The 57,203-nt window shown below is 33.7% G+C and carries 68 protein-coding genes and 1 pseudogene (1 of these 69 cut by a window edge); 40 read left to right on the top strand and 29 right to left on the bottom strand.

Features of this window, described 5'->3' with window-relative positions; translation table 11 throughout:
• Positions 1-208, bottom strand: the 5' portion of a protein-coding gene (locus tag QNH24_RS12470; protein ID WP_430675433.1) for a methyl-accepting chemotaxis protein. 1,640 nt of this gene lie to the left of the window's left edge; 208 of the gene's 1,848 nt are visible here — the first part of the coding sequence; the start codon lies at positions 206-208; its stop codon lies off the left edge, out of view.
• A 255-nt stretch (positions 209-463) separates the two neighbouring features.
• Here QNH24_RS12470 and QNH24_RS12475 point away from each other — a divergent pair, with 255 nt between their 5' ends.
• Entirely contained in the window at positions 464-682 is a 219-nt protein-coding gene (locus QNH24_RS12475) for a YozE family protein (RefSeq protein WP_283872576.1), read from the top strand.
• A gap of 111 nt (positions 683-793) precedes the next feature.
• Positions 794-1,501, top strand: coding sequence for a purine-nucleoside phosphorylase (deoD, locus tag QNH24_RS12480; RefSeq protein ID WP_283872578.1), 708 nt, complete (start codon positions 794-796; stop codon positions 1,499-1,501).
• 72 nt (positions 1,502-1,573) lie between these two features.
• Here the strand turns inward: deoD and QNH24_RS12485 are convergent, their stop codons facing one another.
• The 5 genes from QNH24_RS12485 to QNH24_RS12505 form a co-directional block, all read right to left on the bottom strand.
• On the bottom strand, positions 1,574-1,948 hold the full coding sequence (locus tag QNH24_RS12485; protein ID WP_283872580.1) for a tyrosine-type recombinase/integrase: 375 nt from the start codon (positions 1,946-1,948) through the stop codon (positions 1,574-1,576).
• A 53-nt stretch (positions 1,949-2,001) separates the two neighbouring features.
• Entirely contained in the window at positions 2,002-2,250 is a 249-nt protein-coding gene (locus QNH24_RS12490; RefSeq protein ID WP_054771511.1) for a hypothetical protein, read from the bottom strand.
• Positions 2,251-2,436: 186 nt separating this feature from the next.
• Positions 2,437-2,655, bottom strand: coding sequence for a hypothetical protein (locus QNH24_RS12495; protein ID WP_283872582.1), 219 nt, complete (start codon positions 2,653-2,655; stop codon positions 2,437-2,439).
• The gene (locus QNH24_RS12500) at positions 2,648-2,947 is read right to left on the bottom strand and encodes a hypothetical protein (protein ID WP_283872584.1); all 300 of its coding nucleotides are present in this window, start codon (positions 2,945-2,947) and stop codon (positions 2,648-2,650) included. The genes QNH24_RS12495 and QNH24_RS12500 overlap by 8 nt, the downstream gene beginning before the upstream one ends.
• A gap of 78 nt (positions 2,948-3,025) precedes the next feature.
• On the bottom strand, positions 3,026-3,157 hold the full coding sequence (locus QNH24_RS12505) for a hypothetical protein (RefSeq protein ID WP_283872585.1): 132 nt from the start codon (positions 3,155-3,157) through the stop codon (positions 3,026-3,028).
• A gap of 389 nt (positions 3,158-3,546) precedes the next feature.
• Between QNH24_RS12505 and QNH24_RS12510 the strand changes: the two genes are divergently transcribed.
• Together QNH24_RS12510 and QNH24_RS12515 are read left to right on the top strand one after the other, a co-directional pair.
• Positions 3,547-4,311 (top strand): hypothetical protein, encoded by a 765-nt coding sequence (locus QNH24_RS12510; protein ID WP_283872586.1) that lies wholly within the window; start codon positions 3,547-3,549, stop codon positions 4,309-4,311.
• 418 nt (positions 4,312-4,729) lie between these two features.
• Positions 4,730-5,044, top strand: a complete 315-nt coding sequence (locus QNH24_RS12515; RefSeq protein ID WP_283872588.1) for a hypothetical protein — start codon at positions 4,730-4,732, stop codon at positions 5,042-5,044.
• Positions 5,045-5,663: 619 nt separating this feature from the next.
• On the opposite strand, the pseudogene QNH24_RS12520 reads toward QNH24_RS12515, so the two are convergent.
• Together QNH24_RS12520 and QNH24_RS12525 are read right to left on the bottom strand one after the other, a co-directional pair.
• Positions 5,664-5,798 (bottom strand): annotated as a pseudogene (locus QNH24_RS12520) (spore coat protein); the annotation flags it as partial.
• 106 nt (positions 5,799-5,904) lie between these two features.
• The gene (locus QNH24_RS12525; protein ID WP_283872590.1) at positions 5,905-6,036 is read right to left on the bottom strand and encodes a hypothetical protein; all 132 of its coding nucleotides are present in this window, start codon (positions 6,034-6,036) and stop codon (positions 5,905-5,907) included.
• Positions 6,037-6,082: 46 nt separating this feature from the next.
• Between QNH24_RS12525 and QNH24_RS12530 the strand changes: the two genes are divergently transcribed.
• Both QNH24_RS12530 and QNH24_RS12535 read left to right on the top strand, forming a co-directional pair.
• Positions 6,083-6,301 (top strand): hypothetical protein, encoded by a 219-nt coding sequence (locus tag QNH24_RS12530; RefSeq protein ID WP_283872591.1) that lies wholly within the window; start codon positions 6,083-6,085, stop codon positions 6,299-6,301.
• 242 nt (positions 6,302-6,543) lie between these two features.
• The gene (locus tag QNH24_RS12535) at positions 6,544-7,359 is read left to right on the top strand and encodes a S16 family serine protease (RefSeq protein WP_283872592.1); all 816 of its coding nucleotides are present in this window, start codon (positions 6,544-6,546) and stop codon (positions 7,357-7,359) included.
• 502 nt (positions 7,360-7,861) lie between these two features.
• On the opposite strand, the gene QNH24_RS12540 is transcribed toward QNH24_RS12535, so the two are convergent.
• Entirely contained in the window at positions 7,862-8,095 is a 234-nt protein-coding gene (locus QNH24_RS12540) for a DUF3923 family protein (protein WP_283872822.1), read from the bottom strand.
• A 466-nt stretch (positions 8,096-8,561) separates the two neighbouring features.
• Between QNH24_RS12540 and QNH24_RS12545 the strand changes: the two genes are divergently transcribed.
• A complete protein-coding gene (locus tag QNH24_RS12545) occupies positions 8,562-9,035 on the top strand; it encodes a GNAT family N-acetyltransferase (RefSeq protein WP_283872594.1) in 474 nt (157 codons plus the stop codon).
• A 401-nt stretch (positions 9,036-9,436) separates the two neighbouring features.
• Here QNH24_RS12545 and QNH24_RS12550 read toward each other — a convergent pair whose 3' ends face one another.
• A complete protein-coding gene (locus QNH24_RS12550) occupies positions 9,437-9,874 on the bottom strand; it encodes a VOC family protein (RefSeq protein WP_283872595.1) in 438 nt (145 codons plus the stop codon).
• A gap of 355 nt (positions 9,875-10,229) precedes the next feature.
• Here QNH24_RS12550 and QNH24_RS12555 point away from each other — a divergent pair, with 355 nt between their 5' ends.
• From QNH24_RS12555 to QNH24_RS12575, 5 genes are all read left to right on the top strand, one after another.
• On the top strand, positions 10,230-10,409 hold the full coding sequence (locus QNH24_RS12555; protein WP_054771516.1) for a hypothetical protein: 180 nt from the start codon (positions 10,230-10,232) through the stop codon (positions 10,407-10,409).
• 297 nt (positions 10,410-10,706) lie between these two features.
• On the top strand, positions 10,707-11,249 hold the full coding sequence (locus tag QNH24_RS12560; protein ID WP_283872596.1) for a hypothetical protein: 543 nt from the start codon (positions 10,707-10,709) through the stop codon (positions 11,247-11,249).
• Positions 11,250-11,338: 89 nt separating this feature from the next.
• The gene (locus QNH24_RS12565) at positions 11,339-11,662 is read left to right on the top strand and encodes a hypothetical protein (RefSeq protein WP_283872597.1); all 324 of its coding nucleotides are present in this window, start codon (positions 11,339-11,341) and stop codon (positions 11,660-11,662) included.
• Positions 11,663-11,867: 205 nt separating this feature from the next.
• Positions 11,868-12,257, top strand: coding sequence for a YidH family protein (locus QNH24_RS12570; RefSeq protein WP_283872824.1), 390 nt, complete (start codon positions 11,868-11,870; stop codon positions 12,255-12,257).
• Between the two features lie 391 nt (positions 12,258-12,648).
• Positions 12,649-12,855, top strand: coding sequence for a hypothetical protein (locus tag QNH24_RS12575; RefSeq protein WP_283872598.1), 207 nt, complete (start codon positions 12,649-12,651; stop codon positions 12,853-12,855).
• A gap of 564 nt (positions 12,856-13,419) precedes the next feature.
• Here the strand turns inward: QNH24_RS12575 and QNH24_RS12580 are convergent.
• A complete protein-coding gene (locus QNH24_RS12580) occupies positions 13,420-13,842 on the bottom strand; it encodes a hypothetical protein (RefSeq protein ID WP_054771518.1) in 423 nt (140 codons plus the stop codon).
• A gap of 539 nt (positions 13,843-14,381) precedes the next feature.
• Here QNH24_RS12580 and QNH24_RS12585 point away from each other — a divergent pair.
• Complete coding sequence (locus tag QNH24_RS12585; protein ID WP_283872599.1) at positions 14,382-14,792, top strand: hypothetical protein; 411 nt, start codon at positions 14,382-14,384, stop codon at positions 14,790-14,792.
• Between the two features lie 57 nt (positions 14,793-14,849).
• On the opposite strand, the gene QNH24_RS12590 is transcribed toward QNH24_RS12585, so the two are convergent.
• Together QNH24_RS12590 and QNH24_RS12595 are read right to left on the bottom strand one after the other, a co-directional pair.
• Positions 14,850-15,815: a S66 family peptidase gene (locus QNH24_RS12590; RefSeq protein ID WP_283872826.1), complete on the bottom strand. Its 966-nt coding sequence runs from the start codon at positions 15,813-15,815 to the stop codon at positions 14,850-14,852.
• The gene (locus QNH24_RS12595) at positions 15,815-16,549 is read right to left on the bottom strand and encodes an HAD-IIB family hydrolase (protein ID WP_283872600.1); all 735 of its coding nucleotides are present in this window, start codon (positions 16,547-16,549) and stop codon (positions 15,815-15,817) included. The genes QNH24_RS12590 and QNH24_RS12595 overlap by 1 nt, the downstream gene beginning before the upstream one ends.
• Positions 16,550-16,620: 71 nt before the next feature.
• Between QNH24_RS12595 and QNH24_RS12600 the strand changes: the two genes are divergently transcribed.
• Entirely contained in the window at positions 16,621-17,283 is a 663-nt protein-coding gene (locus tag QNH24_RS12600) for a Crp/Fnr family transcriptional regulator (RefSeq protein WP_283872602.1), read from the top strand.
• Between the two features lie 227 nt (positions 17,284-17,510).
• Here the strand turns inward: QNH24_RS12600 and QNH24_RS12605 are convergent, their stop codons facing one another.
• Entirely contained in the window at positions 17,511-18,707 is a 1,197-nt protein-coding gene (locus QNH24_RS12605) for a serine hydrolase domain-containing protein (protein ID WP_283872603.1), read from the bottom strand.
• 53 nt (positions 18,708-18,760) lie between these two features.
• Complete coding sequence (locus QNH24_RS12610) at positions 18,761-19,195, bottom strand: MarR family winged helix-turn-helix transcriptional regulator (protein WP_283872605.1); 435 nt, start codon at positions 19,193-19,195, stop codon at positions 18,761-18,763.
• A 360-nt stretch (positions 19,196-19,555) separates the two neighbouring features.
• Between QNH24_RS12610 and QNH24_RS12615 the strand changes: the two genes are divergently transcribed.
• From QNH24_RS12615 to QNH24_RS12630, 4 genes are all read left to right on the top strand, one after another.
• Positions 19,556-20,071 carry a DUF6773 family protein gene (locus QNH24_RS12615; RefSeq protein WP_283872606.1) on the top strand — a complete coding sequence of 172 codons (516 nt, stop codon included), beginning with the start codon at positions 19,556-19,558 and terminating at the stop codon, positions 20,069-20,071.
• A 5-nt stretch (positions 20,072-20,076) separates the two neighbouring features.
• Positions 20,077-20,271, top strand: coding sequence for a helix-turn-helix transcriptional regulator (locus tag QNH24_RS12620; protein ID WP_054771536.1), 195 nt, complete (start codon positions 20,077-20,079; stop codon positions 20,269-20,271).
• A gap of 585 nt (positions 20,272-20,856) precedes the next feature.
• Positions 20,857-21,765, top strand: coding sequence for a group II intron reverse transcriptase/maturase (gene ltrA / locus QNH24_RS12625; RefSeq protein ID WP_283868744.1), 909 nt, complete (start codon positions 20,857-20,859; stop codon positions 21,763-21,765).
• 20 nt (positions 21,766-21,785) lie between these two features.
• On the top strand, positions 21,786-22,142 hold the full coding sequence (locus tag QNH24_RS12630) for a group II intron maturase-specific domain-containing protein (RefSeq protein WP_283872730.1): 357 nt from the start codon (positions 21,786-21,788) through the stop codon (positions 22,140-22,142).
• A 106-nt stretch (positions 22,143-22,248) separates the two neighbouring features.
• Here the strand turns inward: QNH24_RS12630 and QNH24_RS12635 are convergent, their stop codons facing one another.
• The 4 genes from QNH24_RS12635 to QNH24_RS12650 all read right to left on the bottom strand — a co-directional run bounded on the left by QNH24_RS12635 (position 22,249) and on the right by QNH24_RS12650 (position 26,846).
• Entirely contained in the window at positions 22,249-23,625 is a 1,377-nt protein-coding gene (locus QNH24_RS12635) for an MATE family efflux transporter (protein WP_283872609.1), read from the bottom strand.
• A 25-nt stretch (positions 23,626-23,650) separates the two neighbouring features.
• Positions 23,651-24,130: a DUF6530 family protein gene (locus tag QNH24_RS12640; RefSeq protein ID WP_283872610.1), complete on the bottom strand. Its 480-nt coding sequence runs from the start codon at positions 24,128-24,130 to the stop codon at positions 23,651-23,653.
• 623 nt (positions 24,131-24,753) lie between these two features.
• Positions 24,754-26,169 (bottom strand): sensor histidine kinase, encoded by a 1,416-nt coding sequence (locus QNH24_RS12645; protein ID WP_283872611.1) that lies wholly within the window; start codon positions 26,167-26,169, stop codon positions 24,754-24,756.
• Entirely contained in the window at positions 26,166-26,846 is a 681-nt protein-coding gene (locus tag QNH24_RS12650) for a response regulator transcription factor (RefSeq protein ID WP_283872612.1), read from the bottom strand. Before QNH24_RS12650 ends, QNH24_RS12645 begins: the two co-directional genes overlap by 4 nt.
• Before the next feature lie 153 nt (positions 26,847-26,999).
• Here QNH24_RS12650 and QNH24_RS12655 point away from each other — a divergent pair, with 153 nt between their 5' ends.
• The gene (locus QNH24_RS12655; RefSeq protein ID WP_283872614.1) at positions 27,000-29,402 is read left to right on the top strand and encodes an S-layer homology domain-containing protein; all 2,403 of its coding nucleotides are present in this window, start codon (positions 27,000-27,002) and stop codon (positions 29,400-29,402) included.
• Between the two features lie 586 nt (positions 29,403-29,988).
• Here the strand turns inward: QNH24_RS12655 and QNH24_RS26295 are convergent.
• A complete protein-coding gene (locus tag QNH24_RS26295) occupies positions 29,989-30,300 on the bottom strand; it encodes an HPP family protein (protein WP_430675444.1) in 312 nt (103 codons plus the stop codon).
• A gap of 281 nt (positions 30,301-30,581) precedes the next feature.
• On the opposite strand from QNH24_RS26295, the gene QNH24_RS12660 reads away from it, so the two are divergent.
• The 4 genes from QNH24_RS12660 (at position 30,582) to QNH24_RS12675 (ending at position 32,381) form a co-directional block, all read left to right on the top strand.
• On the top strand, positions 30,582-31,121 hold the full coding sequence (locus tag QNH24_RS12660; protein WP_283872616.1) for a TlpA family protein disulfide reductase: 540 nt from the start codon (positions 30,582-30,584) through the stop codon (positions 31,119-31,121).
• A gap of 174 nt (positions 31,122-31,295) precedes the next feature.
• Positions 31,296-31,634, top strand: a complete 339-nt coding sequence (locus QNH24_RS12665) for a hypothetical protein (RefSeq protein WP_283872618.1) — start codon at positions 31,296-31,298, stop codon at positions 31,632-31,634.
• Between the two features lie 23 nt (positions 31,635-31,657).
• On the top strand, positions 31,658-31,867 hold the full coding sequence (locus tag QNH24_RS12670; RefSeq protein WP_054771528.1) for a hypothetical protein: 210 nt from the start codon (positions 31,658-31,660) through the stop codon (positions 31,865-31,867).
• Between the two features lie 208 nt (positions 31,868-32,075).
• Entirely contained in the window at positions 32,076-32,381 is a 306-nt protein-coding gene (locus QNH24_RS12675; RefSeq protein ID WP_283872621.1) for a hypothetical protein, read from the top strand.
• Between the two features lie 53 nt (positions 32,382-32,434).
• Here the strand turns inward: QNH24_RS12675 and QNH24_RS12680 are convergent, their stop codons facing one another.
• From QNH24_RS12680 to QNH24_RS12690, 3 genes are all read right to left on the bottom strand, one after another.
• The gene (locus tag QNH24_RS12680) at positions 32,435-32,680 is read right to left on the bottom strand and encodes a YkuS family protein (RefSeq protein WP_054771529.1); all 246 of its coding nucleotides are present in this window, start codon (positions 32,678-32,680) and stop codon (positions 32,435-32,437) included.
• Between the two features lie 160 nt (positions 32,681-32,840).
• Positions 32,841-32,981, bottom strand: a complete 141-nt coding sequence (locus QNH24_RS12685; RefSeq protein ID WP_283872622.1) for a YjcZ family sporulation protein — start codon at positions 32,979-32,981, stop codon at positions 32,841-32,843.
• A 228-nt stretch (positions 32,982-33,209) separates the two neighbouring features.
• Positions 33,210-33,671 (bottom strand): DUF4429 domain-containing protein, encoded by a 462-nt coding sequence (locus tag QNH24_RS12690; RefSeq protein ID WP_283872624.1) that lies wholly within the window; start codon positions 33,669-33,671, stop codon positions 33,210-33,212.
• A gap of 618 nt (positions 33,672-34,289) precedes the next feature.
• Between QNH24_RS12690 and QNH24_RS12695 the strand changes: the two genes are divergently transcribed.
• A complete protein-coding gene (locus QNH24_RS12695; protein WP_283872626.1) occupies positions 34,290-37,343 on the top strand; it encodes a hybrid sensor histidine kinase/response regulator in 3,054 nt (1,017 codons plus the stop codon).
• Positions 37,344-37,430: 87 nt separating this feature from the next.
• Here the strand turns inward: QNH24_RS12695 and QNH24_RS12700 are convergent, their stop codons facing one another.
• Entirely contained in the window at positions 37,431-37,595 is a 165-nt protein-coding gene (locus tag QNH24_RS12700) for a hypothetical protein (RefSeq protein ID WP_283872628.1), read from the bottom strand.
• Between the two features lie 177 nt (positions 37,596-37,772).
• Positions 37,773-38,183 (bottom strand): Lrp/AsnC family transcriptional regulator, encoded by a 411-nt coding sequence (locus QNH24_RS12705; RefSeq protein ID WP_283872629.1) that lies wholly within the window; start codon positions 38,181-38,183, stop codon positions 37,773-37,775.
• Positions 38,184-38,299: 116 nt separating this feature from the next.
• Here QNH24_RS12705 and QNH24_RS12710 point away from each other — a divergent pair, with 116 nt between their 5' ends.
• From QNH24_RS12710 to QNH24_RS12720, 3 genes are all read left to right on the top strand, one after another.
• The gene (locus QNH24_RS12710; protein ID WP_283934539.1) at positions 38,300-39,058 is read left to right on the top strand and encodes an MBL fold metallo-hydrolase; all 759 of its coding nucleotides are present in this window, start codon (positions 38,300-38,302) and stop codon (positions 39,056-39,058) included.
• A 113-nt stretch (positions 39,059-39,171) separates the two neighbouring features.
• Positions 39,172-40,047, top strand: a complete 876-nt coding sequence (locus QNH24_RS12715; protein WP_283872631.1) for an alpha/beta fold hydrolase — start codon at positions 39,172-39,174, stop codon at positions 40,045-40,047.
• Positions 40,048-40,170: 123 nt separating this feature from the next.
• On the top strand, positions 40,171-40,782 hold the full coding sequence (locus QNH24_RS12720) for a DUF4304 domain-containing protein (RefSeq protein ID WP_283872632.1): 612 nt from the start codon (positions 40,171-40,173) through the stop codon (positions 40,780-40,782).
• Between the two features lie 389 nt (positions 40,783-41,171).
• On the opposite strand, the gene QNH24_RS12725 is transcribed toward QNH24_RS12720, so the two are convergent.
• Positions 41,172-41,996 carry a hypothetical protein gene (locus QNH24_RS12725; protein WP_054772431.1) on the bottom strand — a complete coding sequence of 275 codons (825 nt, stop codon included), beginning with the start codon at positions 41,994-41,996 and terminating at the stop codon, positions 41,172-41,174.
• 163 nt (positions 41,997-42,159) lie between these two features.
• On the opposite strand from QNH24_RS12725, the gene QNH24_RS12730 reads away from it, so the two are divergent.
• Positions 42,160-42,702, top strand: a complete 543-nt coding sequence (locus tag QNH24_RS12730) for a GNAT family N-acetyltransferase (RefSeq protein ID WP_283872634.1) — start codon at positions 42,160-42,162, stop codon at positions 42,700-42,702.
• A 174-nt stretch (positions 42,703-42,876) separates the two neighbouring features.
• Here QNH24_RS12730 and QNH24_RS12735 read toward each other — a convergent pair whose 3' ends face one another.
• Together QNH24_RS12735 and QNH24_RS12740 are read right to left on the bottom strand one after the other, a co-directional pair.
• Positions 42,877-43,335 carry a DinB family protein gene (locus tag QNH24_RS12735; RefSeq protein ID WP_283872636.1) on the bottom strand — a complete coding sequence of 153 codons (459 nt, stop codon included), beginning with the start codon at positions 43,333-43,335 and terminating at the stop codon, positions 42,877-42,879.
• 124 nt (positions 43,336-43,459) lie between these two features.
• Positions 43,460-44,080, bottom strand: a complete 621-nt coding sequence (locus QNH24_RS12740) for a LysE family translocator (RefSeq protein WP_283872638.1) — start codon at positions 44,078-44,080, stop codon at positions 43,460-43,462.
• 275 nt (positions 44,081-44,355) lie between these two features.
• Here QNH24_RS12740 and QNH24_RS12745 point away from each other — a divergent pair, with 275 nt between their 5' ends.
• The 12 genes from QNH24_RS12745 to QNH24_RS12800 all read left to right on the top strand — a co-directional run bounded on the left by QNH24_RS12745 (position 44,356) and on the right by QNH24_RS12800 (position 56,052).
• Positions 44,356-44,562 (top strand): tautomerase family protein, encoded by a 207-nt coding sequence (locus QNH24_RS12745; RefSeq protein ID WP_283872640.1) that lies wholly within the window; start codon positions 44,356-44,358, stop codon positions 44,560-44,562.
• Positions 44,563-44,650: 88 nt separating this feature from the next.
• On the top strand, positions 44,651-45,076 hold the full coding sequence (gene fabZ, locus QNH24_RS12750; RefSeq protein WP_283872641.1) for a 3-hydroxyacyl-ACP dehydratase FabZ: 426 nt from the start codon (positions 44,651-44,653) through the stop codon (positions 45,074-45,076).
• Positions 45,077-45,252: 176 nt separating this feature from the next.
• Positions 45,253-45,948, top strand: a complete 696-nt coding sequence (vanR, locus tag QNH24_RS12755) for a VanR-ABDEGLN family response regulator transcription factor (protein ID WP_283872829.1) — start codon at positions 45,253-45,255, stop codon at positions 45,946-45,948.
• A gap of 25 nt (positions 45,949-45,973) precedes the next feature.
• Positions 45,974-47,065: a vancomycin resistance histidine kinase VanS gene (gene vanS / locus QNH24_RS12760; protein WP_283872642.1), complete on the top strand. Its 1,092-nt coding sequence runs from the start codon at positions 45,974-45,976 to the stop codon at positions 47,063-47,065.
• Positions 47,066-47,311: 246 nt separating this feature from the next.
• A complete protein-coding gene (locus QNH24_RS12765) occupies positions 47,312-48,235 on the top strand; it encodes a D-alanyl-D-alanine carboxypeptidase family protein (protein ID WP_283872643.1) in 924 nt (307 codons plus the stop codon).
• A 208-nt stretch (positions 48,236-48,443) separates the two neighbouring features.
• Positions 48,444-48,920 carry a hydroxymyristoyl-ACP dehydratase gene (locus QNH24_RS12770; RefSeq protein ID WP_283872644.1) on the top strand — a complete coding sequence of 159 codons (477 nt, stop codon included), beginning with the start codon at positions 48,444-48,446 and terminating at the stop codon, positions 48,918-48,920.
• A gap of 221 nt (positions 48,921-49,141) precedes the next feature.
• Positions 49,142-49,864: a polysaccharide deacetylase family protein gene (locus tag QNH24_RS12775; protein WP_283872646.1), complete on the top strand. Its 723-nt coding sequence runs from the start codon at positions 49,142-49,144 to the stop codon at positions 49,862-49,864.
• A gap of 477 nt (positions 49,865-50,341) precedes the next feature.
• Positions 50,342-51,103, top strand: coding sequence for a GNAT family N-acetyltransferase (locus QNH24_RS12780; RefSeq protein ID WP_283872649.1), 762 nt, complete (start codon positions 50,342-50,344; stop codon positions 51,101-51,103).
• Positions 51,104-51,294: 191 nt separating this feature from the next.
• Positions 51,295-52,029 carry a peptidoglycan recognition protein family protein gene (locus QNH24_RS12785; protein WP_283872650.1) on the top strand — a complete coding sequence of 245 codons (735 nt, stop codon included), beginning with the start codon at positions 51,295-51,297 and terminating at the stop codon, positions 52,027-52,029.
• A gap of 320 nt (positions 52,030-52,349) precedes the next feature.
• Positions 52,350-53,864, top strand: coding sequence for a lmo1851 family serine protease (locus tag QNH24_RS12790; RefSeq protein WP_283872652.1), 1,515 nt, complete (start codon positions 52,350-52,352; stop codon positions 53,862-53,864).
• 69 nt (positions 53,865-53,933) lie between these two features.
• Entirely contained in the window at positions 53,934-54,836 is a 903-nt protein-coding gene (locus tag QNH24_RS12795; RefSeq protein WP_283872654.1) for a CobW family GTP-binding protein, read from the top strand.
• Positions 54,837-55,311: 475 nt separating this feature from the next.
• Positions 55,312-56,052, top strand: coding sequence for a CAP domain-containing protein (locus QNH24_RS12800; RefSeq protein ID WP_283872655.1), 741 nt, complete (start codon positions 55,312-55,314; stop codon positions 56,050-56,052).
• Positions 56,053-56,281: 229 nt separating this feature from the next.
• Here the strand turns inward: QNH24_RS12800 and QNH24_RS12805 are convergent, their stop codons facing one another.
• Positions 56,282-56,929, bottom strand: coding sequence for a cyclase family protein (locus QNH24_RS12805; RefSeq protein WP_283872656.1), 648 nt, complete (start codon positions 56,927-56,929; stop codon positions 56,282-56,284).
• Positions 56,930-57,203 lie beyond the last annotated feature (274 nt).

The following is a 57,203-nucleotide window of genomic DNA, read 5'->3' on the forward strand; positions in this document are numbered from 1 at the left end:
CGTTAATGATAATTAGAAGTGTAAATATAATAAGCACTTTACCCCGTATTAAATGATAAAAACGTTGTCGTTTTTCCTTAATAGGAGGGAGATTATGCCTACTTTCTTCTAAATCAATTGCTTTCTCTTTAGCAGAAAAGCTAGTTTTAAAGAGAGACGGGCGTTTTTTCGCAGAGTTACTGGTTTTTTGTAAGTTTTTCATCGCCATCACCTTCCTATTTTCAAATAGTCGATTTCAATTTTATCTTATTTTACTAGATTTTTCTATATATTATTTCGCAAAATTTTCATTTTTCAGATAAAAACACCTATTAAATTTCTACGTTGCATGTCGAAAGGTGTGAAAAAAATAGTGAATAAACTTAAGTAGGAAAAAATACTTAGTAGTTATTTTTATGACGAGATTGCGATTTTTTGATAAACTAGCGGAAAGCATATTAGTATAAAAAGGGGAATTTCTAGCATGAAAAAGAGCTTTTATTTATATGTCCTAACTTTCCGCGGTGGAGATTGGTCTGATCAGAAGGTACGATTTGCAGAGGAGATGTTTCATGAGCATAATTTTCCAAAGCAAAGCACAAATTTTGAAGAGCTTTCAACGTATATTGAATCGTTTGCAACAGACAACCTTACTACTGAAGCATTTGATGAATTGTGGGCATTATATGTCGAGCAATGGTGAGACAAGGAAAGAAATGAATTTATTTTAAGTTGCTAGACGTCTAGCATTGATTAAATAGCAGAAACACAGTATTATTTAAAGTGATAACTGACAGAAAAGAGGGATTGCAGTATGAGTGTTCATATTAATGCAAAAAAAGGCGAAATCGCTGACACAATTTTACTTCCAGGAGATCCACTTCGTGCAAAATACATCGCAGAGACGTTTTTAGAGGATGTAACTTGCTATAATGAAGTACGTAATATGTTTGGTTATACGGGAACATATAAAGGTAAACGTATTTCTGTACAAGGAACTGGTATGGGTGTGCCATCAATTTCCATCTATGCAACCGAATTAATGCAAGAATATGATGTTCAAAAATTAATCCGCGTAGGTACTTGTGGTGCAATTCAAAAAGATGTTAAAGTACGTGACGTCATTTTAGCCCAAGCTGCAACATCTGACACACGTATGAACCAAATTATTTGGGGCGGTGCTATCGACTTCGCACCAATCGCAGACTTCGACTTGCTATTAAAAGCCTATAATGCAGGTAAAGCAGCTGGGCTAAACCTACAAGTAGGAAATATCTTCACAGCAGATTTGTTCTATTCTGATGAGCATCAAAACGAAAAATTAGCACAATACGGCGTACTAGCAGTTGAAATGGAATCTGCAGCACTTTACACATTAGCCGCAAAATTCGGCCGTAAAGCACTTTCTGTTCTAACAGTAAGCGACCATATCCTAACAGGTGAGGTAACGACTTCAGAAGAGCGCCAAACAACTTTCAATGATATGATGATTGTTGCGTTAGAGGCTGCTATTCAAGAGTAGTTGATATAACAGGGTTTTCAGCAAATATAAAATACTGCAAATAAGAGCAACTGACCAAAAACCGACCATTTTTTATAAAATGGAATTGAAGTAGTCGGTTGCTTTTTCTTTATCTTTCTTAGTTAAGTGACTATAGGTATTAATCGTTTCTTGAATGTTAACATGTCCAAGTTGTTCTTGAATAATTTTAAAATTTACATTTTTACTAATCATAAAAGTTGCGTAGGTATGCCTTAGACCATGAAATGTTAGTTTAGGTAAATTGTGACGTTCTACAATCTCGCGCCATCTTCCAGACATACTATCTGGATGTAAAGGGAAGCCATTTGTTTTTGTAAATAGTAGATTTATTGAGTTGCCCTCATTATCCTTCATCGGTGTCCAAGCTTCACCTGATGCAAGTTGTAACTTCTTATGATCTTTTGCATATTGTTTTATTTCTCTCATTAACTCAATAGGGAGTATACCATAATTGCCGTCTTGGTCTTATAACAAGCTTTTTATATTTTAATTATAAATTCTATAATAAAAAGAAGTATCATAAGTCCTATCCCAACTGCAAAAGCCTTACCTGAAGACTTTTCTTTTTGCTCATCATTTTGGACTTCGTTTTCTTCTCTCACCGTTGGCTCTCTCTCTGTCGTCTCTTCTACAATAGTATTACAATACTCACATGCCTTAAATACTGAACCATCTCTATATACTTTCTTAATCGAATTATTGGCTAAACAATTAGGGCAAACACTCAATTACATTCTCCTCCATCTATTCATAGTTACTATTTACCATTTTAAGAAATTTAATTATGTATGTACATTACAAAAAAGGTACTCAATATTTTTTGAGCCAGGGCATTTTTTATTTATATTGCTTTTTTTCTGTTTCGCTAATTATTTCCATAAAAAAAGCCTCTCAAATGAGTGACTTATTTATGTTTACCAAGAACCGATTGTTTTGCCGAAAATCTTCACCTCATCCGTCATAAATTCAATCTCAGAAGCCGCAATCACAGCATCAGACATCGGCTCATTGTCATTTGGTGCAAATTTATCTGTATAAACAGTGAACTGTGCAATTTTTTTAGCGCCTTGTTTAACGTTTATTCCGATAGTTTTGGCGCCCTTTACATCTACTTGTTGTACGAAATCATACATTAACGGCTTGCGCGTATTCAAAAACAGATGTATCAATTATGTGTTTCGATTTTTCAGCGGTAGTAGGCTCTTTCTTTTCAACTTCTTCCTCTTTCGATTTTTGCTCAGCAATAGCCCATTCTTCAACTTCTTTAGCTTTTCGTTCTTCCTCTTCTTTTGCCTTTAACTCAGCCTCTTTTTCTTTAGCTTTATCTAATTCTTCCTGAGCCGTCTCTGTTTCTTCAGCTTTTTCCTCACCACAAGCAGCAAGTAGGAATGCTGACATAGCTCCTATGTATAAAAATTTTTTCATTAGCTTATTCCTTCCTTTATATTTCCATTTTAGGAAATTGAGAGTTAAAAGTACATACAAAAAAACAGACAACCTTTTTTAGTTATCTGTCTCACGATCTATAATGGAATGTTTAGCTTGTTCAATGACTTCCTCAAAAGCTTCTTTAATTTCCTCGATTGTATAACCAGCTTCCAGTAATTCTTGGGTTGTTTGTTCTAGTCTGTTCATTTAATTATCCTCTTTTATATTTTCTCTATCTCCAACATTTATAATATTGAAATTTGCTAGGAATATCAAAAGAGCCGTATTTGTAGAGGTTATGTAGTAAGGCTGTAGAGCGTTTAAGTAATAAGCCGATTATATAGAAGAAACTCTTTATAAAACGTCCAGTGTCATTCTATAACAGGTTAGAGGAAAGAGATAGCCTTCCACAATCAATAGGTAGTAGACCATATAATTTAGAGAACTGGGTAGAATGGTAGATGGGTGAAATAATGTTATGGAAAAACACTCTACTTTTGTTGGATTTTTAACATTCGTTGGTAGAATATTAGATTACTAGTATATAATACTAAGATATTATGTTTGTTAAAATAAAACTGTGTAGGAGGAGAATAATGAAAAAATTATTTTTTGTGTTACTAGCAGCATTTGTATTTGCAGTAGTAAATCCAACAAAATCAGAAGCAAAAGTGATGTATGATGGAGCAGAGGTTGTAAAAGGGCAAACAGGGAAAATGACCTTTAAAAAAGACATTAAGGTATACAAGAAAAATTCAGATGGTACGTTTGAATCTTTAGTGGTTAAGCGAAATAACTTCTTTAGAACGTATGATATTGAAAAATATGATAAAAAAATATTCTATCAAATGGGGCAATACCGCGTACAAGCAACGGATTTAGTAGTTTTCAAAGAAGTACCAATAAAAATTCGTTCATCTTTTTATAACAAACCAACTTATATTGTTATTACTCGCGATGGTATTAATGACGGCTTATATTACGGATCTCACTTCAAACTAGAAGGACCATGGGGTTTTAATTTCAAGGATACAAATAATGGACAACTACTACAGTATTGCGAAAGTGGTGATGGTAGTGAGGAATTTTGTTACGAGTATCCTGGTACAGACCTTAAAATCGCTGAGACAATATCGAGAGAAAGAGGTGTACGTTATGAACTAACAAGAGATGAAGAGGGGAAGGGCGTTCCATTAAAAGAATCTAAAACTGAAAGAATTATGAAAAAGGGAAGTACTGTTTTTTCAAGGTATGATCATGAAATTAATGGTTATATATATGTAACCGATGACTTAGAAGGAAGACTCGATAATGCTGTTTATCTTCCAATGAATTCACTAAAACCAGTTGGAGATAAGTGATAGATTAAGAATTATATAAAGCCCTCTTATTTATTTGATAAGAGGGCTATTTTTTTATGGTTTGTTGACATGCGAATAGGATGTTTATCGATGTCTTGTGCTTATCTGATTAAAATCAAATAGACCACTCCAATGATGATAGGGTGTTTTTTTTGTAATTATCTGTGAAGAGCAAAGTACACAAGAAAGTGATAGCCTTCCACAATCAATGGTGCATATGAACCATCGTTAGATAATTGGCTGGAGTGGTAAATGGAAATAGTTATCCTAGTGATATTGAGATGAGGTATTATTAAACTAACGGAGCGTTTAGTTGAACAACGATATGGGTTTTTGTGGTAAAATAGTAGACGGTAGGTGCATCTTCATCTTTCCAGGAAGGTGGGATGGGCTATCGTTTAGTTAGGAGGTAGAGGTTTTGGGTGCTTTGGGTGTTTTGGGTGTTTGGGGTGTTTGGGGTGTTTTGATTTTGTTAGTTGCAATAATTTTATTTTGGTCGGCTGGATTACCGAAGATTAAAAGTAAAAAATTATCATTTGTTATGATTATTTTGGGATTGAATGTAATCGCAACTCCAATGGCTTTATTTATAGGTGTAATGGCAACAGACTCCCCGACCAGCACTATAAATGATTTTTGGTTAGGATTTTTCTTCATCCAGGGAACACCACTTTTAATACTAATAATTGGAATTCTAAAATGGTTTATCATTGACAAAAGAAAAAATAAATAAGCATATAAATAGTAATAATTAATTAGGTTTAAAAAAGACAAGTTTGTGAAGAAATCTCTACTTAAACTATATGGGTGCTTTTCTTGAAGATTATTGAGTTGCATATGCAGCTCTTTTTTTCTTCTTCTACTAACGGAATGCTTTAATTAAATACACCATAAAAGACCACTCCGTGATGGGTGGTCTAAGGTATTAAAACAGGTGACTTTTGGTGACCAAAAAGTGACCAACATCTAAAATTTAGTTAATTTTATAAAATGGTAAACACTTTAAGATGCATTTTATAAAGTGTAGAATGCTGTTATATCAACATCCTTGAAGTATCTTGTTCTTATAAAAAGTACAAGTAATTCAATGATATGATGGTTGTTGCGTTAAAGGCTGCTATTCAAGAGTAGTTGATATAACAGGGTTTAGATTGTTTTTTAATAGATGAAATTTAAGCAAGTGATAAAAAGCTACGAAAAGGGAACCATTTTACAAGATTTCGTCAAATAGGTCTCTTGCCTTTATTTTCTCATGCTCAATGTGAGTAAAATGTTCAGCAAGGAATGAGGAATCTTGCTGAACATTACTTTAAATATGATGATAATAATTTTACTAAAGGTTGGATTTTTTATTAATTAATGAAATCTTGAGGAACACATTCACGTACACTAGAATTTCTTAATGAGTTAAATAAAGCTGCACTGATTCTTAAAAATTCATCATTCTCGCCTAATTCAATAAGGTAAGCGAAATAAGGGTTTTTAATTTCGATATTCGTCATAATTTAAAATCTCCTTCCAATTATTATTCAATTACCTTCATGTTAATGGAAATGACAGGTAAATAACCATAATAAAAAACAGACAACTTTGTTAGTTATCTGTCTCACGATCTGTATTGGACTGTTTAGCTTGTTCAATTACTTCCTCAAAGGCTGCTTTAATTTCCTCAATCGTATAACCAGCTTCCAGTAATTCTTGAGTTGTTTGTTCTAGTTTGTTCATTTTGAAATCCTCATTTATATTTTATCTATCTCTAACATTAATAATATTGAAATTTGCTAGAAATATCAAAAGAGCCGTATTTGTAGGGGCGTATAGCAAGGCAGTAGAGCGTTTAAATAAGAAGCCTAGTAAATCATCATCTGTGGATGGCGAAGCACACATTGAACGTCCAGTGCCTTTCTCCAACTGGTTAGAGGAAAGGGATAGTCTTCCACAACCAATAGTGCATAATGAACCATCGTTAGATAATTGGCTGGAATGGTAAATGTACTTAGAGAATGGAGAAATGACTTATTTTGAGTATAAGATTATCGAATAAGAAGGATTCTCGGAATATTTCTGGAATAAATAGACTGAGATGTGGAGTTAAATTTATGGTTCTAAAGTTATGGAAATAACCGAAAATTAAAGTTAGGGAGTGAATAAATTATTTTTAATCGTAAAAAAAATTTACCTTATTTCGTGACTATCTTTTTAATATTTCTCTATTATGGTGTAGTTTTATTTTTGTATCTACAAGATGTAATTGGTGGAATTTCTTTTGTTGCTATACTATTGATTAGTTTTATCATCTTATTAATTGTTCGCATCTTACTTAGAAAAAAAATAAATTATAAAAGAAAAATCACGCTCGCTACTTGCATTATGTTCTTGCTGTTTTGTTTCGAAATACCTCTTATATTTTATGAAGGAACTTCGCATGTTGCATACATATATACAGAACCATTACATGCCAAAGGTACTGAAATCTATTTAATAGGGGTAAATAGAGTAGATTTTCAATTTATGGAGAGTATTCAATCCGTTGAAGATCTTTTAAATAAACAGCAAGTTCCTTTTTTAAATGTGGCTGAAAATACGAATTTAGTTCTTTATGAGAGCAAAAATCGGCAAATATTAAAGTGGCTTCATCTTCAGAAAAGTGAAGTAGATCAAATGAAAGAAAACGTAAATCATTATCTAGGTAAAGAAGATGTAAGGATTAATGAATTTTTTAATCAGGATAATATTGGTGGAAATAGTGCAGGGTTAGGACTAGCATTAACAGGACTCATTCTACAAGGCGATTTGCAAAACAACGTATCAGTTGCAGTGACTGGGGCAATAAGCGAAACTGGTGACGTATTACCAATAGGGGTACTAAAAGAAAAAATTCTAATCGCAGAAAAATACGGTTTACCCTTCATGATTATTCCCTCTAAAAATGCAGAAGAAGCAGCACAAATTCAAAAGGAGCAAAAAATCCACATGAAAATTTTGGATGTGGCTCATATCGATGAAGCTGTTCAACTAATTAGTGAGATGAACGATAAAACTAAATGAAAGAAATTTTCGAAAAGATTATAATTTATGTGCGAGAAAGGATAGTTCCTAAATTGCAATTTTAATCAATTTTTTCGTAGTCGTAATTAAATAGTTCCTATTCTGTATATAAAGAGAAAGACCACTCCGTGATGGGTGGTCTTAAATGATAAAAAATCAACCGACTTAACCGACTAAAAACCGACCAAATCATGATTTTTAAAGATTATATATGATTATTCGTGAGGATTAACGAAAGTTTGCAGACAATAAAATACTGTTATATCAAGCTTTTGTCCAGTCATGATTTATCATGATAGCACGGATACTTCAAATAGGTCACTTGCTTTTATTTTCTCATGCTCAATGTGACATTAACAATTGAATTTGTTTAACCATCATCTTTTTCTTTCCAAAGCCTGCTAACCTATAGTTTCTGCTATTCTGTGGAAAATATTGGTAATATAGATACAAAAAAAGCCACTTATTTAAGTGGCATACACAAAAACAAAAAAACGTTGAGTCATGATAATATTTTTGTTAAATTTTTCTTTGTACTTTTTCTAACAAAATAAAGAAAAATCAATTGAAATAGTAAAACAACTAAAACAGCAATACCCAAAATAACGAATGTTATCATTTTAATTTCAGGTGTTTGAACTACACCTGCTCCATCAATATTTCTTGCACCAACAAATACTGCAAGAGCACTGAAAATTAATATCCATACAATATTTGTGGCCCACCATATTCTCATTCCCAAAATGAACATCTCCTTCCTTCTTGCTTGCAGCTTCCTTTAATGGTTTAATTATATCAATTTAACCTATTATTAGGAACATGCTATAGGCTGTGTTATTTCTCAGCCTTGAGACTGATTGACTAATTAAATGAACAAAAAAACAGACAACTTTGTTAGTTATTTGTTTTATATTTCAGACCATCTTCTCATACAAAATTCGCCTCAAATTTAGCTCTCAATATCATCATCTGTGGAGGACGAACTGCGTTAGAGAATGTCCAGTGCCATTCTATAATTGGTTAAATGAAAGTGATAGTCTTCCACAATCAAATAGTGCATGGTGAACCATCGTTAGATAATTGTTTGGAATGGTGAATGGAAATAATTGTTCAAGATGAGGTATTATTAAACTAACTAATATAAAATTGTTTTAATGTTAATATTAGTTTAAATAAATTTTTACATAAATGGGAGGATTAAAATGGAAATTCGTTCAGTTAAAGGTTCAGACTACTATGTAATTTCACCTCTGATTAACGAGTGGTGGGGTGGCAGGAATATGTCTGATAAGCTACCAAAATTATTCTTCGACCATTTTGCACAAACAAGTTTCATTGCAGAAAAGGATGGTAAACTTGTGGGTTTTCTAATAGGATTCCTTTCTCAAACTCATTCAAATGAGGCGTATATTCATTTCGTTGGAGTTCATCCTGAATACAGAAAGCATAATATTGGAAAACATTTATACAATAAATTTTTTAATGTAGTAAAGCATAATAATCGAAGTATTGTTCGTTGTGTAACGTCACCTGTCAATAAAGTTTCGATTGCCTATCATACCAAACTGGGTTTTGAAATTGAAGATGGAGATAGAATTATTGAAGGCCTATCATTAAATACAGACTATGACGGACCGAATCAAGACAGAGTTTTATTTGTAAAGAAATTAGATTAAAACTAACAGTGGCTTAACTGAAACAACAAAAAGACCAGTGTTATGGGGACTAGGGTATTAAAACAGGTGACTTTTGGTGACCAAAAAGTGACCAACAGATGATTGAATGTGATTTTTAATGAAAAATTATGATTGATGGTGACACATTTCAAGATAATAAATACCGTTAAATCAACACTTTAATAACTCTTGATTTTCAATAATAGCGGTGACAATTCAATGATATGATGGTTGTTGCGTTAGAGGTCTGCTATTCAAGAGTAGTTGATATAACAACGGTTTCAGCAAATATAAAACACCGTAAATAAGAGCAACCGACCAAAACCTGACATTTTTTATAAAATGGGGTTGAAATAGTCGGTTGCTTTTTATTTTAATTTCCTAGGTTCTATCAATACGAACTATTCTTTTCTATCAAATTTTCCTTTAACATTTTCAATTACACAATCAAAGCTTTTATTAGAATCGATACTCTCTGTTATTGTGAAAATATATCCATCTGGATCTTTTATAGTTAATTCTTTTGCATTCCATGGTGTAACGGTTGGTTCTTGAATAATACTTGTTTTGTTTTCCAGCGCAGATTGATAAATATTATGAATATTATGAGAGAATAAATTAATAATTACTGAACTAGAAGCGTTGACCTTTTCATCCTTGATTAACATCAAATCTTGGTACTTTTCCCCTCTTAAATGTGTCATTGATACTGTTCCTTTATCGTCAGGAAAATCAAACACTGAATGAAAATCTAATACGTTTTTATACCAGACTTTCGATTTTTCAATATTTTTCACTTTTAACTTTACAAATAAAGGCATTTGATAAAATTCATGCATTTTCGTTTCCTCCTTTAGGTTTATACAAATAACCATAAGGGTTTACGAGACGTTAAAGTCAACAACAAAAAACAGACAACTTTGTTTGTTATCTGTTTCACAATCTGTATTGGAATGTTTCCCTTGTTTGATTAGTTCCTCAAATGCTTCTTAATTTCCTCAATGTATAACCAGCTTCCTTAAATTTTGGGTTGTTTGTTCGAATCTGTTCATTTAGTTATTTGTGAAAAATCAAAAGAGCCGTATTTGTAGGAGCGAATATGATGTGATTAACCCGTGAAAATGGTCATAGTTAGTAAATTAGCAGGGAATCCTTTCCTTTTGTCGAATTAATGCAGAGAAAGGAGTGAATTTTATGGCAAAGCCAAAATGTCCTGAATGTAAAATTGAGGGATTAGAACACATAGTATCTGAAGATAGTAATGAAGAGTCTGAAGATGGACAACCGTGGTTTAATGTTGCTTTTTGTAATAACTGTGGGCATGTATATGGTATTTTTAACAAATATTCGCTTAATCCTTTTGATTTTGACTAATTTGAAGTTCTAGAAACCTCAACTTTTGGTTTTTAAAAATTATAAACGTTATAAAATCAGCACCTTCCACATAAATCAACTAACGAACAAAGGAGTTCTATGGCTGGCCATATTAAATGATTGCTTTCGTTTACCTAGTAATTTTGAAGTTGAAATAAATTAAAAAAATGGAAGAATACCGCTAAGACATTTAATCTAAAAAATAGGACTTAAATCAGTAAACAGGGCGTGGGGATAAAAAGCATATTTTCTATTCTGTTGGAGAAAATATTCCTAAAAGATTTAGGAGCGATAAAATTGAACAAAAACATTTTCTTACTATTATTGTTATTAATTTATATACCCATTAATGACACTGTAGATGCAAAATCAAAAGATTCTCCACAACCACTTGAAGAATTTCTTCCTGAAATAGGATATAAAACTGTAGAATCTGCGTTAAAAGATTTTGAACAACATTATAAAAAAGAATTTAAGCTTCCACTTAGAGTACCACCAATAAGTTTTACTCATTATTTTGGAAGATTTAATGATTTTGATGGTTCATTTGAAGTAACAATGTTAAATGACCGACTTCCTCAAAATCATTTTAAAATTGATGTTCGTCCAATTCAGTATAAAATCCCCTTTGAAAAGTATATTTCAAATGCGTTTAAGTTGAAAGATGGAAGTGATGCAGCATATATAGACAATCCGAAATTTGGATTTAATATGTTGGTCTTTGAAAGAGATAATTGGCAGTATGTGTTTAGTATTGATCAAGATGTTTCTGATAAAGTAACATCTGACGAACTTATCGAAATAGCAAATTCTATAGATTATCCAAATAAAAAATATTAATTAAATTAAAGATAAAGGAATAACTATCTAAATGGAACGTTAACAGTGCATTTTGGTTAAAAGGGAATAAATTCGAGAAGAGGTAGAAAATGAGGTACATTATCATATTGTCCATTATAATGGTACCGTTATTTATTTTAATCAGTTGTAAGGAGAAAGATGGCGATTTGGTAGGAGCTAGTGTGACATCAGATGAAGCTAACGCAATAGCTATGAATAATTATAATCTTTCTACAATCAATAATGTTGAATTAAGACATTTAAGCGATGAGGAATTTGACAATATCCCCTTTGAAGAAGCAAAAGATAAAACACCTGTTTATTTTGTAATTAAAGGAATTGATAAAAATAAAAAAGAGGTAATTGTATTCGTAAATTCAAATGAAAAAAGATTTAATTATATCAAATATTGATTAGGTTGGTTCACTACAGAAATTTCTGTGCTAACGGTGCGTAAGAAGATTTTCACTTTGGATTCTGACAATAATTCTGTAATTTTATGAAGGGGTAATTTTGATTAATGCCAAAAAGGTTTTTTAGGCTGGATAATTCCCCATAAATTTATATAAAGTGTTAGTATTTATAAACATGATTTTATAGAGGTAGTAGGTGTTACAGATGTCAAATAACCCGCTAGAACAAGAAGTAGGAAGTAAGCAATTAAAGTATGCTCAGCAACATTTAGCCAATGAAAGAACATATTTAGCGTGGATTAGAACAGCAATTTCAATATTAGGTGTTGCTTTCTTAGCAACAAGTTTACACTTTGCTATTGGGACTGTTTGGAATTTTTGGGTGGATTTTTTATCAGCAATCATTGGTTTGTTGGCATGTCTATTTGGATTATTAATTATATTCACAGCTACAATGAATTATTCTGCAAAAAGAAAACAAATATTAAATGAAGCGTTTATACCTTCTAATAGACATATTGTTTGGATATCTTATTTTTTAATTGTATTGATTTTGATGGTAATAATCTACTTTATTATGATTAGTTTATCTTAGGTAAAAGTTTTTGAGTAATTCATTATATGATAGCTATTTTTCATAAATCTTATTTCAAGGGTTAAAGGGATTTTTTGGAAATAAAGCAAGCGACAAGGCGTTTTCGTTAGAATAGGTCACTTTATTAACTCCTAAGTATTTATGAAAGTTTTTTGATGGGATCCCAATAGGTGGGTTAATGAAATGAGCGCAGACAGTTAACATCAAAAGTGGCGGTAAATTACCATTGAATTGTAAGATGTGGTAATGGTAGGATATAATTTAGATTGGCAATATGCTAATAGCTATTTGAACAATAGAGACGGTTATGAATAATGCTATAATCTTGTTTATTAGTAAATGAACTTTCGCAAAGTATTTAAATGGTCTACCTAAGGAGGGGGGTTACTTAATGAAGCTTTTAGATAATAATTTTTTTATTTTTATTTTGGCTTTTGTAGTTGCTATTGCGTTTGTCAACCAGCCTGTGGTTATTGATTTTAAAGGTATAATTTATTTTTCCACTTATATGGTTATTTTAATCTTAGCTGGATTCGTTACAATTAAGTTTTTATTTAAAATCTATGATATCGCTATTTTAAAATTAAGTAAGAACTGAAGTTTATTCTTTGCTGTCAAAATCAACTTGTAATGAAGTGATTCTAAAAAGATAGACTCTGTTTCACTAGGCAGTTGATTTAGTTCAAGTATAGTGTGCTGAACCCTAAAAGATCTAACTCTTTTATGTGGAATATAGCAATTAAATTAAAGAATAATTTAAAGGAGTCCGCCATAAGAAAGACTAAAGTGACGTCTTAGGATTTAGTTAGTAGGAAGAAAAAACGTCTATTTTAACAATGGAACAGCTCGATGAACAATATTATCTTCGAACTGTTCCTGAAATTCCAACGTTGTTCCAAATACAGTTACACCATTAGAAGCTGCTAAAATAATCAATATGAGACCCTTCACTATTTCGTTTGTTGGCTCCGGTTAAATGATTTGATTCGAGTATTATTGGTGTCGGTTCTTGGGGCTGACGCAAAGTGCGAATACAACAAAAACATTAGATGGAGATAGGAAACTGGTGATTTATGTAAGTGGGACTTAAGCAATTCTATCATATTTGTTGAAATGTTGAAATATACACATTACTGATAAGGTCTAGTTTTGTTCTTGGCTTTTATATAAATAATGTAAATTTCTTTTGCACACTATTTACGTATTCTTCAATTTTCCTCTCATTAACTCCTAGTTCGGCGAGGATCTTTTTTAGCCCCTGGGGACCTTCACCTTGATAACCAGAAGAGAATCCACCTTTTACAACTATTCGACCATCTACTCCATTAAAGGCTGTTTCATAACCATATATTTCATTTATATATCTATGATCAATAGATTTAATTTTCCCGATTAATTCAATTGTTTTTCTAACAGCAGTTATCGCTTCTTTTGTATGGACATCTTCAATCGTGATATTCATAGTATTATTCCTTTCAGACAAATCTTGTTTAATCTTGTTAAAGGCATTTTCATAAGCATTTCTAATCTCTTCGATGTTATACTTTTGATTGAATAATGCAGTGCTTTTTTCTAAAGTAACCAACGACTATCTACCTCTTCTTAAGATAAAATTTCCTTTTCATGGATATAAATGTATCACATTATTTTATAATAAAAAATAGACAATTAGCTTATATTTTTAATTCGCAATAAAGACTATATTCTTATTTTATTCTAATACAAAGGATGCAGAAGAGTGTATTTACATTGATTAAAAGCGATAAGAAAACAATTTTTTTAGAAAGGCATTTATGAAGTACTGTAATAATTGTAAAAATTATTTTGATAGCATAGTCAAATAACTTTAGTGCTATAGTATTTTTTGTTGCGCATTTTATTCATGTTGAGGTTCATTTTTTAAGGAGATGGAAATAAGATACTAGGAAGGAAATACTATTATAATTATTTTAAAAACGGAAAGATTGTACCTAGGTCAATATAGAAAAGAGGACATAAACCCAATTCATTCTATTTTTCCTGGAGCCATAACAATGGACTATTCCAGCGCAATTTTGGTTTCGTGAAAAAAAAGAAATCCTTTAGATTCAGTAAAAATCATTATTTATGCAGGGGTGGTTAAGAATGAAAAAATTTAGAGGTATGATTTTAGTAGGGCTTTTAGGAATAATCCTTTCAGCATGTTCTGATAAAGAAGACCAACTAACAAGAATAGATGTTCAAAAAGTAAATGAAGAAGGAAACTATGAAGACATTCAGATAATAGCTGATAAAGAAAAGATAAATTTTGTAGAAAAATCTTTAGATAATGTGAGGTGGGAACCGCAAACAGAAGTAAATTTGCTAAAAAAAGAAGATGCTTTAGTTACTGCCTTTTATACGTATGATGAAAATATGCCTGAACGCCTTAATGAATATAAAATTTGGTTTGAAGAAAATGATACCGTAACAATTATTAGTAATAAAGAAGATGAAGGCTATGGAAGGTTAGATAAAGAAAATGCTCAAAATCTTCAAAACATCTTATTCAATTAACCTTAAATACTATGACCTCCTATAAATTTTGGACAGGAGGTCATTGTTTTCCTTTGATTAAAAAGTATTTAGTTTTAATTTAAAATCTTGTGTATCGATACTGATAGTGCCCCCGATAGGTAATGTCATAATAGGCTGTGTATGACCGAAATCCAAATCATAGATTACAGGAATATTTTGTAATTGCGGATGTTTATCTAAAATGAAATGAAGTTGTTCTTCTGTCATGTTGGACACTTTTTGAAAACGTCCAATTAATAAACCTTTTATACCTTCGCTAACTTGCAATAAAGAGGTTAAATCTCTTGCGAACAACTCAGGTATTATTAATTCATCATCTTCCACATATAAAATGCAATCTTTTAAATGGGGTATGTACTCTGTTCCATGCAATAAATTAAGTGTACATAGATTTCCGCCAAATAGCGTTCCTGTAGTACTTCCTTTTGAATAAATTTTCCATTTTGTTTCTTCGTAAACACGATTTTCTTGGTCTAAAAACCATAAATCATCACTCCATTTTGCTGATGGCTGTAATAAGTATGACTCTTCGTTCATCAAACAATTTTTAAAGAAGGTCGTTTGATAATCTTGTAGCCCTGTCATTTGAAAACTTGAAAAGTGTGGGCCTGAATATGTGATAAAATTACATTTCGCTGTAATGGCATTTGCAAGTGCCGTAATATCACTAAAACCGCATAGTATTTTTGGATTTGCTTTTAGTAATTCATAATCTATATAAGGAAGTAATTCATTACTATTAAAACCACCAATTACCGTCAAAATTCCCTTTACATTTTTATCTGAAAAAGCATCATGCAGATCCTCAATGCGTTGTTCAATTGAGGAAGAACTTTGTAGATCACAGACTTCAACATGCTTTCCAAAGGTCACTTTTAATCCTAATTGTTCAAGACGCTTCTTTGCTAACTGGATACCATCCTCAGATAATATTTTTATACTGCGGCTAGGTGCAATAACTCGAATTTCATCACCTTGTTTTAATTTCATTGGTATTCTCATCATTTTATTCCTCCAAAATTTTTAATGATTTTCCTAATTGTAGCAGGAATTTCTGCTCTATTAATCGTTTCAGTAGCATAGCGGTGGACATCATGATTTCCAATGCAAACACTATGAATGGCATGTTCAAATAAACATTGATCATTACTGTCATTTCCAAACGCAATAAATTCATCAATCTTTAATTTATGAAGCCCCTTCACTTTATTCACACCAAGTGGACTAATATCAATTGCATGTTCATTTTTATATGCTACAACTGAAACAGGTAATTTTAATACCTCTTGTAGCACCTCTTCTGATGGGTGAAACAGGATCAGCTTACATATTTGTTGCAATTCAGCAATATCGCGATTCTTAGCTCTTGTTTTATCAATATGTATGTAAACTGGGTGGTTGGTATCTCCTGTAAACGCATAATCCCAATCACTATCAGCTAAATAAGTTAATTGATTTGAGCGAATACAAGCGAAAAGCTGTTGTAAAATATCACTTTTGAAATATTCTACTTGAATTTTCCCACATTCAAACGTGAAAGCTCCGTTTCCGCCAATCATGGGCAATTGTCGAAACTGCTCAGGTAAGACTGGTAGTAGATCACGAATAGGTCTGGCAGAAGCAAAGACAATTTCATGCTTAGCTTTTAATAATTCATCGAAAACTTCACAAATAGACACATCAATTGTTTTTCCATCGAAACAAATAGTTCCATCAATATCAAATACAAATTTCATATCATCAGCTCCTGGTTCGAGTATAATGTATAGTAAGAATATTTAGAAGGACAGATGTCCCGGAGGTAACAATGCAGTTCGAAACATTTACTCAAATTTATGGTTATACCTTTCAAAGGGAGTTCAAAAAGAATGTAGAAATCCGTAGGTATGACTCAAATGACTATATTTTAAAAGTGGGAGAAGCTATCGCTGGTCTCTATTTTTTATTAGAAGGGAAATATTATGTTTCTAGTCCTGAAATCACAGGAAAGGAATTGTTATTAAGATACTGCCAAAAGCCTGCCATTATGGGGGATGTTGAAATCTTTCAAAACTGCTTGGTTCAGTCAAATTGTATAGCTGCTGAGACATGTCTTTTGCTATTTGTACCGTATGCTCTCTATGAACAACATTTAAAACATGACAGTGCATTTACACAAATGCTTTTACAAGAGCTGGCATATAAACTTCGGACATGCACGATATCCTCTAGAGTGAACGCTCTTTCCTCTGTTTCTACACGTTTAGCTGCGTATTTATGTACAATTGAATCGACTTCACTTTTTAAGCAATATATTATGACAAACACACTGGATGAGGTGGCTTCACTTATAGGTACAACAAAAAGACATTTAAATCGGGTATTAAAGCAGTGGTCAGATGAAGGAATTATTCAGCGGAAAGAAGAAATGATTCAAATTATCAACTGGAGTAAAATTGAGGAGATTTCAGAAAATGTACGATTTGAATAAGTTGTAGAATTATATTTACAGAAAATGTTCACTAACAAAGAAGACCATTGTTTAAGCCCTGCACCCAAAAAGTTTGATTTTTGACTCTAACTTTTTGGGTGCAGCAGCTTATTATGAGAAACAAGGGCTTTTTATTTTTGGCATGAAATTTGGTTTGATTACAAATATCGAATTAACCGTTATTCTAATAAATGCTCTTTAATAGAAGCACAACTTTTATGACTATATCAATTGACTTTTTGATAAGGTACTTCAACTCCTTCATCGATAAATAATTGATTCTCAACATCTACATAACTCATCGTATTGCGTACCCAATAATACGATTCATCTATTTTATAAAGTGGCACAGACAACTGATGTTCAAATGAAATCATAAATTGCCTATCCTTTATGATTGTAAATCTTGTGTTAAGTTCATCTGCTAATTCATATTGACCTGTAATATCATCCTCATTAGAGAGCGCTAAAATTTCTATATGTTTTGGTGCGTCTACAGAATATTGTATTCCCATTATGTAATTCATAATTTCTTGTTCATATTGGGGAAACACTTCTTGATTCGTTGCTAAAACAACAATATCCTTAGTGGATGTATTAATAAAAGCTTGCGCTGAACAACCGAACCATCCACCTGTATGACCAACCCAGTCATCTTGAATGATAAAACCATAACTATAATGCTCAGCGACTTCTGTTGATGTTAACATGGATTTCATACTCTCTTTGCTAATGTACCGACCTTGCAAAAATGCTTTTAAAAACATTGCTACCTCTGCCACTGTCGCATAAATACCACCGTCACCATATACATTATTATATTTTTCACTTTTGTTTAAGTATGGGTCATTATTTGCCTTTTTATATCGTTGCTCCTCATAATCATACATATGACCTTGTGCTTCGTATTGTCTTTTAGGCTGTGTTGTTGTACTAGTCAGATTTAATGGTCTTGCAATATATTGTTGTAAACATATTTCATACGATGAGCCGCTGACTTTTTCAATAATTTTAGCAAGTAAAACATAATTCGTATTGCTATAAGACCAATGCTCATTCTGTGTATGTTGTGGTAGTGCCATTTCAACAAATGTTTCAACACTTATTATAAAATCTTCTGTAATATATTCTGGAATACCAGATGTGTGTGTAAGTAAGTGTGCAACTGTTACATTTGTAAAATGAGGTACGTTAAACCATTTTGAAATTTTATCTTCTAATTGTAGCTGTCCTTTCTCAATTAGCTGAAATGTCATTACTGCTGTATACATTTTACTTAACGATGCTAGATTAAATTGTGAATTTCTAGAAATAGGATGTTGTTCTGAGATATCTTGATAACCAAGATAATACTGCTGGATTTGTCCATGTTTCTCATAATAAACTGCACCATTAAACGAGATGTTTTTAAGTAAATCTTCCACTTGTTAACCTCCTAAATAAATTAGATATCTAACATATTAGATATGAAGAAATTTTATAATTCCTTCATCGCTATCCTCCTTAATTTTCCAACAATGCGTTCTAATTCGTCTAACTCTTTTGATGAAAGTTTGCTGTAAATTTTATCTGCGATCTGCTGTTCAACATAATCTTGCTTCGAAAAATACTCTAATCCATTTTCAGCTAACGTTATAAATACTTCACGGCGATTTTGTAGATTAATTTCTCGTTTGATATATTTATTCTTTTCCAACTTCGCTATTAATTGGCTAACTGCGCTAGAGCTAATATTCATTTCAATCGCAATTTCACCCACCGTAATACGTTTTGCTAAATATACAATATCTAATACAACGGCTTGTTGTGTTGTAATGCCGCTATTTAGATATTGCTTATAATGTTTATATATCAAACGGTTTATCATATATTCTGCTTCATTAATACGCTTAACCTGTTCATATAAGGACAAAAAATCACCTACTAATATGTTAGATATCTAATATATTAACAAGTGATTTGTCATACGTCAATCTTATATAAAAAATGTCATAAAATCAGGTATGTTTACTAATTATACAAGAGGTAAAAAGTCTGTCATTCAGTGGTAATATCTTGTCACTCAATGGTACAAAATATGTTGTTGTGGTAAAAATCTCCAGACGTAATCACCTGTTTTTTGTTGAAGTAATTGTGTAAGTCATTGGAGTTTGCTACAGGCTATTTTAAGAAATTTTCTTAAAAAGTTAATTATAATAATCTTATTGCAATGTATATATTGCATAATGACAAATATAGTGTATAATAGAATTATAAAATAGGGGGGATGAAAATGATCTGGAACTCGAAACATTTGGATGAACGTGTGAAAAACCTGCAAAACAAAATCTATAAAGAAATCTATGTGATTGTTATTATTGCCTGCATAATATCCATCATATATAAATTTACGACAATGGAAATGTCCTTACAAAATGTAACAACAGAATGGCTCATAATTTTAATCACATCTATTTATTATTTTATAAGATCGGCTTTTCTTGGCATTTTTACTGATGAAGTGGAGCTACACGATAGTAAGCATAAAGTTAAATTAAGTACTAAATATATTATACTTGGTGTTGCGATGGGAATGTTTTTTGCCATTATTTTAGGTATTAACAGTGCATTTAACTACGCAGATAGTACTCAAGAAGCCATCTATTTTTTCTTTCTTGTATTCTTTGTTTCATTGTTTATGTATGCACTATTCTTTGCAGGATTTTTAATGTTGATGTATGCAGCTGCTAAAAAGAAGAGTGATAAAGTCGTGCAACATATTTTAGAAGAGAAAGATAGCAAGTGGTGAAAAGTGTGAAAAACATACGTTTGAAAATGGCTCGAACAGAGCATGATCTTTCACAGGGAGAGTTGGCGGAAATAGTAGGTGTTACTCGCCAAACAATTGGTTTAATTGAATTAGGTAAATATAATCCGACTTTAAATTTATGTATTGCCATATGTAAAACATTAAATAAAACCCTAGATGAATTGTTCTGGGAAGAGTAAGCGTTGTCGTGTACATTATCAAACAAACCAGGGACTCATAAGGAGCCCTGGTTTTTCATTTGTGTGCCCGGCATGCGCAACAACTAGGTGGTGAAAGTCCACTACAGACTTGGCAGTAGGAACTGTTAGCAAAAGACAAGGGTGTCCATGGTGACATGGAATCTGAAGGAAGTCGGACGCAAAATCTCGAACTGACGAACAGAAATCAGATACAAGGCTGACTTGGGATGGATGAGCTTGCAAATCAAAGTAAAGTCCAATACTGCCCGAATCCCATACAGTAAATCTGGCAGTTACATGAGAGGAAAGTGGTTGTGCTTACCCGGGGAGATCTCTTGAGGGTTATTGAATTAACAATCAGATTAGTGATAATCGGATGAATCAAGAGAAGTCAGCAGAGGTCATAGTAGCTTTCTAACGAAAGTAAAGGACTGAACAATCTTAAATCTTGAATGAACAAGGAGGTGAAGACATCCCGACAAAACACAGAAAACATCGAGGTAAAGACCAAAAGATGGCTACTTATAGAGGGTTAAGCTGGAAGTGAAAGAGTATATAAGAGTGTGTAGGGATGTAGACATGGAAATGAAGAAACAAGATGGTATCCATTTAATCGATAGAATCGTTACCAACGGCAATTTATGGAGAGCTTATAAAAAGGTAAAAGAAAATGGAGGGGCTCCGGGCGTAGATGGAATAACAGTTCACGAACTAAAATCTCACCTGCGGAAACATTTTGAGCCACTCAAAATCAAGCTAAGAGATGGCACTTACCAACCGCAACCAGTGAAAAGGGTGGCTATTCCAAAATCGGATGGCACGAAGAGATATTTAGGGATTCCTTGCGTACTCGACCGGGTAGTCCAACAAGCGATTCTACAAGTAATTGATCCAATCATTGATCCGCATTTTTCAAAGAAAAGTTTCGGCTTCCGGAAAGGAAGAAACGCACATCAAGCAATCGAACTCGCCGAACAATACTATCAAGAAGGATATCGAACGGTGGTGGACTGTGATTTAAAAAGCTATTTTGATACAATCCATCACCAACGACTAAGAGCGTATCTAGAAGAATTCATTACAGATAAGATTGTCCTCAAACTCATTTGGAAATTCTTACGTTCAGGTATTCTTGATAAAGATACTTACGTTGAAACAACGGAGGGAGCTCCGCAAGGTGGTCCGCTGTCTCCTATTCTAGCAAATGTTTACTTAAATAAACTAGATAGAGAACTGGAAAAACGAGGACATCGTTTTATCCGATACGCGGATGACTTTGTGATATACGTGAAAACGCCTAGAGCGGGAGAACGTGTCATGGCAAGTGTGAAGAAATATATCGAAGAAAATTTAGGTCTAACGATTAATGAAAAGAAAAGTAAAGTATGCGGTGCAACAAGCGCTACATTCCTAGGTTTTAACATACAAAACTTAAAGGGAAAGTTGGATGCCGACCGAGTAAATCTGCTAAACAACGATTCAAAGATAAATTAAGAAAATTAACGAATCGAAAAATAGCAGGAACGTTTGAAGAGATTGCGAAAAGAATCAATCAAACAACGGTTGGATGGATTAATTACTATGGAATTGCCAATATGAAAGCCTTCATAAAAGAAACACAAGGTTGGTTAAACCATCGATTGCGTCAACTCATCTTGAAGAGATGGAAGAAACCAAAAACGAAATATGCGAAACTACGTCAATATGGAATTGACCATGATGATGCGATGAAAATAGCCTATTCGAGAAAAGGGTATTGGCGACTATCGAGAAACGAGATTATCCATCGAGCGATAACAAATGAAAAGCTCACAAAGTGGGGATTGAAAGATATAACCCAGCTTTATGAGCTCAGATACTTAAGGGATTGAACCGCCGTATACGGAACCGTACGTACGGTGGTGTGAGAGGTCGACTAGTCAATTAATGGCTAGTCTCCTACTCGATTTTCTTGATAGGGTAATGGTGAATATTGGATTAATCGCTTAGCATTGCTTTTAAAGTTCGTTTTTGCCAGCCTAGCTTGAAATATGCATACTGTAACACAAAATGTACGCAGAAGGTAACAGGGTAGGCTAACCAGACACCATTTAACTCGAGTGAAGTGTGATGTGATAGTATAAACGCTAATGGCACCTCAACAACCCAAATGGCAATAACTAAGAAGATGGTTGGCCATAAAACTACTCCTGTAGCTCTCATCGTAGCTGAAACTGTTTGTGTATGTCCAAAAATTAAATAGCTCCAAAATGTAATATATAAATAATCCTTAGCGATTAGCACAGTATTATGTGAATCTATAAATAAAGATAGGATAGGCTCCGCAAATAAATACATGATTAAAATAATGAGGCCGCCTAAAATATAGTTAATACGCACACCTAAGAGACGGATTTTTTTGATCATTTCCGTAGAGTTTGCACCTAGAGCTTGGGCAACAAATACTGAGGTTGCAATCGCTATACTCATCGCTGGTACTTGTGCATAGCTCGCTACCTGATTAACCACACCATAGGCAGCAGTAGCATCTGAGCCATAGACATTTACAAAGCCAATAACTGCAATTTCCGCTACAGAAATTGCCACCATACTAATACTTGATGGAATCGCTAGTTTTAATAAGGAAACTAAGATGTCTTTCTTTAATTTGAAATGCTTTAAAATTGATTTGTCTAAACGCAGTAAATGCTTTGTTTTGTGCAGGTATCCTAGTAATAATAGCATCGTTACAAGATTGGATAAAACAGAAGCATAGGCAGCGCCATTTAAGCCAAACTTAGGCAGTCCTAACCAACCAAATACTAACGGAGGAAGAAATGCGATATTTAAAACTACACTGATTACTAAAAATAAAAAGGGTGTTTTTGAATCGCCAACACCGCGCATAAAGGTTGTATACACAAAATACCAAAACATAATTGGAAGTGTGAAAAATAATATTTGGGCATAGCTAATACTCGGCTCTAATATGTTGGCGGGTGTTTGCATAAAGCGTAAAATCCATTCTATGAAAAACCCTCCGAAAATGGCAACAGCAATTGATAATATTGTCGTAAAGGCGAGGGTTACCCCGACAACCTCCTTCATTTTCTCATGATTGCCAGCTCCGTAAGTTTGCCCAACCAAAATTGAGCTCCCTGAGCCAATGCCAATCGCAAATGCCATTAAAAAGAAGAAAAATGGAAAAAATGCAGAAATTGCTGCTAGTGCATCGACACCTAAATTGCGTCCAACAATAAACATCCCAAATACCTGTCCTAATGATTGCAAGACATTCGCTAGCATAACAGGAATTAAAAAGTTGAAGAAAGATTTTTGTAGTTTTTTATCATCTTGTAGTAGCTGTTCGTTCATTATGTTATCTCCTTAAGTCATGACATTAATAGCCCATATCCTTTAAAATACGTGATAGTGTGCGTAAACGTTCTCCAATAAGTTCACCATTATCACTCAATGCTTGTTGAAAGAGCTGAATATCCTCATTAATTTGTTCATTTTCTGTGCATACTTCCACTGTCATGGCATCACCTTGTAAGCCAACACGTTTAAGTACTGGGTTGTTTTCGTCATATAAATTTTCATAGCGATAAGCATCCTTAAAATAAAGCTGGGCTTCACACACTAAAATAGCGAGGTCAAGTACACGATGAAGAGGAAGTTCCTCCGATTGGCGAGACCATTTACCACCAGTATGACGCCACACCTTGGCAGAAATATCAACCTTCCCTCGATCGTTCCATTGAGCTAAGCCAAGTGATAGGCCCTGTGCATCAGTATGATAGGCAGTACGTCCATCAATATTGGCGTAATTTTCAGCCACAATAACTGGTTTATGTTTTAAATGCGTAGGTATTTTCATTTGTTAAAACTCCTTATTCATTTATATTTAGTAATTTAGTAAATTACTGCGTTAGTAAATATAGCATTGGATAAATGATAAGTCAATTATTTATAGGTCTGAAATCATCTAAATTCAGTTCGAAATAAAAGGTAATAAATGGAAAATATTTTAAATTTCTTAGAGGGGTTCTAGTAAAAATGGGAAGGTATCACAGCATTAAAAAAGACAACGACCTAGTGTTGCTTTTATAAAGAGTTTAAAAGTTCTGATACGGTAGCTACTCATAGTTGTTTAAAAGATCATAATCACTAATGGAAATATCTTGAACCTTAACTATTCATTTGATGGAGACTCTATAAAAAGGGTTTTCTTAATGAAATTTTTAATGGATAATAATGTTCCTATATGATTAGATTTTTTTCTTCTATTAACAATGGATAGCAATAAGCTTAAGATTCGGGAAGAAGTTATTAGTATCTGAAGTATCTTTAAAGCTAAACACATTGGATTGGTTATGTATGGAGGATGCGGGAAGTTCTCTAATTTATTGATGAGATTTCAAGAAAATGTAACTGAAATTAAGTAAAATCAACACTAGTTTAGTTCATACAAATCCTATACAGCAAACTACTCGTCAATTTTTATGGCGAGCAGTTTCTTTTGGTAAGCTGTATATGAAATATCGTTTCCTCATAGGGAGTACTGGTCAATCGTATATTACCTTGATGTAATGCCACAATTTCTTGGACAATTGACAGTCCAATCCCAAGACCCTCACCTTGTCTTCCTTGATCGCTACGATAAAACCGTTCGAAGACTCGCTGCTGTTCTTCTAGTGCAATTCCTTGTCCTTTATCTTTTATGGTAATCCATACTTCATTCTGATGTTCTATAAGTGCCACACCAAGATAGTAACCCTCTTTGCCGTAGCGAATGGCATTGTCAACTAAGTTACGAATAGCTCGCTCAATCAATGCAGCATCTATCTGCATCAAAATATCAGCATCCTCAATATCAATATCCACATGGTAATCTTGACCATCTAACAATAATAAATAATCGGCTATAATCTTCCGTAATATTTCAGATAAATTATGTGGTGCCAGTTGCAATGTCAATACATTGGTATTTTGTTTAGTGATATCTAGTAATTGGTCGAGCAGGCGATCCATATAGCGGGAGCGCTGCAAAATTATTTTAGCACTGGCTTTAAGCTCTCGTTCATCCTTATATAATCCGCTACGAATCGTTTCAGCATAGCCTAAAATCATTGTTAAGGGTGTGCGTAAATCATGAGAAAGATTAGACAATAATTGCTTTCGTCTATTTTCGAATTGTTCAATTTCAACAACCTGACTATGAATACGTTGTACCATCGAATTATAATGCTGAGAAAGTTGCCCTATTTCATCCTTTGTCTCATCCTCTAGTACAATACTATTACTTTGAAGATTGACTTGGGAGAGAGCGTTATTTAGCTTACTAATGCGTCGATTCATCCAAGAAAAAAACCAAATGGCAAGTAAATAGGGCACTATAAAAGCTGTGAGTATAGGAAGGAGTAATGAAACAAGTACCTTTGATGTGCGTATAAAGAAATAAAATTGCCCCTGTTTCATTGCCTGGCTTGGAAGGCTTATTAATAGATAGTAGCTTTGCTGGTCTAGCATGATGCTATAAATAAAACTGATATTTTCATCTTCTGCCCAAAGATTGCTTGGCATATTTAGAAAACGGTCTGCTAATTTCGAGAAATCATAATCATCTAAATCACCAGAAGTATCATAAATCTTTGTACCATCAGGTTGAATCCATGCAAAGTGAATTGCTGTATGTTCCTTATGAAGGGAATCCAATATCGGTTTTATTTCCTGCGACCCTCCTGTCCCTTTTTGGCGAATTGTTGCAATGATATCTTCAGATAAGGCATTTAATTTGTTTAAATTGTAGCCCTTATCCAAAATACTTCCTACTACTAAGCTCAATGCAATAAAAATAATAATGCTGCCAAAGATACTGATAATCATAAGAAGCCAAAGTTTTGTTCGATTTTTCAAAATTCATCACCTGAAAACTGATAACCAACACCACGAATGCTACGAATGGAATGGTGACCTGTCATTTGTTCAAGTATTTTACGAAGACGACTGATAAAAACACTTAAATTGTTATCATCATAATGTTCATGCTGCCAAATATGTTGATAGATTTCCCTTTTTGTTAGTACACGATCAACATTTCGCATTAATAATTGGAGTAGCTGACATTCTACTGTCGTCAACCTTTGTTTTTGTCCATCATAATGTAGCATCGACTTGTCCATTTCAAGCACTAACTTGTTTAAACGTATACGATCAGAGTGATATTTGATGGAATGTCGTCTCAATTGGGCCTGTACGCGTGCAACAAGCTCAATAGGACTAAATGGCTTTGTCACATAATCGTCCGCACCTAATCCAAGTACCGTAATTTTATCTTCAACTTCTCTTCTAGCACTTAACACAATAACAAGCGGCTGTAAATGTTCTTCTTTTAAATAGTGTAGTACCTCAAATCCATCACCATTCGCCATCATCAAATCCAGGATAATCATGTCAAATGACTTTTGCTGCAATTGTCCAATGGCATCTTGTCCTGATGCAGCCTCTATCACTTTTATATGTGCATTTTCTAAATGTAGTCGGATTAATTGGCGAATACTGCTCTCATCATCAATAATTAGAATTTGATTCATCGTTGTTCATCCTCCTCCCAAATCGTATTAAATCTACTTACTATTATAGAAGAAAAAAATCTAATCATATAGGAACTTTATTATCCATTAAGATTTCATTAAGAAAACCCTTTTTATAGATTGTTAGAATTAAAGGAAAGGAGGAGTAATGACATGAAAAATAAGTTATTTATTGCAGGTATGGTGACAACCTTTGCTACGATAGGGGCAGTGTCAGTATTTGAGGCAGCTTCCTTAAAGTTTTCAGATGTGAAAGAGGGGAATAGTCATTATGGGGCGATAATGGAGCTTTCACAGCGAGGGATTATTCACGGTTATCCTGATAGGACATTTAAGCCAAATGAGGTAGTCACACAAAGCCAAGCAGCAAAAATGGTGGCAGGGGTAATTGGTTTAAAGGGTAGTGAACAGGAAATAATAGCTACTTTAAAGCAAAAGGGGATTTTGGAGAAGTCGTTCAAGATGAATACACCTGTGACGCGCTATCAAATGGCAACGATGATTACGAAGGCTTTACAGTTACCTACTTCTGATACAATCACAAACACATTTACTGATGTAGCGACAGAAAATCAACAAGCAGTAGAAACATTATTTGCAAACCATATTACAACTGGTACAACAGCAACTACATTTAGTGGAGAAAAATTTGTGACGAGAGGGCAGTTGGCATCATTTATTATTCGGGCAGAGCAACGGAATATGGTTGAAATTATGGAGGCGAAATTAACAATTGAAGCCATTCAACAAGGGAAATTAACAGCAGCAGGACGAGAATGGACAGTGGCGAAAAACGTACAAATATTGCTAAACGAGCAAAATGCGCAAGCCTTAACTGGGGGACGTATACAGGTAGTAATCATCGATGGTCAAATTGTTGATATTTTGGCTATTGCATTAAATACATCAGGTGCTAAGGGAAAGAATGTCGTATTTGATGGTGCGAACAGTACGTTTGCAGGAAATTTATTCGTTAATGCAGATTTTGTGGAGCTGAAAAATATAACAGTCACTCAAAATATCTTCGTTACACCAAAAGCATCGACAAACTTGGCAATGAGCAAGCTAAAGGCTGAAAATTTCACCATTATATATGATCAACAGTCAACTGTGACGGCTTCCTTAACAAAGGTTAAACTTGCTAATACGATAGATACTGTGTTCGAAATATCTACTGCAGGTTCTTCTGCATTGAACATGTATGTATTACCATATAATCCACAAGATGATGTAACAGGAAAACTAGCACAACTATCAGGCTTAGGTGTTTTGGATGGAACGAGCGATAATCATTTTGCACCTACAGCTTCAATAACAAGACAGGATTTCGCAACGGTATTTGGATGGGCGATAGGTGAAAGCGACACGACATTCTTTGGAACGACAACAGCTTTTTCAGATGTCATCATAGGTGATTGGACAGCTAGTTTTGTTAAGATAGCAAATGAGAAGGGTTTCGTTATGGCAGATGATGATTTACCAAGCAGTCAAATAACAAAAGAGCAATTAGCTGATATTGTGGTTAGTGTAGCCCCACGTCAAAATGAAAGTTTTACGGGTTTTAAGAAGAATCAAAAATCGAAACTAATTACTTTTACAGGCGATTTTACAGTAGATCAATTTGTGTTTGTTGACCCAAGAGAACATGGCATATTATCGCGTTCCAATGTACGTTTAAGTGGAAATATGGATGATATCGTGAATCGACTGACCGCACAAACAAGGGAGGTAGTAGAGTACGGTAACAGCAGTTCCCAAGCACCTACATATATAGAAGAACTGCATACAAGTATTCGTCTAGCAAAAGAGAAATTGCAATGGATTGAGCAACTTAAACAAAATGGAGTACTTATACTTTCATCAGATGGTAAAGATGTTCCAGATATTTTAAAAGAAAAGCAATGGATGCCTGAAATGATTGTGGTAGCGTTACAGGCACAAGTGATGGAAGCTGAGAAGCTAGCCAATAGCCAATCGCTAATACATCAACAAGTTGAACCAATGATCGCTAAACTTAATGGTTTAACAGGAAACATTAAACCGCTAAATGGCTTAAAGGAAATAATTGAAGCACAACGAAAATTAGAAAATCAGCAAATTGTTTTAGTGAACGAAGGAGAAATATTCGAGAAAGTAGCTGGCATTCTTGAAGGTACACAGGTGGAATTACGGCAAGAGCAAATTAAACTTGAGGGGAATCAAGTAAGAATCACATTACACGAGGCCATTGAATGTTTAGATCCAAGTACAATGACAATGGTTCAGTTTATTCCAGTAATCACAGCACAGCTAACAATTGTCCGAAATATTACGATTACAGACATGCAATGGACGAATGATAGTCTACTACTGACAACTACTGCAGATAGTGCCCAGCTAACTATTGGTACAGAACTAACATTTATATTACAAGGTGGGCAAACCCTTAGTGGTACTATAGCAACAGGAGATGATGGAAGTGGCATCATTATTCGTTTTGAAAATATCCCTCCAAACGTTGTTATTACAGCAATTGAAGCAGAGGGTTATCGATTTATTATTTTACCTACAATATAAGCAAAGTGGATATTGAATGTCCTACCAATTTTTTATGCAACTTAAGGAATATCAAATTATCTGTTTCTAACACAAAATCCCACAGAAAAGCTGATAGATTAACTTTTCTGTGGGATTTTGTGCTGAGAGATAAATGAATATATTTTTATGTTTAAATGACAAAATTTTCACGTATTTTTCTTCAGTTACTTGAACTAACTTTTTAAACAAGTACTCCTAAGGCAATCTTATTCTCAAATAAATGCTTATCCCTAAGCTCATAAAAAAGAATGCATCGTAAACGTCAATTTTTCCACTTAATGTTTATAGAATATTTTATTAAAGATGAATAATGTCAATGATTCTTTGTTTTAAGGCCAGGTATTGCAAACTAAACTTTTCACCAAAATAATGAATATTTTCGAGTTTTTATTAAATTGTTAAATATTAATCCTATCAAGTCGATGATGAGTGCTCCGATTAATACTGGCATCAACAAATAACTCCAGCTATAGCCCCCAACATAATAATGACTGGTTTTGATGCAGCTGGTGGATGTATAAATCTGTAATGGCCATTAAAAATATTCCTACACCAACGCCAAGACTTATCCCATATGGATTTGAGCCACATAATGAAAAAAGACAAGCCCGTGACTTGGTTGTGAAAATGGTGTATACCATACACCGAAAACTAGGACTATATTGGCGCCAAAAGAAGCCATAAGCCAAGGTATATTCATATAGTTGGTTAATAATAGTAAGATGAAAATACATAGCATACGACCAATACAACTAATAAAAGAATCTATAAAAGTAAATTTTGAGGAAGTGTAATTGCTTCCTCTCATTTTAGAGATATATGTCCAAAAATGGAGGCCCTTACATGCTTTTTTGAACGAACAAAAACTATTTTCCATCTTTCTCACCCTTGTAAAATTTTTCACTTTATGCAGCGGTCGTTAGTACACTCTCTGAATAATGATAGAGCCCCTGGCGAATGTCACGGATTTTGAAGAGGAGTTTTGCGAGCTCGAGAAAAATTTGGACACAATTAAACTAGGGCGTAAATTACTATTATTTTAATTTTACAGGTGATGAAAGAAGTAGTACATGCAACCTTTTAAACCTAAATATGGTAATATCAAAGTAAAAGTATTGTAAAATAAGCATATAATCAAATTACTTAAGGAGAAGTACAATGAAACGGAAAAAACTTATTGGCTTAGTAGTATCACTAACAATAGTAGTTTTATTAATAGGTGTTACCTTAAAAGATGAAGTTTTCAAAGAAGAGCTAAAACCTGCGATGATAGAATTAGCGAATGGCTCAAAAAAAATTGTCTATGATACAAAACTAATGAATTTTGATAAAACGTCAACAACATTTGAAAAATACAAGGGGAAAGTTTTGGTTGTTAATTTTTGGGCATCGTGGTGTGGTCCTTGTCAGGATGAAGTACCAGATTTAAAAGCATTTTATAATCAAAAAGGAGATAATGTGGAGTTGTTAGCCATTAATGCAACTGCTAATGATAGTTATAATAGTGTATTGAAATTTTTAGAGAATTACAAACTGAATTTTCCCATCTTTCTTGATGGAGATGGCACACTCCAAAAATCATTTGAAGTCATCAATTATCCGACAACTTTTATCTTTGATGCGGAAGGCGCTTTAAAATACACTATCAAAGGTCAAACCAATCAACAGGAATTGAAAAAAGTTATTTCAGAAATTTAACTTAAACATACATAAGAGTTTAAAGAGTAATCTATCCATGTAATTAAACAAATACCAAAAAGAGCCTGGAACTTTATCTATAATTGATTTATTAACAGAAAAATTCAAAAAATGAAACTTTATTTACATTCACTCGTAGAATAAACAAGCGTACTCAAGAACAGGGGGAGATATATGAAGACTAAAAATTTAATGATTATGATGATAACACTTATAGTAGAGGTAATCATTACATATTATATTGCCTCATTTTTCTCCGTTCGTTTAATTGAGGTTATGTTTTTTACAGGTATCTTTTTTGCTGGTACCATCTACTACTTTTCAAGCGGTGGAGGAGCTATATCTAGGCTTTTTAACGCTCAGGTAAGTGGTCAAACAGGTTTAATTCAGCAAAACGAGCGCTTTACTGTTAAAGTTGGTCCAGTGTTCTGGGCTTCAGTTGTATTTTTTTTAGTAGGCTTAGTATTTTTTATCTTATTAATTATGGGGGTTATACCACCTCAAAATATGTAAAAACCACTTTATGGAGGATATGAATGATTAATAAAAAATATTTAAATGGAGTCATTTGGCTTTTGCTCATTATTTTGTTAGGAATTTCCTTTATGATAAATGTAACTCATTATTTTAATACAAAGGAAATAGATACAGCTAGTTCCCTATGTTATGAAAAGGGTGGCAATGTCATATTGAAAATTTATAATAATTTAACAAGTGAATATTATTTCTCTTGTGAAAAAAAATAATCTAACAGAAACAATGTAAATAACTATACAATGGGCTAATACCTGTTTAGAATTTGTTCAGAACAATTTGATACACTAGCCATGTAATCATAAACAAACACACAACACACAACACAACACAAAAAAAAACCTGGCTTTCGCAAAAAAAGCTAGGTTTTTTTGTGTTTAAGCTTTTACAATGCTAAAAGATTAGTCGGAGGGACATAGTATGAGACAAGAGGAAATGATAAAGACTGTAAAAATGTACAGTTTTGTTTTATTTACTGTAATTTTAATCTGCATTGGCTCTATGCTATTATTCAATAGTGTTGACATGGGGGCCAATTCTGCAAATGGCTATTTAAATACAGCAATGGGTGGTTTTATGGATACAGAGAGTTTCCTTGTTATACAAAAGGGCTATATTTTTTCTTATCTCATAGTTGGAGGAATTTTCTTATTGGTGGGTCTTTTATTTTTTTGTATATTCCTTTATAAATTCTTATTAAAAGACATCGACTTAGATAAATTGTAAAAGGTGCAGGTCAATAGATCATAAAGTCTAAAGACAGCACCTTCCATTCGTTGTTAATGGAAATATTTTTCTACACGCTGAAGAATTTCGTCAGCAGAAAGGCCATTCGCATCAATGACTGGTCCTGCAAGTACTGGATCACTAATGCCCATAACATCCTTGTCTTGACCTGTGATGACGCAAGCATCACATCGTTTAGCGTCCTCTTCATTTCGCAGTTGAATAACTTCATATCCTTTTGCCTTTAAAGCTTGCTCCACGTTCGATAATGATTGTTCTACACCAATTATTCTAGACATTATTCTTCCACCTCCTATATGTAATGTGCCATATAGGATTGCTAATTATTCACTGATTTAATGAAAAATCTTAAAATTTCATGAATAAAGGCTCAAGTTTTATCTATAATGATAAAACTAAAGCCTATTTTTTATTTAATAGTTGGAAATGTTGATGTGATTAATAAAGGAAGCTAGCGCCAACGATTATTAAAAGAATGAATAGTACAACAATTAGAACGAATGTAGAGCCATAACCATAGCCAGTATTGCCCCCACAGCAGGCATTATTCCAACTACCTACATTTCCTGAATATCCCATAGGAAATACCTCCTTTCTATCATCTATAATATGCCTTGTTGTAGAAAGGAGGCGTGTTATTTATCCAATTAAAAAATCTGAAAGCGTAAGTATTTTATGGAATAACTAATAGCTGATGAATAGTCAGACAATGTTTAAAATTTTGCATTACACTACTATTATGTTGAAATTATAGTTGTAGGTAGTGAAGTACCTTATAATAAATAAAAAAACAGCTTTTTCTACATATTAAATATTCAATAATTGTTTTTTCTTTGCTTCAAATTCCTCTTTAGTCAAAATACCTGCATCCATTAGTTTTTTCATCTTTAAAATTTCATCTGCTGCACTTTGTGAAGTGATAGAAGGAAATGAACTCTCATGTCGTTTCATTTCAATTAACTTTATTAATTCTTTTGCCTTTTTTAGCTCTCTTTTAAAAAAGGTTATAGAGTTTTCATCTTTGATAGCTGCCGATGTACCGCCTTTGGTTTCATTCGAACCCGAATAGGCAAATTGGATATATCCTGTAGTTAAACCAGGTTCTTTAAATTGAATAGCAGAGATGGATTTAATGGGTATGGATTTTTCTCCCTTCGAGCCCCCTTTATTGATAAAATTTGAGAACCCTTTTGGTTGAATTTTAACTGTATAATCATCTACTTTTACAATAAACTTCCCATTTGATTTAAATTCAAAAGCTTGAGTCATTTTTCCCCTCCCTTTTAGAAAAAACAGCTTTATAAAAAGTTTTAAATGCCTTTCATTATTATAAATATGCTTAAATTTATGTGGAAATTTCCAATTATAAATGGATTTTTAATGATTAGCTACTTGATGATCTTACTCTAAACTTATTTTTTCCTGCATCGTTAGTGAATTAGAAATTTAAAAACAACAGTAAGAGGAAATAAAAATCTGAGAACCTTTATTCAATTCCCTAAACCAACGAAAAAATCCATGATATTCAGTGCCTTTTCTAGTGGTATTATCAGTAGTGTTATTGTGATATATGGATTTTTTTTCAGCAGTATATGGATGCTGTTTGTCGGTGGGATTGGAATAATAAGCAGTGTCTTCATATATCTACATAGTGTGAAAATGATTAAATAGGAACCTTATCTTAGACCTTAGACTATAGAAATATAGTCTATTTTTATAGAGTTATATAATATTTCGATTTAAAAGTATCTCTATGCATGATAGGATAATATTGCTAAGGAGGTGCAATTGGCCTAAGGAAATTGTGCTATAAATAGAAAGTGCAAGGACTTTTTGACATTTATGTAAATGAATAAAAAGAAAATTTTCCTCATAGTTAGTTTATTTGTGTTAATACTTACAGGCTCACGTATTTTATGGCTGGATTTATTAAATAATACAAATCAACCCTATGCTGTAAAAGGACAAATCGACTTACGAGAATGGAATTTTAACGACAATCATTCCATTACATTGGATGGGGAATGGGAGTTCTACCCTTATACGTGGTTAATTAACGAAAAACAGCCAATTAAAGGAGCTCGATATAATCTATCATACATACATGTTCCGAGTGGGTGGGATTCGTCCTTACAGGAGGGGGAAGTAACGCCATATGGTTATGGTTCTTATCGCTTAAAAATTCTTGTAAATCCATCTGATAATAATACCTACAGTATAAGGGTGCCAAGTATTCGGAGCTCTTCTGAAATATATGTGAATGGCAGACAACTATCGAAATCGGGTGAAATTGGAGAAAATGCTGATACAACTATTGCTAAAAACATACCCTATTCCGCTTCTTTTGAAGTAAATGGCCATAGTGAAATTGAAATTATTGTGCAAGTTGCGAATTTTAAGGATTCTCGTAATGGAGGGATTATCCGCTCCATTAAATTGGGCAAAGAAGAAGTAATTAATCGTGAGACGCAATTGTCTGTAACGATGCAGCAAATGGTGGCTTTAGTTTTCCTTATACATGCTATTTATTCGATTATTTTATATTTTGTAGGAAACAGAGATAAAAGATTACTTTACTTTTCTATGTTAACGTTTGCCACTACATTTTTTTATCTTTTAGGAAGTGATGATAAATTATTGTCTTATTGGTTTCCAATTAATTACGATTGGGGCTTTAAATTAGTTCATCTTTCTATGCTTGGCATTGGCTATTCACTACTTCACTCTATAAGACAGTGGTTGCCAAAGACATTACTAAAACTAATTCCTTGGTTTAATACTTTATGTGGTATTGCTGCATTGCTTGCAATACTATTGTCTGCTCATTATGTTACAATCATACAGCCTATTTATGCTACGCTTTTAGGAATCCCAATGATTTTAACGATAGTAACAATGATTGTAAAATCAATCAAAGAGATAAGAAGTAATATTTTATTATTGTTGGCCATAATAGCTTTTGTGAATAATATTGCTTGGTACGGTATCTTTCTTTTAACGGGGGTAAAAACAATATTTTATCCGTTTGACCTTATTATCACGATGGCTTGTTTGGCAATACTATGGTTTAAAGATTATGCTAAAGTGTATGCAGAGACAAAGGCACTCGCTATTAAGCTTCAAGAAGCCGACAGATTGAAGGATGAATTTCTTGCTAATACGTCCCATGAACTACGAAATCCTCTACATGGGATTTTAAACATGTCGAAGGCTGTTTTAGAGAGAGAAGAAACCGTTATAAGTGATAAAAGCGTTAAGGATTTAGAAATTGTTCTTTCGGTAGGACGACGAATGTCTCTTATGTTAAATGATTTACTCGATGTAATGAGCTTAAAAGAAAATACGACAAAGCTGCAACTGCGATCATTTTCCATTCATACGATTGTTTCTGGCGTATTAGATATGCTCTATTTTATGAGGGAAGGTAAGCAAGTAGAGTTAATAAATCAAATACCTGAAGATTTTCCAAAGGTAATGGCTGATGAAAATAGAGTCATTCAAATTGTTTTTAACCTACTGCATAATGCAGTGAAATATACAAATGAAGGTCATGTTACAATAGCTGGTCATGTGAAAAATAATATGGTGGAAATTATGATTTCAGATACAGGGATTGGTATTGATAATGACACAATTCAGCGAATATTTGAGCCTTATGAGCAGGGAACTCTTAGTAAGGCCATGATGGAGGGTGGATTTGGATTAGGGCTTAGTATAAGTAAACGCTTAGTTGAGCTACATGGAGGCACATTACAAGCACGTTCAATATTAGGAAAGGGTTCAGAATTTACGTTTACTTTACCTATTGCTAACTTATCTGAACAAAATGATACAGAAGATGAGAATTCACCATTGCGAATGAATGAGGATTTTGACGTTATGTCGTCTTCCAATCATTTTGATCGATCTTCAACAACCCAATCCATCATCATGCAAACAAATCGACCAAAGGTGTTAGTTGTGGATGATGATCCAGTAAATTTAAGAGTGATTGAAACAATTCTGACTACAGAAAAATATGATTTAAAAACAGTCACTAGTGGCCATAAAGCGCTAGAGGCATTGCTGTCTCAAAAATTTGATTTAGTTATCTCAGATGTAATGATGCCAAATATGTCTGGCTATGAATTAGTTCGCACTATACGTAAACAGCAGTCAATTACAGAACTTCCAGTGTTACTTCTTACAGCTAGAGGTCAAGCACAGGATATTGAGAATGGCTTTTTATCTGGTGCAAATGATTATGTTATGAAACCAGTCGATCCTTTAGAATTAAAATCAAGGGTAAAAGCACTCACTGATGTTAAACAATCTGTCCAAGAGCGTCTTCGAATGGAAGCAGCTTGGCTACAGGCACAAATACATCCTCATTTTTTATTTAATACATTAAATGCAATTATGACCTTACATGAAATTGATACAGACCGTACTAACAAGCTACTTGAGGCACTTAGTGATTTTTTACGAGAATCTTTTAAATTTCAAAATATCGATGAACTCGTCCCAATAGAAAATGAATTAAAGCTGGTTCAATCCTATCTCTATATTCAGCAGGAGCGATATGGAAGTCGAATCAGTGCTACATGGGAGCTAGAAGTTTCATCTGATGTAATGATGCCATCTTTAACCATCCAGCCATTAATTGAAAATGCCATTGAACATGGCATTTTGAAGCAAGTAAATGGTGGAACTATTCATATTCAAATTTTGGATTATGATACTTTTATAGAGATAACAGTATCTGATAATGGTATTGGAATGGATGAAGAAACAAAAAAACAATTGCTAGTCAGAAGGCTAAAAACCTCTACTGGGGTGGGTCTTCTGAATACGGATTTACGCTTAAAGCAGCATTACGGAGCAGGGCTTCAAATCAAAAGTCAACCAAATCAGGGGACATCCATATCATTTAAAGTTCTCAAAAAGCAAGTTGATGGATAGCTAAGCTGAAGTGGAGGATAGAACCAGAAAAACGATGGATAGAACCATGAAAGTAGCGGATAGAACCTACCTGTTCATTAATTTGATTCAATCAGTTTGATTGAGAGCCTTTCTTTCAAGTGTCTCTTTTGTTTCAGCATTGACAGTTTTTTCTTTCGCTTCAGCCTGTTCACTAGCTGGAGCTTCATCATGAGAAGAACATGCTGATAGAAGAAGTGCTGACATTGCTCCGATATACAGTAATTTCTTCATTTACATTACCTCCGTTTGTTCATTGGTTACGTTTTAGAGTGCACCAATATTAGTTAGAATATAACGGAGTTACAATAAAATTTGGTTTTTTAAATGAGGGAGTAGCAACAGCTATATAAAAAATTATTCTGCTTATAGGAAAGTTGAAAATACCAGGCTCTAGCACCTGGTATTTTTTTATTTACTTATTACAATAGATAATTTGTAGTTGGCATGTTTATTTAAATCTACTAAAAATTGATCTAAAACTTCGTTTGATGGAAATCTGCATTCTAGAAGATAGCAACCATCTCCACTAATTTTAAAATTATTAACAATGAACTGTTGTTGTGTATCTAGAAATGCCAGAAATGGTTCATGGTATGGACTTTTGGTATAAATATTCATAAATGCATGTACAGGACGTCCTAATTTCACTTGATTTACTTGGATTGTATATCCTTCAATGACACCACTATCTTCTAATTTTGCAACCCTCGATGATGTAGCTTGGCCAGTCAAATGAACCTTCTCTCCTAATTCTTTCATTGTCATACGGCTGTTCTTGTAAAGCTCATCAATGATCCTTAAATCGGTACTATCCAACATGAAATAACTCCTTTCATTAATCAAGTAAAATCATGAAAAGACTTGATTTAATCTATGTGATTGTTATTGGGACATAGTATAAACTAATTGTAATTTAAAGAAAAGGAGTTATGAATATGAACATTCAACAAATTCGCAATGCTACTGTTGTCATTGAATATGCGGGAAAAAAATTTTTAATCGACCCTATTTTGGCAAAAAAAGGGGCTTATCCACCGTACCCAAATTCTCTAAGACAGGACCAAAATAATCAATTAGTTTCTCTACCAACATCCATTGACCAACTTATAAACGTGGATGCGGTGATTGTTACACATTTACATGTGGATCATTTCGATGAGGTTGCAAAAGATGTATTACCAAAAGCTATCAAAATGTTTGTCCAAAATGAAGAAGATGCTAAAGAGATTAAAAGTGCTGGATTTACCAATGTAGAAATTTTACAAGAAGATACTGTTTTTGAAGGTATTCTATTAATAAAAACAGTAGGTCAGCATGGACGCGGTAAAATTTTAGAAATTACTGGTCAAGTATGCGGTGTTATTTTTCACCATCCAAGTGAAAAGAAACTATACATTGCAGGAGATACTGTTTGGTATGGCGGAGTCGAAAATGTACTAGAAAAAAATAAACCAGATATTATTATTGTGAATGGAGGAGACAATCAATTTTTACAGGGAGGCTCTCTAATCATGGGGAAGGATGATATTTACGAAGTTTATCTCGCAGCACCAAATGCTAAGATTATCGTAAGCCATATGGAAGCTATAAACCATTGGGCATTATCTAGAAAAGAATTACGAAGTTTTTTAAATGAAAAAGAAATCACTGATTATGTACTTGTTCCAGAAGATGGTGAAAATTACAAGTTTTAAAGAAATTAGAGGCAAAAACTTTTCAATCATATAATCTTTTTTAAATAAATAATTGTATTCAATATTATACTGATGCAAAATCCTGTAAAATTGAAACAGGAGGTGGTGTCTAAGTGAAACATACAATTTATACAAGTGATAAAGGTAGATTGGTCATTTTGAAGCATTATGAGCAATATTTAAAGTCTTTTGATTTTGCAATAGAACGTGTTATGGTGGAAACAACCTTTGGCAAAACACATGTACTAATGGCGGGACCAAAAGAAGGGAAGCCCTTGTTGATATTTCAAGGTGGTAATTGTATAAATCCTATGACATTATCTTGGTTTAAGCCACTCGTCAAAAAATACAGAATATATGCACCTGATACAATTGGACACCCTGGCTATAGTGCACAAACTAGAATTTCTGCAAAGGATCAAAGCTTCGCCCAATGGATTGCCCAATTAATGGATTCTTTTCATATTCAGAAATGTGCTGTTTTAGGTCCGTCCTATGGAGCTGGTATCATTTTAAGGTTAGCGACCTATTTGCCAGAGAGGATTGACTGTGCTGTACTTGTTTCACCAGCAGGAATTAAGCTAGGATCAAAAATCGAAATGCTACATAAAATTTTTATGCCATTGCTGCAATTTAAAAAAACGTCTTCCATCAAATATCTTAAACAAATAACGGATTGCATGTCTGCTGGTAATATGAAAGAGAGCGATCATGAGATTATTGGAGATATTTTTCGGTTTGTAAAATTAGAACAAGGGATGCCTAAATTAACAACTAGAGACGAATTAGCGCATTTCTCTGTACCTACCTTAATCATTGCTGGTGAAGAGGACATCTTTTTTCCAGAAAATAAGGTGAAAAAAAGTGCTGAACAAATTGTCCCAAATTTAACAGCTTTCTATTCATTTAATATGGGGCACTTTCCATCTGAGAATCAATTACAAACAATTAATCATACCATACAGAATTTTTTTGAAAAATATTATTAAAGGGTACTTCAAGAGGTATCCTTTTTGGCTATTCAATAGGAAAGGTAGAAAGTAACTGCTTACTTACTTCTGGAATTTACCTGTATCTGGAAATGAAATATAAGCAATTTTCTAGGGGGGATCATGTTGCAACAGCTCTTTAATGAGATGATAAAGCAGGGTATTAGGCCGTATCTTTCCAAACATGGCTTTTCAAAGAAGGGTTCGAATTTTTATAAGATGACGGGCAGCCTGATCTATTTGTTCAATTTTCAAAAATCCTCTGGCAATTCAGCGGATAATGTAATGTTTTACGTGAACTGTGGGATTTATGCAGAAGAGTTAGCTCAAATACAATCAAGAGAGATTTTGACTGCACCCAAAGAGGTGGACTGTCACTTTAGAGCAAGAATATGGGAAATTGCCGAGTCTGTTCCAGATCGATTTTCAATCACTCCTACTACAGATATGGATGATATGAGAAAAACGCTGCAAAATGGATTAGAAAAGGTTATTCAGTTCTATAATACTATGAATAGTGCCAGATCCCTTGTTGATTATTACATATCAGGTCCATTTTTACATCTTAGCGAAGAGTGTTTACATTTATTGTTACAATCTAATGATGTAGAGGCAGCTAAACATTTTTGTAAGGCTTTACAGAAAAAGTACGGAACTGAAAAAAGATGGTCCATTTTCGAAAACAAATACAAGGTAATCTTTAATAAATATGGGGTGGAATTTGATAACCTATAAGTAATGTTAGGAATGATACTGTGGCGTAAAAGCTTGATATTACTGAGAAGAGGGACCTACGCATTCACTTCACGAATACAAGGATATTCTGAACATGGAGCGTTTTTGGTGATATATGGTTGGGATCAAACCGTGAGTTGCTTGAAGATTTTAATAATCTAGTATCTTCAATTAAATTGAGAAAAAACAAGCATGATGAAGAATCGTTCATATTTAGCTCAGCGCACAAATTCCTGACAGACAGCATAAGCCGTAAGTCACAACCAATCACGCGCAGCGATTGTTGCAAACTTACGGCTTTGCCTGTATTTCAATGCAAAAGATAAAGAGGGACTTAACTTATTAAATAATCCCTTTAGATAAACTAAACAGTATCTTCTATTGCCAGGTTAAACTAAGCATGTGAGAGTGGATAGACGATTGTCAGCTTTTGTATCAATGCCATTGAGCCAATCATCCATTAAAGCTAGATGTTTTGCTAACACAGCATCTGAGTATAAACTCCACAATTCTTTTGTAAATCTTAATTGTGTTTCTTGTATTTCAAATTCAACTTGCTTTACATTATGCTTACCATTGTGCTCCTCCATTGTAACAGAGCTAGAGTAAATATAAATATCAATATTTTCCTCACAGTTAATCGTACTTTGAGTGAATAGTTTTTCAGTTTGTTTTTCAGAGCTAGAAGAAGAGGCGGAATTTGCTAATGCTTTTAAGCTTTCTACGATTTTTCCTTTATCAACTGCCGAAATGCCATTATATAAATTGGCGATTTGGTCAATTACTTCATTCCAATCGGAAGTCCTACGTTTAAAGGATTTTAGACTGCTATTTAATAAATGGATAAGTGGGTTTTGTAATATTTTTGAAACATATTTTTCATAAGCAGGAACATTATTTTTATCGTTTGGTAATGCTGGATTAAAATTAGAAACAATTCTAGCAATGTCAAGAATAGTTGTTAATCCAGTTGTTGGAGCTACTTTAGCAGCTTCTTTTACGGCAGAACTATAGCGTCCAAAGTTTTGAAGTGCTTGCTGAACTTGATTGTCAGCGATTCTAGCCTCCGACAGCTGACTCCCAACAAAGATTCCTTGACTGACAACTGTTTGATCTGATGGCGCAAGTTTAATAGCAACAGGCTCTAAATTTTGATGCAGAGAAATATCATTTAGTGCTAACCAGCTTTCCATTTTTAAGTCAAGATTTGTCATAGAAAAAACCACCTCTAGTTAAATTTGTATTGGTTTGTAAACCAATAGTAGATATATACTTCAAATTTATAGCAATTAAAACCATTAATTTCAAAAATTTTGTGAACAAGTGAACAGGCTGGAAGAAATAAAGGAGTAAATAAAAACAAAAGGAGAATTGTCCATGTTGCATATTAAAAGAATATATAAAGAGGATTATCCCAATGGTAAGAAAATTATTTATCAATATCATTCTGATAAATTCTATGATGTTTCCTATCAGGTGCATGAGAATGGTTGGACAATGGATTTTACATTAAAGCATTTTGACACTCCATTTCATAAGTATTTAGAAGGAGAAATTTTTGAAGATTATTTAGAAGAAATTGAATGTTATATTGCAGAAATAGATGAGGAAGAGGTGGGGATTGTTAGCTGTAGCCATGAGAAGTGGAATAATGTTCTAAGGATCAATGATATTCATGTAAATTCGCAATATCAACATAATGGAATAGGGAGTCAACTTATGGCATTGATAAAAACAAGAGCTGGAGAACTAGGTGCCAGGGCAATTGTATTGGAAACACAAACCTCCAATTATCCTGCAATCCAATTTTATAAACACCACGGATTTCAGCTGATTGGCTGTGATCTATTAAGCTATTCCAATACAGATATGGAAAATAGAGAAGTCAGAATTGAATTGGGTCTTGTACTAGAGGCTTGAAAATAGGGTAAATGGTATTCAATCCTAAATGAAGAAGTTGATGGACTAGCTGGGCATTCATACAGATAATAAAATACAAAGAAATTAAATGGAAGGAACAAATCCTTTCGCAACCGTGAAAAATCAGTAGAGGATAAGATAGCCCCTACTGATTGAGAAGTTTAGAAGTTTTAATTACAGACATTTTTTTATATCTAGTATTGCTTGTAAATGCATGCCTTCATGGAAAATTGTTCGAATTAGAACTTGTTCAATTGTATTCATCCCCATATCGATAGCGGGAAACTCTATCTCTAATTTGTCTCCATACTTTGCTTTTATTTTACTTGGCTGAGATTTTAAAAGCTCTTTTAAATCTTCAAACGATGGTGTCTCCTCCGTAAAATTAGCTGGAGAGGTGCCAAAGCCAAACCAGGTTTGAAAAGGTATAAGATCCTTACTTTTTTCGTTTGTTATTGCCTCAAGCCATAAATATTGGTCTAGATAAAGATGGCCCATGTTCCAACGAATATTATTATGAAATCCTTTTGGTACAACCTCTGCATGTTCCTTTGTGACAAAATCTAATACTTGTAAAACTTCATTGCGATAACGCTCTAACTGCTGAAATAGAATTTGATGACGATGATTCATACGTTTTCTCCTTTTCTTTTTATAATTTGCTAAAAAAGTTAAAATTCCTTCAAAGTTAATGGTAAAATCTATAAAAAATGAGGGAGAACACCTTAAAAGTATGTTCTCCCTCATAGAAATTGATCTATCTACTTTGAGTCTGCAGAGCTAATTTAACACCTAAACCTATATAGACGAAACCGACTGCCTTTTCAATCCAACGTGACCCATTGTTAGTGGTTTTGGTAAAGATTTTTTCACCTATGAAGCTTGTCACAATAGCTAATAAAATAGTATACAAGGCGCTCATTACTACAAACGTAATCCCTAAAATTAGAAGCTGAACAGTAATGGATTGTCCATTGTGCTGTACAAATTGAGGTAAAAAGGCTAAGAAAAATAGTGCCGTTTTAGGGTTTAATATTTCTGCTAAAAAACCTTGGCGGAACGAAGTACTTGCTGGACTCTGTTCAACAGTTGGTTGTTCTATTTTTTGAGGTTTTGTTAGGAGCATTTGAATTCCTAAATAAACAAGATAAGCTACACCAATATACTTCACTACTTCAAAAGCAGTAGCAGATTTCATTAAAATAGCTGAAAGACCTAATACAGCGGCTAATGTATGGACTAAATCGCCCAAGCCAATACCTAATGCTGTGAAAACACCGTTCTTTTTACCACTTTTCAATGTTTGTGTAATGGTTATTATCACAGCAGGGCCAGGAATTAAAAATAACAGAAGTACTATTGCGATAAACGATAACATGTTTGACCATCCTATTCTAATAAAGTGAATCGTTTATGAGGGTTTTCTTAATTCCTCGATGATTATGTGTAATTAACTTAATATTCAACCATAAGATTGGGCTAATAAGTGCAAAAATTATTATATTCTATCTAATCTATTATTGTCGATAATGAAATACTAAAAAAATAGTTATAGAATAGTTTGAAAAATACGAAATCATGACTTGGCGTTAAAAAGATAGCAATTCTTATTGTTGTGTACAAAACACTTAAAATAAATAAGGGAGGCTTGTTATGCCTATTATTACAATTAAACTAGCAAAAGGAAGAACAAGAGAACAAAAACAACAGTTTGTTGAAATGGTGACGCAAGAGGCAGTAAAAACGTTAAATGTTAAAGAAGAATGGGTAACCGTTATATTTGAGGAATATGAACGTGACAATTGGGCAACTAGTGGACAGCTACATTCCATTAAATTAGGAGATGGTTTTGGTCAATAATCGGGAGCAAAAATAGAATTTAAAAAATAGTACCAACTATTAATAATTAGTGATAGAATTAGATGATAATTTAGTTGGAGGTGTTAATATGCTGGACATTCAGCAAATACAAGCAGCTATTAGACATCGTTATCCATTTCTTTTAGTGGATCGTGTATTGGAGTTAGAAGAAGGTAAAAAAGCAGTAGCAATTAAGAATGTTACGATAAATGAAGAATTTTTTAATGGGCATTTTCCTAATTATCCTGTAATGCCAGGAGTGCTAATTGTGGAAGCATTAGCACAAGTTAGTGCCATTATCATGCTTACAAAGGAAGGAAATGAAGGGAGACTCGGATTACTTGCTGGTATTGATCAATGTCGTTTCAAGAAACAAGTAAAACCGGGTGACCAGCTTCATCTTGAGGTAGAAATTACACGCTTAAAAGGAGCTATTGGAAAAGGCCGTGGAATAGCTACTGTTGATGGAGAGTTAGTGTGTGAAACAGAGCTTATTTTTGCCTTTGGCAGCTAATGAAAAAAACAAAATCCATTTGAAACCGCTTCGTCTATTTAGAGAAGTGGTTTTTTGTTGTGTAAATTCTTTAGAATTTCTTAAATCTCAGGCTTTACATAGCAGGTTGACTACCAGAATGGTATTATGATTGTTACATTAGAAGCAATGTTCGCAACTTTAAGGGGGAGATAAAAATAACAATTAATATTCTTGTCGTAGATGACGAAAAGGAAATTGCCGACTTAATAGAGCTTTATTTAAAAAATGAAGGCTTTAATGTCTTTACATTTTATGATGCCAAGGAGGCACTAACTTGTATTCAGACAAAAAAATTAGATTTCGCTATTCTAGATGTGATGATGCCTGACATAGACGGCTTTGAAATTTGCAGAAGAATTAGAGAATATTATCATTTTCCAGTGATTATGCTAACAGCCAAGGATGAGGAAATTGATAAAATAACAGGTCTAACTTTAGGGGCTGATGATTATATCACGAAGCCATTTCGACCATTGGAGCTTATAGCTCGAGTGAAGGCTCAAATCAGGAGATTTACAAGGTACAATCAGCAGGAAGCTTCGCAGAATGATATGATTATTGATTTTTCTGGACTTATATTAGATCAAAACACTCGGAAATGTATGCTGCATGAAAAACAATTGTCACTTACACCTACAGAATTTTCAATCCTGTGGTTTTTATGTATCAATAGGGGACGTATCGTTTCTTCCGAGGAACTATTTCAAAAAGTCTGGGGAGAAAAATATTTTAGCAGTAATAATACAGTAATGGTCCATATCAGACATTTACGAGAAAAAATGAATGATTCTGCAGAAAACCCAAAATTTATAAAAACTGTTTGGGGAGTGGGGTACACCATTGAAAAATGATTTTGGAAAACTAAAAAGGAAAATAATGCTTCAAATACTTCTAATCCTTGTCCTCGCATTAATTAGTGGGTATTGGATTAGCTCTCTATTGATTGATGGTGTTTTACAGGCTCCATTCGCCGATGCGTTTATTCATTTTTGTGAAAATGTACTTCAACTTGATTTTTATGCTGCTCAGAAAGCCTATTCGATTATATTTCAGCAGAATAAGCAACTTTGGTTAGCAACTGGATTAATACTTCTATTATTAGTGATCTTTTATTTTGCTCTTTCACGCTTTACAAAGTATTTTCATCATATTGCTTTAGGTGTCAACAGCCTTTTAGAGGAATCTGATAAAGATATTCAACTGCCAGTTGAGCTTGAATTTATGGAAAAGAAATTAAATGTTGTGAAAAATACATTAGAAAAACGTGCAAAGGATGCACAAGAGGCTGAACAACGAAAAAACGACCTTGTTGTATATTTGGCACATGATATTAAGACACCACTAACATCCATTATGGGATACCTAAGCTTGCTGGATGAGGCAAAGGATATGCCATTAGAGCAAAAAGAAAAATATGTAAAGGTTACATTAGATAAATCCTACAGGCTAGAACAATTGATTAATGAGTTTTTTGAAATTACGAGATTTAATTTACAATCCATTATATTAGATAAAGAAGCCATTAATTTAAATTACATGTTAATGCAATTGGCAGATGAATTTTATCCATTATTGGCACCTAAAGGGCAGCAAGCAATTGTAAATGTGGAGGAAGATATAAAGGTTTTTGCTGACGCCAATAAATTAGCTAGGGTGTTTAATAATATTTTTAAAAATGCGATAGCATATAGCGATGAGAACAGCATTATTAACATTCATGCAGAAAAACAAAATGACCAGATTCATATTTCATTTACAAATAAGGGAAAGGTCATTCCCCCTCAAAAATTAACCATGATTTTCGAAAAGTTTTATCGTTTAGACTCGTCAAGGTCTACACAAACGGGTGGAGCGGGTTTGGGACTTGCTATTGCCAATGAGATTGTACAAGCACACGGAGGAACGATATCTGCAATTAGCACAGATGAAAAAACAGTGTTTACTGTTAGCTTACCATCACTTTCTTAAGAAACCTTAAGAATTCTATAATAGATTATTAAAAAAGAGCTCCTTCTTTTATGTTTCAATAAAACTATAGTCAGTGAGGTAATTTCCTCAACCTCACTAGATTGAGGAACATACACAAAAAAATCCTCACTTCCTGTGAAAGTACTTGTGTGAGCGAGATAACCTGTTAATCTTCCAGCTATAATTTGACAACTTGCAATAGGAATTTAATTGGGAAACAGGTATAAAAAGAAGGAGTTGTTTTTGTTGAAAAGAAAGGGATTCTTTAGCGTATTTCTTATACTATTACTAGTGTTTATTTATTTTGTGGTTGTCAAAGATAATCCACTTCAGCCAAACCTTGATCCATTTAAATCACCTCAGCTAGAGATGCCACAGAAAAGTGATGATATGTTTAATTTAGATTTATATAGCTCCAATGCCATATTAGTGAGCTTAGAGGATCATACTATTTTATTGGATAAAAATAGTGAGGAAATCATATATCCAGCTTCTTTAACGAAGTTGATGACTGTCCTTGTCGCACTTGAAAATATACCCGATTTAAAGGAAAAGATTATTCTTAAAAACCGTATTTTCACAAAATTATATGAAGAAAATGCTTCTATGGCAGGTTTTCTCCCTAATGAGGAAGTAACTGCAGAGGATTTGCTTTATGGTGCGATGCTGCCATCAGGAGCAGAAGCATCTATTGGCTTAGCTGAATCTATTGCTGGTTCAGAAAGTGGGTTTGTCCAGCTAATGAATGAAAAGGCTCAACAGCTTGGAATGACAAATAGTCACTTTATGAATGCTACTGGGCTACATCACCCAGACCATTATACAACGGTGAAAGATCTTTCAATTCTCTTACAGTCTGCTCTCACAAATCCAATATTTAGGGAAATTTATACAGCTGAAAGATATTCGATAAAATCAACGAATCGCCATCCAGAGGGGATTACGTTAACAAGCAGGCTGTTTAATTTTTTAAACACCAATGAGGTAACGAAAGGTGCGATTATTGGGGGAAAAACAGGTTATACAGAGCAAGCTGGCCTGTGCCTTGCAAGTCTAGCATCCATCAATGGGGAAGAATACTTACTCGTAACGGTTGGTGCAGAAGGTGATCCACGTTCAGAGCAGTTCAATATTACAGACGCATTAGCTGTTTATCAGAAATTATATTAAACATAAATCGAACCAGGTACTTAGGTAGTCCTGGTTTTAATTGAATTTATGCAAAATATAAGCGGTATTTTGTCGAAAATAGCATACAATGCACAATCCCTCATATAATTTAAGTGTCTGAACATTTGAGAGAACTATTGATCTGACTATAAATAATCTCTATTCGATTATTAAAACAGGTAGAACACGATGAGAGGATGAGGGGGTTTTGAAGCATCCCAGCACGAATATATTAGAAAATAAAGAAGAATTATTTGTACCTGAGAAAGCTTTAAATAAAGATTTTTGCGATCAATTAGTGACTAAAATTCATAAAAATATACTGAATGAGAATATTTCGAATGATGTCTATATGTCTTATTTTGTGATTTTCGACCAGAAATATGAGCTTAAAGAAATTCGATATTTATTAGATCTGTTAAAAGTACAAGCAGATGAAATTATTCGATCTAAGCCCATCTATATTACATTAAGTGGTGTGATGTTATCGTTATTCGCCATTATTGCCTGTGCTATTAATGTAAAGCTAATGGTTGGTATTTCTTTATTTCAAATAGTTGCCCTAACAATTTTAAGCTTTAATGTAGCTATATTATTTATTTCATTTAAAATTGAAAAAGAATACAAAAAAATTTATGCGGTCATAAAATTAATTGAATATTACTTAAGCTTTTATAAAAAATAAATTATACAGCCGACACCAACCATTCCAGAAAATGAAGCAAAGGATAGATAATATTTACCGCTTTATGAACTCTCCAAAAAAAACATAGTTCCCCGCTTTCTTCAAAAATAATCATGTAAAGCCGCTTGATTTATACGGAACAAAATGATAAAAATTAAGCATTTATTTTAAAAAACCTCAAATAATAAGGTACGAAAAATTTTATTTGAGGAAGTGAAAATTTGAAAAAATTTTTCCAAATGGTATTACCGATTTGTCTGTTAATGATGTCCTTTGATGTCAAAGCTAGTACCTATGAAAATAAAGGAAGAAAGTATTACGAAGAAGCAGGTCAAATTGTATGGGAAATTAAAACGGATGAAAAAATTGTAGCCCTTACTTTTGATGACGGACCACACCGGAAGTACACCACTCAGATTTTGGATATTTTAGAAAAATATAATGCAAAAGCCACTTTTTTTATAGTTGGTCAAAATGCAGAAAAAAATCCTGAAGTTATTTCAAGAATGTATAATGAAGGTCATGAGCTTGCCAATCATACTTTCACACATCCGTTAAGGACTAATGTTCCAAACCTGCTAAAGGAAATTAAGCAAACAGATGAAACTATACAAAAAATTACAGGTTTTACTCCTACTTTATTTAGGCCTGTAGAGGGTCAATATTCAGATGCCATGATAGAAGCGATATCCAAAGAAGGCTATAAGGTTGTAATGTGGTCTTGGCATTTAGATACATTAGACTGGAAAAGTCCAGGTACGAACCGAATTGTTAATACTGTTTTAAAAGGAGTAAAGGAAGGTAATATTGTCCTGTTTCATGATGGAGGCGGTAATCGTAAGCAAACTGTAGAGGCGATGGAAAGTATTTTGGCAGAGCTAGAAAAACAGGGCTATCGATTCGTCACGGTTTCCGAATTACTTGATGTGCAGCAGACAAAGTAATTCAGAGGGGATCCTTCCTTTCATCTTAAAGATCTTTTAATATGCTTTAATTCAGAAATTAAATAATCAATTTGCTTTTGCATTTTCAGCTTGCTTTGCCTGATTATTATTGTTTTGGGAGCTATCATTGTTGCTTTTTTGTAACGCCTGTAATGCAAGACCAGCGGCAATTGTTTGAATACCATCCTAATGTCGATATGGCTGTGCTAATATAGGCAAGCTTTGTAGCATAAATTTTCAAATAGTCAGTCGATTGTGATTCGAATTATTTGTATGCCTCTTTTAAGCAAATCTTGTTAGATGGTCACTACTTTCATCATATACGTACCACATCAAAAAAGGGAATCGAACCAAATTAAAATCTGTACCTCACCTCCAACTATTTCATAGTGGAGGTGTTTTTATGTGGAATTTCTTTACTTCCAAGTGTTTAGAAAAGGTATAATTACCATTAATAAAATAAGGGGGATTAGATGAGTGACTAAGCTTGAATTCATTGAATTAAATCATGAGCTTTTAGAAGGTATGGGAAGCTATTGTCTTAGAAGTAAAAAGAATTCGAAGGGCTATAGACAAAAGAACAAATGGCTTCAAAACAGCTTTGACGAAGGCTTGAAGTATGTTCAGATTTTTAAAAATAATAAGCAAGTTGGCTTTATTGAATATACAGCAGCAGAATATTCTTCAAGAGTTGTCTATGCGAAGGGTTTTTTAGTTATTCATTGCTTGTGGGTTAGTGAAATTGGACAAGGCTATGGCACCCAACTTATTCAAAAGTGTTTGACAGATGCAAAGAGGCTAGCTAAAAAAGGTGTAGTGGTTGTGACAAATTCGACGACATCGTGGACGCCAAGTAAAGAGATTTTTTTAAAAAATAACTTTCAATGTATTGATAAAGCTCCATATGGTTTCGAATTACTTGTCTATTCATTTAATGAAGAATTTGAACAACCTTATTTTCCAACTGATTGGGACGAGAGAATAAATAGATATAATCAGTTGACGATTTTGCGTTCCTTCCAATGTCCATATGTTGAAGTTGCCACAGAAAATATCGTTTCGGGGGCAATGCAATTGGATTTACCTGTGGAAGTGATTGATTTAAGCGGTAGAGAGCAGATAATGACATTATCGCCAACGCCTTATGGTATTTTTTCTGTCATTTATAAGGGGCAGCTAGTTACATTTCACAGACTAACTGTTCATTCTGTAGTCAAAAAATTAAAAGAGCTTAGATAATATATTTGGGAGTATTTGCTATAGTTATTAATGCTTATAAAAACACAATACAAGTAACTAAAGGTGCATACTATAGCTTTAAATCGTCATTTATTAAGTATCTATCTCTATAAGCAACTGTAATTATGATAGATGACGATAATGATAGGATGCTGTAACGACACCTAATAAAATGAAGGGAGGGTAAATCTTTGGTAACCATACGCCGAAAATTAGTGCCAATTTCACTAGCGTTGACAATGACAAATGGCAAAAATAATTTTAAAAAATATATTGTTGTTCATGAAACCGATAATACGAACATTGGAGCTGATGCTGATGCACATGCACGCCTACAAATAAACGATAATAGTAGGCAAGCTAGTTGGCATTGGCAAGTTGATGATCAAGAGGCTGTTCAATCATTTGAACATTTTTGGGAATGTTGGGGTGCAGGAACGTATATTGGTAATCATCAAGGAATCCAAGTAGAAATATGTGTAAATAGTGATGGCGATTATGTAAAAGCTGTGCAAAATGCTGCTACCCTTATCGCAAAAATTATAAAAGATGAAAATATAGCTATTGAAAATATTGTGCAGCATCATTATTTTAGCGGGAAAAATTGTCCACGGAATATGCGGGCTGGAAAAGTACCTTGGTCTCAATTTATAGAGATGATTAAAAAAGCTAGTAATACACAAAATCCACCTGTTGAAACCTTAAAATACCGCATTTTAACAGGAACCTATAATACGTTTCAGGCAGCAGAAAGTGCAGCAAAGGTCATGAAATTCACTTTTGGCTGGCTTGTCTACATTGAGCAGGATGGTCCAAAGTATCGTATTAAAACGGGAACTTTTACAGGAATGATTGCAGTAAAAAATGCAGAAAATAAAATAAAAAAGGCAAAATTGGCGCAAGTTACGTATATAAAAGATGCCTAAGTAAGCAAATGAATTCTAATATTCTATGTGTATATAGTTGACTGCTTCTAAGAATCGAGTAAAATAGAAAAGCAGTACCATTATATACCTTAACTTAGCAGAGGAGAGAGGTGTCTAGGTAAAGCCTCTACGACATCTTTCTCTATATCGTAATCAGAAGAAACGTTTATACATAATTGGCAGTAGCTGAAGATATAGGGGAATAGTTAAGAACTGGTCACGAATTTTGACTGTCTTTTTCTTTTCGTCTTCTCTATAACCTGTTAAGATGGTAATAGTGTGACAACAAGTTAGTGTATATGAGAGTGGTGACAATCAAGATGGATGAACAGAAAAAAGATAGTATAGAACAGCAGCAAGAGCAAACTAAGGACGAGGTAAAACCAGCAGGACGATTTATACAATTAAAACCGTTTAGATTTATCATGCTGATGTTCTTTACAATCCTTATTACTGCGGGCTTAACTATTTTTGCGTTAACGTTCGGCGAGAAGAAAGTAGTGGAAGTAAAAGTACCGATTGAACGTGCGGAATTTTCGAAGTTATATGAGGCCTTTGATTTACTTAAAAAAAATTATTATAAAGATATTGATGATGAAAAAGTAGTCAATGGTGCTATTAACGGCATGTTTGATGCGCTGGATGATCCGTATTCTGATTTTATGGTAAAAGAAGAAGCAGACCAATTTAATTCTGGATTATCTTCTAGCTTCCAAGGAATTGGTGCGGAAATTCAAGAGCGTAATGGCTTTATTACAGTTGTGTCACCTATCAAAAATTCTCCAGCTGAAAAGGCAGGATTATTACCAAAAGATATAATTTTAACGGTAGATGGGAAAAGCATTCAAGGATTTAGTGCTTCAGAGGCTGTAGCCCTTATTCGTGGTGAAAAAGGTACACCTGTGAAAATAACCGTAAAACGTGGCAACAATACAGAGCCTATTAAAATGACAATTATTCGTGATGATATTCCAGTTGAAACTGTATATGGTGAGATGCTTGATGGTAATATTGCACATATCCAAATAACTTCATTTAGTCAAAACACGGCTAAAGAGCTTGAAAAAATGCTTGTAGAGTATAAAGGAAAAGGCATGAAGGGGATTGTCTTAGATTTACGTCAAAACCCTGGTGGTTATCTAGAGGCCGCAATAGAAATTTCTAATTTATTTGTGCAGGAGGGTAAACCAATCGTTCAAGTACAACAAAAGGATGAGGAGCCAAAAATCACAAATGCTATTGCAGGGGAGAAATACAATCTACCTGTAACTGTTCTTGTCGATAGTGGCAGTGCATCAGCATCTGAAATATTAGCAGGTGCTTTAAAGGAATCTGTTGGTGCTAAAGTTGTTGGTGAGACATCGTTTGGTAAGGGAACTGTACAAAATGTTACACCACTAAAAGATGGTTCAAATCTTAAATTTACAACAGGCAAATGGTTAACACCAAACGGTAACTGGATTAATGAAAAAGGGATTGAGCCAGATGTAAAAGTACCATATCCGTCCTATGCATCATTACCATATCTCGATCCAGCTCTTGAAATGAAAGAGGGCTTACAGTCTGACTCTGTAAAAGCGGCAGAAGAGATGCTAGAGGTTCTCGGATATGATCCTGGTAAAGTAGATGGTAGCTTCGATCAGTATACAGAACGTGCAGTGAAAAAACTGCAAGAAACAAGCGGACTGGAAGAAACGGGCATTTTAACTGGTGATACGACATATGCTTTAATGGATGCATTACGTGCAAAAATAAAAGCAGATGATCCTCAATTATTAAAAGCAAAAGAACTGCTTACTGGAACACCAGCAAAAAATGAGGAAACTACAAACTAAAGAAGTAGCTGTCGCAGCAATCGTTATAAACGATCTGTGCGACAGCTTTTTTTATGGGAGGTAAAAATAGTGAAGGATGTTTATTTATTTAGTGGTTTTTTAGGTAGTGGAAAAACTTCCATGCTAACAGATGTAATACGACAATTGAAGGAAAAAAACTTAAAGCCAGCAGTGATAATGAATGAGCTCGGGAAGCTGCCATTTGATTCACATGCTGTTGAGAAGGATATTCCGTTGAAAGAGATGCTAGAGGGCTGTATCTGCTGTTCTGGTGCAGAAAAAACAGAGGCACAAATTCAATCACTATTAATGGATAATGAGTTTGACGTACTAATTATTGAAACAACAGGTGCTGCACATCCTGTAGAAGCATTAGATGCCGTCTATTCGCCATTATTTGCTGAAAAATTGAATGTGAAGGGAATTGTCACTGTAGCTGATTCTAAGCTTTGGTTGAATCGCGAGACGTTAACACCACAAGTTCGCTCTTTATTTATGGAGCAAATCCGTCATGCCCATCTTTTATTGGCCAACAAAACGGATTTATTAACAGAGGCGGAGCAGGCTCGTGTAGTTTATGAGCTACAGGGCTATAATCCTCATGCTTTTATTTTACAAACAACAAATGGCCGTGTACCGTTACGTCTTTTAGAAGATTTAAAGGCAACTGCACAAGTGGACAAAAGTGATATCTTGAAATCACCGATTGCAGCTATGCATCTGGGATCACGATTAGTTGAATTTAAGGGCATAGACTTCACGCAACAGCAATTTGAGGATTGGGTTCGTTCATTACCTGATACGATCTATCGTATGAAAGGGTATGTACCAATTGAAGGTGTAAGAAATCCTATGTTATTTCAATATGCATATGGGATGGTCCAATGGCTCCCTGAATACGTAAAAATGCCAGCGAAATTAGTTATCATTGGTGAAAATGTAGGGGATGTAAACATTATTGGTATTCATTAAACAAGATTAATGACGTGACGCCCCAGCATCTTTGCATCTTGATTAAAGTTCCTCTTCAAAATCTTAGTTGGAGTACGAGCGCCCACTGAATCTAAATAATAAATCATATCTGCGCTTCCTACTAAAATAGATGTTGGTATTGTCTTTTTTAGTAAGAATGGCAGATTTTTTTTGCATCAGATAACTGTAGCGCCTCTATCTACATCTCGATAAAAGGGAATATTTTAAAAAAAATAGTAGTAGGTTTTCTAGTTATGTTATTAAAATATTGAAAATATTCACTAGCTTTTGGGAGGTGTCAACCCTATTTAAAACGTAAGTATTTCATAGACTGGTGGAACTTGCTAAAAATTATAGCAAAAAAACCCCTATTTTATACGGATTCGTATCTCTGTTGGTGATGTTAACAGATGCTGGTAAAATTTTTTTTGAAATCCTCCCTTACGATTAGTGACAGAGAAGGAGGAATTGCAAAATGAAAAAATCACTAACTGCAATTTTTGCAACATTTTTAGTAGCAGCTCCAATTCAAATCGCTTCGGCTGCAGCAAATACTACAGAGGAGAACGCAGTACAACAAAATTCTAATTGTCAAAATGTTTATCACTATAATTGGTCAAATCAAAATCAATGGTCTAATCATAAATGGCAAATAAAATTACCACAACAATCAGCTCCATCAAAAGAAAAACCAACGAATAACGAAACATCAAAGAATAACAATACACAAGCAACAAACAACGATACACCAACAACAACTAACAATTCGCAAACAACTCAAAAAGATAATACAACAACTGCACCAACTCAATCTACACCAACAACAACTACTTCAGATGTTAGTGCTTTTGAGCAAGAGGTTGTAAAATTAACAAATGCTGAGCGTACGAAAGCTGGATTAGCTCCACTACAAACGGATGATAAATTAATGGCAGCTGCACGTGAAAAATCACAAGATATGCAAACTAAAAACTATTTTTCACATACAAGCCCAACATTTGGTTCACCATTTGATCGTATGAAAGCATTAGGTATTAGCTATAAGAGTGCAGGGGAAAATATTGCACAAGGTCAACGTTCACCTCAAGAAGTCGTACAAGCTTGGATGGATTCACCAGGTCACCGTGCGAATATCTTAAACGGTAGCTTTACACATATTGGTGTTGGCTACGTGAAAACAGGTAACTACTGGACACAACAATTTATTCAAAAATAATATTTACAATAAATAGCTCATAGAAAGATGTCCTATAAGTAAAAAATGACTTATAGGACATCTTTATTTATTTTATCTATCTAATTAAACATAAAAAATCAATTGCATCAGTCAAATCGACTTTTTAGTGCCCTCTCTGAATGATTGAGTATCTTTAATAAAAGAATCCGTTTCCTATTTTTGAGGCAAGTTCTTTTTTTAATCCAGCAGTATTTTTATCACTCGATAACTAATCATTCAATATGGCAACCGCTCGTACAGGGGCACCATCAGCATTTTTAAACTTAATGGGCAGGGCACAGAATGTGAATAGTCCATCACCAATTTCACCAAGTCTCGTTAAATTCTCAACAATAATAAAATCGTTGTCAGCTAAAACCTTTTTATGAATTGTTAAATAAGCATCTGACATCGAGTCAATGCTTATTACATCAAGTCCAACACCTTTTTTCTTACTTTGTATTAAGTAATCCGCGACTTCTTCTGTCAAATATGGATAGTTTCCGAAATAAGTAGGTGTGCCCCAGTATTGGTCCCATCCCGTAAAAAATAATAAAAAATCCGCTTGATCAGCCTTCTCTTTTACTGCATTAATTAGATCCATCGAAATTTCTTTTCCTTGCTGTAAGTCGCTACAATCAATGACTAACGCAGAACCTATAAATAGTTCGACTGGTAGGTTATCGAGTGTAGTTCTATCAGCAAATATATGATTAGGTGCGTCCATGTGTGTGCCTGTATGAGAAGCCATAGTCAGGGAGGTTTCTTTAAATCCGTCACTTTCGTGATTGCAAATAATTTTTAATGAAGGCTGATCTGTACCGGGATAGACTGGCATATTTTCAGTTATCGTATGCGTTAAATCAATTATTTTCATATAAAAACCTTTCCTACCTTTTTTAAAGCTATTGTACCATTAAAATCTGACATAACTAAATGTCTGTCCGAGTATATTTCATCTTTTGATCAAATTCATTAATTTCTTTTATCAATCACAGCATTTGCTTAGTTTTTAGAGATAATTTTATGCCGTGTTTATATGGGGAAAAGCTGAAAAATTAAAAGCTTCATCTATATCTTTTCATCTGCATATAGTAAAATAAAAGACTGTAAACAATAAGTAGTGATGCTACTATGGCTTTTAAGGAATA

This window comes from Lysinibacillus pakistanensis (assembly GCF_030123245.1).
Classification (GTDB): Bacteria; Bacillota; Bacilli; order Bacillales_A; family Planococcaceae; genus Lysinibacillus; species Lysinibacillus pakistanensis.

Bases quoted from the DNA above. Each gene is read 5' to 3' on its own strand.
- QNH24_RS12475 (WP_283872576.1), top strand. From the start codon at position 464: ATGAAAAAGAGCTTTTATTTATATGTCCTAACTTTCCGCGGTGGAGAT.
- deoD (WP_283872578.1), top strand. From the start codon at position 794: ATGAGTGTTCATATTAATGCAAAAAAAGGCGAAATCGCTGACACAATT.
- QNH24_RS12485 (WP_283872580.1), bottom strand. From the start codon at position 1,948: ATGAGAGAAATAAAACAATATGCAAAAGATCATAAGAAGTTACAACTT.
- QNH24_RS12495 (WP_283872582.1), bottom strand. From the start codon at position 2,655: ATGTATGATTTCGTACAACAAGTAGATGTAAAGGGCGCCAAAACTATC.
- QNH24_RS12500 (WP_283872584.1), bottom strand. From the start codon at position 2,947: ATGAAAAAATTTTTATACATAGGAGCTATGTCAGCATTCCTACTTGCT.
- QNH24_RS12505 (WP_283872585.1), bottom strand. From the start codon at position 3,157: ATGAACAGACTAGAACAAACAACCCAAGAATTACTGGAAGCTGGTTAT.
- QNH24_RS12510 (WP_283872586.1), top strand. From the start codon at position 3,547: ATGAAAAAATTATTTTTTGTGTTACTAGCAGCATTTGTATTTGCAGTA.
- QNH24_RS12525 (WP_283872590.1), bottom strand. From the start codon at position 6,036: ATGAACAAACTAGAACAAACAACTCAAGAATTACTGGAAGCTGGTTAT.
- QNH24_RS12540 (WP_283872822.1), bottom strand. From the start codon at position 8,095: ATGAGAATATGGTGGGCCACAAATATTGTATGGATATTAATTTTCAGT.
- QNH24_RS12545 (WP_283872594.1), top strand. From the start codon at position 8,562: ATGGAAATTCGTTCAGTTAAAGGTTCAGACTACTATGTAATTTCACCT.
- QNH24_RS12550 (WP_283872595.1), bottom strand. From the start codon at position 9,874: ATGCATGAATTTTATCAAATGCCTTTATTTGTAAAGTTAAAAGTGAAA.
- QNH24_RS12555 (WP_054771516.1), top strand. From the start codon at position 10,230: ATGGCAAAGCCAAAATGTCCTGAATGTAAAATTGAGGGATTAGAACAC.
- QNH24_RS12565 (WP_283872597.1), top strand. From the start codon at position 11,339: ATGAGGTACATTATCATATTGTCCATTATAATGGTACCGTTATTTATT.
- QNH24_RS12570 (WP_283872824.1), top strand. From the start codon at position 11,868: ATGTCAAATAACCCGCTAGAACAAGAAGTAGGAAGTAAGCAATTAAAG.
- QNH24_RS12575 (WP_283872598.1), top strand. From the start codon at position 12,649: ATGAAGCTTTTAGATAATAATTTTTTTATTTTTATTTTGGCTTTTGTA.
- QNH24_RS12585 (WP_283872599.1), top strand. From the start codon at position 14,382: ATGAAAAAATTTAGAGGTATGATTTTAGTAGGGCTTTTAGGAATAATC.
- QNH24_RS12590 (WP_283872826.1), bottom strand. From the start codon at position 15,815: ATGAGAATACCAATGAAATTAAAACAAGGTGATGAAATTCGAGTTATT.
- QNH24_RS12595 (WP_283872600.1), bottom strand. From the start codon at position 16,549: ATGAAATTTGTATTTGATATTGATGGAACTATTTGTTTCGATGGAAAA.
- QNH24_RS12600 (WP_283872602.1), top strand. From the start codon at position 16,621: ATGCAGTTCGAAACATTTACTCAAATTTATGGTTATACCTTTCAAAGG.
- QNH24_RS12615 (WP_283872606.1), top strand. From the start codon at position 19,556: ATGATCTGGAACTCGAAACATTTGGATGAACGTGTGAAAAACCTGCAA.
- ltrA (WP_283868744.1), top strand. From the start codon at position 20,857: ATGAAGAAACAAGATGGTATCCATTTAATCGATAGAATCGTTACCAAC.
- QNH24_RS12635 (WP_283872609.1), bottom strand. From the start codon at position 23,625: ATGAACGAACAGCTACTACAAGATGATAAAAAACTACAAAAATCTTTC.
- QNH24_RS12640 (WP_283872610.1), bottom strand. From the start codon at position 24,130: ATGAAAATACCTACGCATTTAAAACATAAACCAGTTATTGTGGCTGAA.
- QNH24_RS12650 (WP_283872612.1), bottom strand. From the start codon at position 26,846: ATGAATCAAATTCTAATTATTGATGATGAGAGCAGTATTCGCCAATTA.
- QNH24_RS12655 (WP_283872614.1), top strand. From the start codon at position 27,000: ATGAAAAATAAGTTATTTATTGCAGGTATGGTGACAACCTTTGCTACG.
- QNH24_RS26295 (WP_430675444.1), bottom strand. From the start codon at position 30,300: ATGGAAAATAGTTTTTGTTCGTTCAAAAAAGCATGTAAGGGCCTCCAT.
- QNH24_RS12660 (WP_283872616.1), top strand. From the start codon at position 30,582: ATGAAACGGAAAAAACTTATTGGCTTAGTAGTATCACTAACAATAGTA.
- QNH24_RS12665 (WP_283872618.1), top strand. From the start codon at position 31,296: ATGAAGACTAAAAATTTAATGATTATGATGATAACACTTATAGTAGAG.
- QNH24_RS12670 (WP_054771528.1), top strand. From the start codon at position 31,658: ATGATTAATAAAAAATATTTAAATGGAGTCATTTGGCTTTTGCTCATT.
- QNH24_RS12675 (WP_283872621.1), top strand. From the start codon at position 32,076: ATGAGACAAGAGGAAATGATAAAGACTGTAAAAATGTACAGTTTTGTT.
- QNH24_RS12680 (WP_054771529.1), bottom strand. From the start codon at position 32,680: ATGTCTAGAATAATTGGTGTAGAACAATCATTATCGAACGTGGAGCAA.
- QNH24_RS12685 (WP_283872622.1), bottom strand. From the start codon at position 32,981: ATGGGATATTCAGGAAATGTAGGTAGTTGGAATAATGCCTGCTGTGGG.
- QNH24_RS12690 (WP_283872624.1), bottom strand. From the start codon at position 33,671: ATGACTCAAGCTTTTGAATTTAAATCAAATGGGAAGTTTATTGTAAAA.
- QNH24_RS12700 (WP_283872628.1), bottom strand. From the start codon at position 37,595: ATGAAGAAATTACTGTATATCGGAGCAATGTCAGCACTTCTTCTATCA.
- QNH24_RS12705 (WP_283872629.1), bottom strand. From the start codon at position 38,183: ATGTTGGATAGTACCGATTTAAGGATCATTGATGAGCTTTACAAGAAC.
- QNH24_RS12710 (WP_283934539.1), top strand. From the start codon at position 38,300: ATGAACATTCAACAAATTCGCAATGCTACTGTTGTCATTGAATATGCG.
- QNH24_RS12720 (WP_283872632.1), top strand. From the start codon at position 40,171: ATGTTGCAACAGCTCTTTAATGAGATGATAAAGCAGGGTATTAGGCCG.
- QNH24_RS12725 (WP_054772431.1), bottom strand. From the start codon at position 41,996: ATGACAAATCTTGACTTAAAAATGGAAAGCTGGTTAGCACTAAATGAT.
- QNH24_RS12730 (WP_283872634.1), top strand. From the start codon at position 42,160: ATGTTGCATATTAAAAGAATATATAAAGAGGATTATCCCAATGGTAAG.
- QNH24_RS12735 (WP_283872636.1), bottom strand. From the start codon at position 43,335: ATGAATCATCGTCATCAAATTCTATTTCAGCAGTTAGAGCGTTATCGC.
- QNH24_RS12740 (WP_283872638.1), bottom strand. From the start codon at position 44,080: ATGTTATCGTTTATCGCAATAGTACTTCTGTTATTTTTAATTCCTGGC.
- QNH24_RS12745 (WP_283872640.1), top strand. From the start codon at position 44,356: ATGCCTATTATTACAATTAAACTAGCAAAAGGAAGAACAAGAGAACAA.
- fabZ (WP_283872641.1), top strand. From the start codon at position 44,651: ATGCTGGACATTCAGCAAATACAAGCAGCTATTAGACATCGTTATCCA.
- vanS (WP_283872642.1), top strand. From the start codon at position 45,974: ATGCTTCAAATACTTCTAATCCTTGTCCTCGCATTAATTAGTGGGTAT.
- QNH24_RS12790 (WP_283872652.1), top strand. From the start codon at position 52,350: ATGGATGAACAGAAAAAAGATAGTATAGAACAGCAGCAAGAGCAAACT.
- QNH24_RS12800 (WP_283872655.1), top strand. From the start codon at position 55,312: ATGAAAAAATCACTAACTGCAATTTTTGCAACATTTTTAGTAGCAGCT.
- QNH24_RS12805 (WP_283872656.1), bottom strand. From the start codon at position 56,929: ATGAAAATAATTGATTTAACGCATACGATAACTGAAAATATGCCAGTC.